66 protein-coding genes and 1 riboswitch (2 of these 67 cut by a window edge) are annotated in these 57,671 nt (G+C 53.4%); of the genes, 2 read left to right on the forward strand and 64 right to left on the reverse strand.

The window, feature by feature from the left end; genetic code table 11:
* The 42 genes from fliG to GX030_02485 all read right to left on the reverse strand — a co-directional run.
* Positions 1–477 carry the 5' end (the start) of a flagellar motor switch protein FliG gene (fliG, locus tag GX030_02280; protein ID NLV91207.1) on the reverse strand. 534 nt of this gene lie to the left of the window's left edge, so 477 of the gene's 1,011 nt are visible here — the first part of the coding sequence; it begins with the start codon at positions 475–477; its stop codon lies off the left edge, out of view.
* Between the two features lie 13 nt (positions 478–490).
* Complete coding sequence (gene fliF / locus GX030_02285; GenBank protein ID NLV91208.1) at positions 491–2,041, reverse strand: flagellar M-ring protein FliF; 1,551 nt, start codon at positions 2,039–2,041, stop codon at positions 491–493.
* Between the two features lie 33 nt (positions 2,042–2,074).
* Positions 2,075–2,383: a flagellar hook-basal body complex protein FliE gene (fliE, locus tag GX030_02290; protein ID NLV91209.1), complete on the reverse strand. Its 309-nt coding sequence runs from the start codon at positions 2,381–2,383 to the stop codon at positions 2,075–2,077.
* Positions 2,384–2,429: 46 nt separating this feature from the next.
* A complete protein-coding gene (gene flgC, locus GX030_02295) occupies positions 2,430–2,852 on the reverse strand; it encodes a flagellar basal body rod protein FlgC (protein ID NLV91210.1) in 423 nt (140 codons plus the stop codon).
* Between the two features lie 3 nt (positions 2,853–2,855).
* Positions 2,856–3,230, reverse strand: a complete 375-nt coding sequence (flgB, locus tag GX030_02300; protein NLV91211.1) for a flagellar basal body rod protein FlgB — start codon at positions 3,228–3,230, stop codon at positions 2,856–2,858.
* A 327-nt stretch (positions 3,231–3,557) separates the two neighbouring features.
* Positions 3,558–4,952, reverse strand: coding sequence for an ATP-dependent protease ATPase subunit HslU (hslU, locus tag GX030_02305; GenBank protein NLV91212.1), 1,395 nt, complete (start codon positions 4,950–4,952; stop codon positions 3,558–3,560).
* Between the two features lie 16 nt (positions 4,953–4,968).
* Positions 4,969–5,514, reverse strand: coding sequence for an ATP-dependent protease subunit HslV (gene hslV / locus GX030_02310; GenBank protein NLV91213.1), 546 nt, complete (start codon positions 5,512–5,514; stop codon positions 4,969–4,971).
* 79 nt (positions 5,515–5,593) lie between these two features.
* Positions 5,594–7,726: a type I DNA topoisomerase gene (topA, locus tag GX030_02315; protein NLV91214.1), complete on the reverse strand. Its 2,133-nt coding sequence runs from the start codon at positions 7,724–7,726 to the stop codon at positions 5,594–5,596.
* Between the two features lie 29 nt (positions 7,727–7,755).
* A complete protein-coding gene (locus tag GX030_02320; protein ID NLV91215.1) occupies positions 7,756–8,229 on the reverse strand; it encodes a DUF494 domain-containing protein in 474 nt (157 codons plus the stop codon).
* A gap of 62 nt (positions 8,230–8,291) precedes the next feature.
* The gene (locus GX030_02325) at positions 8,292–8,450 is read right to left on the reverse strand and encodes a hypothetical protein (GenBank protein ID NLV91216.1); all 159 of its coding nucleotides are present in this window, start codon (positions 8,448–8,450) and stop codon (positions 8,292–8,294) included.
* A 39-nt stretch (positions 8,451–8,489) separates the two neighbouring features.
* Positions 8,490–8,960: a hypothetical protein gene (locus tag GX030_02330; protein NLV91217.1), complete on the reverse strand. Its 471-nt coding sequence runs from the start codon at positions 8,958–8,960 to the stop codon at positions 8,490–8,492.
* Complete coding sequence (locus GX030_02335; protein NLV91218.1) at positions 8,881–9,231, reverse strand: hypothetical protein; 351 nt, start codon at positions 9,229–9,231, stop codon at positions 8,881–8,883. Before GX030_02335 ends, GX030_02330 begins: the two co-directional genes overlap by 80 nt.
* On the reverse strand, positions 9,218–9,460 hold the full coding sequence (locus GX030_02340) for a hypothetical protein (GenBank protein NLV91219.1): 243 nt from the start codon (positions 9,458–9,460) through the stop codon (positions 9,218–9,220). Before GX030_02340 ends, GX030_02335 begins: the two co-directional genes overlap by 14 nt.
* Positions 9,461–9,821: 361 nt before the next feature.
* Entirely contained in the window at positions 9,822–10,766 is a 945-nt protein-coding gene (locus tag GX030_02345) for a hypothetical protein (GenBank protein ID NLV91220.1), read from the reverse strand.
* 19 nt (positions 10,767–10,785) lie between these two features.
* Entirely contained in the window at positions 10,786–12,147 is a 1,362-nt protein-coding gene (locus GX030_02350) for a uroporphyrinogen decarboxylase (protein NLV91221.1), read from the reverse strand.
* Positions 12,148–12,406: 259 nt separating this feature from the next.
* Positions 12,407–13,465 carry an HD-GYP domain-containing protein gene (locus GX030_02355; GenBank protein NLV91222.1) on the reverse strand — a complete coding sequence of 353 codons (1,059 nt, stop codon included), beginning with the start codon at positions 13,463–13,465 and terminating at the stop codon, positions 12,407–12,409.
* Between the two features lie 13 nt (positions 13,466–13,478).
* Positions 13,479–14,159: a ribonuclease HII gene (locus GX030_02360; protein NLV91223.1), complete on the reverse strand. Its 681-nt coding sequence runs from the start codon at positions 14,157–14,159 to the stop codon at positions 13,479–13,481.
* 141 nt (positions 14,160–14,300) lie between these two features.
* Positions 14,301–15,119 (reverse strand): ribosome biogenesis GTPase YlqF, encoded by an 819-nt coding sequence (ylqF, locus tag GX030_02365; protein NLV91224.1) that lies wholly within the window; start codon positions 15,117–15,119, stop codon positions 14,301–14,303.
* 93 nt (positions 15,120–15,212) lie between these two features.
* Positions 15,213–15,773, reverse strand: a complete 561-nt coding sequence (lepB, locus tag GX030_02370; GenBank protein NLV91225.1) for a signal peptidase I — start codon at positions 15,771–15,773, stop codon at positions 15,213–15,215.
* 104 nt (positions 15,774–15,877) lie between these two features.
* Positions 15,878–16,225 (reverse strand): 50S ribosomal protein L19, encoded by a 348-nt coding sequence (rplS, locus tag GX030_02375; GenBank protein NLV91226.1) that lies wholly within the window; start codon positions 16,223–16,225, stop codon positions 15,878–15,880.
* Between the two features lie 46 nt (positions 16,226–16,271).
* Entirely contained in the window at positions 16,272–17,027 is a 756-nt protein-coding gene (gene trmD / locus GX030_02380; protein ID NLV91227.1) for a tRNA (guanosine(37)-N1)-methyltransferase TrmD, read from the reverse strand.
* A gap of 19 nt (positions 17,028–17,046) precedes the next feature.
* Complete coding sequence (rimM, locus tag GX030_02385) at positions 17,047–17,565, reverse strand: 16S rRNA processing protein RimM (GenBank protein NLV91228.1); 519 nt, start codon at positions 17,563–17,565, stop codon at positions 17,047–17,049.
* A gap of 48 nt (positions 17,566–17,613) precedes the next feature.
* A complete protein-coding gene (locus GX030_02390) occupies positions 17,614–18,078 on the reverse strand; it encodes a 16S rRNA processing protein RimM (GenBank protein ID NLV91229.1) in 465 nt (154 codons plus the stop codon).
* Positions 18,062–18,292: a KH domain-containing protein gene (locus GX030_02395; GenBank protein NLV91230.1), complete on the reverse strand. Its 231-nt coding sequence runs from the start codon at positions 18,290–18,292 to the stop codon at positions 18,062–18,064. The genes GX030_02390 and GX030_02395 overlap by 17 nt, the downstream gene beginning before the upstream one ends.
* Positions 18,293–18,313: 21 nt before the next feature.
* On the reverse strand, positions 18,314–18,580 hold the full coding sequence (rpsP, locus tag GX030_02400) for a 30S ribosomal protein S16 (protein NLV91231.1): 267 nt from the start codon (positions 18,578–18,580) through the stop codon (positions 18,314–18,316).
* A gap of 103 nt (positions 18,581–18,683) precedes the next feature.
* Positions 18,684–20,030, reverse strand: a complete 1,347-nt coding sequence (ffh, locus tag GX030_02405; protein NLV91232.1) for a signal recognition particle protein — start codon at positions 20,028–20,030, stop codon at positions 18,684–18,686.
* 42 nt (positions 20,031–20,072) lie between these two features.
* The gene (locus tag GX030_02410) at positions 20,073–20,420 is read right to left on the reverse strand and encodes a transcriptional regulator (protein NLV91233.1); all 348 of its coding nucleotides are present in this window, start codon (positions 20,418–20,420) and stop codon (positions 20,073–20,075) included.
* An 89-nt stretch (positions 20,421–20,509) separates the two neighbouring features.
* The gene (gene ftsY / locus GX030_02415; protein NLV91234.1) at positions 20,510–21,622 is read right to left on the reverse strand and encodes a signal recognition particle-docking protein FtsY; all 1,113 of its coding nucleotides are present in this window, start codon (positions 21,620–21,622) and stop codon (positions 20,510–20,512) included.
* A gap of 23 nt (positions 21,623–21,645) precedes the next feature.
* On the reverse strand, positions 21,646–25,230 hold the full coding sequence (gene smc, locus GX030_02420) for a chromosome segregation protein SMC (protein NLV91235.1): 3,585 nt from the start codon (positions 25,228–25,230) through the stop codon (positions 21,646–21,648).
* A 165-nt stretch (positions 25,231–25,395) separates the two neighbouring features.
* Positions 25,396–25,812 carry a DUF3842 family protein gene (locus tag GX030_02425; protein NLV91236.1) on the reverse strand — a complete coding sequence of 139 codons (417 nt, stop codon included), beginning with the start codon at positions 25,810–25,812 and terminating at the stop codon, positions 25,396–25,398.
* Positions 25,813–25,902: 90 nt separating this feature from the next.
* Positions 25,903–26,604, reverse strand: coding sequence for a sigma-70 family RNA polymerase sigma factor (locus GX030_02430; protein NLV91237.1), 702 nt, complete (start codon positions 26,602–26,604; stop codon positions 25,903–25,905).
* Positions 26,605–26,705: 101 nt separating this feature from the next.
* Positions 26,706–27,383 (reverse strand): ribonuclease III, encoded by a 678-nt coding sequence (rnc, locus tag GX030_02435; protein ID NLV91238.1) that lies wholly within the window; start codon positions 27,381–27,383, stop codon positions 26,706–26,708.
* A gap of 75 nt (positions 27,384–27,458) precedes the next feature.
* Entirely contained in the window at positions 27,459–28,700 is a 1,242-nt protein-coding gene (gene fabF / locus GX030_02440) for a beta-ketoacyl-ACP synthase II (GenBank protein ID NLV91239.1), read from the reverse strand.
* A 133-nt stretch (positions 28,701–28,833) separates the two neighbouring features.
* Positions 28,834–29,067 carry an acyl carrier protein gene (locus GX030_02445; GenBank protein ID NLV91240.1) on the reverse strand — a complete coding sequence of 78 codons (234 nt, stop codon included), beginning with the start codon at positions 29,065–29,067 and terminating at the stop codon, positions 28,834–28,836.
* Between the two features lie 55 nt (positions 29,068–29,122).
* The gene (fabG, locus tag GX030_02450) at positions 29,123–29,860 is read right to left on the reverse strand and encodes a 3-oxoacyl-[acyl-carrier-protein] reductase (GenBank protein ID NLV91241.1); all 738 of its coding nucleotides are present in this window, start codon (positions 29,858–29,860) and stop codon (positions 29,123–29,125) included.
* Complete coding sequence (gene fabD, locus GX030_02455) at positions 29,857–30,804, reverse strand: ACP S-malonyltransferase (protein ID NLV91242.1); 948 nt, start codon at positions 30,802–30,804, stop codon at positions 29,857–29,859. The genes fabG and fabD overlap by 4 nt, the downstream gene beginning before the upstream one ends.
* Positions 30,792–31,799, reverse strand: coding sequence for a ketoacyl-ACP synthase III (locus GX030_02460; GenBank protein NLV91243.1), 1,008 nt, complete (start codon positions 31,797–31,799; stop codon positions 30,792–30,794). Before GX030_02460 ends, fabD begins: the two co-directional genes overlap by 13 nt.
* Positions 31,789–32,790, reverse strand: a complete 1,002-nt coding sequence (gene plsX / locus GX030_02465; GenBank protein NLV91244.1) for a phosphate acyltransferase PlsX — start codon at positions 32,788–32,790, stop codon at positions 31,789–31,791. The genes GX030_02460 and plsX overlap by 11 nt, the downstream gene beginning before the upstream one ends.
* A gap of 54 nt (positions 32,791–32,844) precedes the next feature.
* Positions 32,845–33,417 (reverse strand): transcription factor FapR, encoded by a 573-nt coding sequence (gene fapR / locus GX030_02470; protein ID NLV91245.1) that lies wholly within the window; start codon positions 33,415–33,417, stop codon positions 32,845–32,847.
* A gap of 220 nt (positions 33,418–33,637) precedes the next feature.
* The gene (gene rpmF / locus GX030_02475; protein NLV91246.1) at positions 33,638–33,820 is read right to left on the reverse strand and encodes a 50S ribosomal protein L32; all 183 of its coding nucleotides are present in this window, start codon (positions 33,818–33,820) and stop codon (positions 33,638–33,640) included.
* Positions 33,821–33,866: 46 nt separating this feature from the next.
* Positions 33,867–34,421: a DUF177 domain-containing protein gene (locus GX030_02480; protein NLV91247.1), complete on the reverse strand. Its 555-nt coding sequence runs from the start codon at positions 34,419–34,421 to the stop codon at positions 33,867–33,869.
* 49 nt (positions 34,422–34,470) lie between these two features.
* Positions 34,471–35,202: a peptidoglycan-binding protein gene (locus GX030_02485; protein ID NLV91248.1), complete on the reverse strand. Its 732-nt coding sequence runs from the start codon at positions 35,200–35,202 to the stop codon at positions 34,471–34,473.
* 147 nt (positions 35,203–35,349) lie between these two features.
* On the opposite strand from GX030_02485, the gene ylbJ reads away from it, so the two are divergent.
* Positions 35,350–36,600, forward strand: a complete 1,251-nt coding sequence (gene ylbJ, locus GX030_02490; GenBank protein NLV91249.1) for a sporulation integral membrane protein YlbJ — start codon at positions 35,350–35,352, stop codon at positions 36,598–36,600.
* Between the two features lie 41 nt (positions 36,601–36,641).
* Here ylbJ and coaD read toward each other — a convergent pair whose 3' ends face one another.
* The 6 genes from coaD to GX030_02520 form a co-directional block, all read right to left on the reverse strand.
* A complete protein-coding gene (gene coaD / locus GX030_02495; protein NLV91250.1) occupies positions 36,642–37,148 on the reverse strand; it encodes a pantetheine-phosphate adenylyltransferase in 507 nt (168 codons plus the stop codon).
* Between the two features lie 27 nt (positions 37,149–37,175).
* Positions 37,176–37,727 (reverse strand): 16S rRNA (guanine(966)-N(2))-methyltransferase RsmD, encoded by a 552-nt coding sequence (gene rsmD / locus GX030_02500; protein NLV91251.1) that lies wholly within the window; start codon positions 37,725–37,727, stop codon positions 37,176–37,178.
* 222 nt (positions 37,728–37,949) lie between these two features.
* The gene (gene recG, locus GX030_02505) at positions 37,950–39,998 is read right to left on the reverse strand and encodes an ATP-dependent DNA helicase RecG (GenBank protein NLV91252.1); all 2,049 of its coding nucleotides are present in this window, start codon (positions 39,996–39,998) and stop codon (positions 37,950–37,952) included.
* Between the two features lie 8 nt (positions 39,999–40,006).
* The gene (locus tag GX030_02510) at positions 40,007–40,849 is read right to left on the reverse strand and encodes a DegV family protein (GenBank protein NLV91253.1); all 843 of its coding nucleotides are present in this window, start codon (positions 40,847–40,849) and stop codon (positions 40,007–40,009) included.
* Between the two features lie 33 nt (positions 40,850–40,882).
* The gene (locus tag GX030_02515; GenBank protein ID NLV91254.1) at positions 40,883–42,571 is read right to left on the reverse strand and encodes a DAK2 domain-containing protein; all 1,689 of its coding nucleotides are present in this window, start codon (positions 42,569–42,571) and stop codon (positions 40,883–40,885) included.
* A gap of 34 nt (positions 42,572–42,605) precedes the next feature.
* Positions 42,606–42,980 (reverse strand): Asp23/Gls24 family envelope stress response protein, encoded by a 375-nt coding sequence (locus tag GX030_02520; protein NLV91255.1) that lies wholly within the window; start codon positions 42,978–42,980, stop codon positions 42,606–42,608.
* 646 nt (positions 42,981–43,626) lie between these two features.
* Here GX030_02520 and GX030_02525 point away from each other — a divergent pair.
* Positions 43,627–43,821 carry a 50S ribosomal protein L28 gene (locus GX030_02525; protein ID NLV91256.1) on the forward strand — a complete coding sequence of 65 codons (195 nt, stop codon included), beginning with the start codon at positions 43,627–43,629 and terminating at the stop codon, positions 43,819–43,821.
* A gap of 118 nt (positions 43,822–43,939) precedes the next feature.
* Here GX030_02525 and GX030_02530 read toward each other — a convergent pair whose 3' ends face one another.
* The 16 genes from GX030_02530 to rsgA all read right to left on the reverse strand — a co-directional run.
* Positions 43,940–44,587: a thiamine diphosphokinase gene (locus GX030_02530; protein NLV91257.1), complete on the reverse strand. Its 648-nt coding sequence runs from the start codon at positions 44,585–44,587 to the stop codon at positions 43,940–43,942.
* The gene (thiT, locus tag GX030_02535) at positions 44,584–45,090 is read right to left on the reverse strand and encodes an energy-coupled thiamine transporter ThiT (GenBank protein NLV91258.1); all 507 of its coding nucleotides are present in this window, start codon (positions 45,088–45,090) and stop codon (positions 44,584–44,586) included. Before thiT ends, GX030_02530 begins: the two co-directional genes overlap by 4 nt.
* Before the next feature lie 113 nt (positions 45,091–45,203).
* Positions 45,204–45,306: riboswitch (TPP riboswitch) on the reverse strand.
* A gap of 103 nt (positions 45,307–45,409) precedes the next feature.
* The gene (locus GX030_02540; GenBank protein NLV91259.1) at positions 45,410–46,252 is read right to left on the reverse strand and encodes a type II secretion system F family protein; all 843 of its coding nucleotides are present in this window, start codon (positions 46,250–46,252) and stop codon (positions 45,410–45,412) included.
* Between the two features lie 22 nt (positions 46,253–46,274).
* Positions 46,275–47,102, reverse strand: coding sequence for a hypothetical protein (locus tag GX030_02545; GenBank protein ID NLV91260.1), 828 nt, complete (start codon positions 47,100–47,102; stop codon positions 46,275–46,277).
* On the reverse strand, positions 47,099–48,829 hold the full coding sequence (tadA, locus tag GX030_02550) for a Flp pilus assembly complex ATPase component TadA (protein NLV91261.1): 1,731 nt from the start codon (positions 48,827–48,829) through the stop codon (positions 47,099–47,101). The genes GX030_02545 and tadA overlap by 4 nt, the downstream gene beginning before the upstream one ends.
* Positions 48,830–49,274: 445 nt before the next feature.
* On the reverse strand, positions 49,275–51,641 hold the full coding sequence (locus tag GX030_02555; protein ID NLV91262.1) for a hypothetical protein: 2,367 nt from the start codon (positions 51,639–51,641) through the stop codon (positions 49,275–49,277).
* Complete coding sequence (locus GX030_02560; GenBank protein ID NLV91263.1) at positions 51,589–52,371, reverse strand: hypothetical protein; 783 nt, start codon at positions 52,369–52,371, stop codon at positions 51,589–51,591. Before GX030_02560 ends, GX030_02555 begins: the two co-directional genes overlap by 53 nt.
* A 47-nt stretch (positions 52,372–52,418) precedes the next feature.
* On the reverse strand, positions 52,419–53,390 hold the full coding sequence (locus GX030_02565) for a hypothetical protein (protein ID NLV91264.1): 972 nt from the start codon (positions 53,388–53,390) through the stop codon (positions 52,419–52,421).
* Between the two features lie 26 nt (positions 53,391–53,416).
* A complete protein-coding gene (locus GX030_02570; protein NLV91265.1) occupies positions 53,417–53,842 on the reverse strand; it encodes a pilus assembly protein in 426 nt (141 codons plus the stop codon).
* A gap of 44 nt (positions 53,843–53,886) precedes the next feature.
* On the reverse strand, positions 53,887–54,633 hold the full coding sequence (locus GX030_02575; protein NLV91266.1) for a hypothetical protein: 747 nt from the start codon (positions 54,631–54,633) through the stop codon (positions 53,887–53,889).
* On the reverse strand, positions 54,630–55,142 hold the full coding sequence (locus GX030_02580) for a pilus assembly protein (protein ID NLV91267.1): 513 nt from the start codon (positions 55,140–55,142) through the stop codon (positions 54,630–54,632). The genes GX030_02575 and GX030_02580 overlap by 4 nt, the downstream gene beginning before the upstream one ends.
* Positions 55,143–55,159: 17 nt before the next feature.
* Positions 55,160–55,768 (reverse strand): prepilin peptidase, encoded by a 609-nt coding sequence (locus GX030_02585; GenBank protein NLV91268.1) that lies wholly within the window; start codon positions 55,766–55,768, stop codon positions 55,160–55,162.
* A gap of 77 nt (positions 55,769–55,845) precedes the next feature.
* Positions 55,846–56,013: a Flp family type IVb pilin gene (locus GX030_02590; GenBank protein NLV91269.1), complete on the reverse strand. Its 168-nt coding sequence runs from the start codon at positions 56,011–56,013 to the stop codon at positions 55,846–55,848.
* A 60-nt stretch (positions 56,014–56,073) separates the two neighbouring features.
* Positions 56,074–56,265, reverse strand: a complete 192-nt coding sequence (locus GX030_02595; protein ID NLV91270.1) for a hypothetical protein — start codon at positions 56,263–56,265, stop codon at positions 56,074–56,076.
* 145 nt (positions 56,266–56,410) lie between these two features.
* Positions 56,411–57,112: a ribulose-phosphate 3-epimerase gene (locus GX030_02600; GenBank protein ID NLV91271.1), complete on the reverse strand. Its 702-nt coding sequence runs from the start codon at positions 57,110–57,112 to the stop codon at positions 56,411–56,413.
* Positions 57,093–57,671 carry the 3' portion of a ribosome small subunit-dependent GTPase A gene (gene rsgA / locus GX030_02605; protein ID NLV91272.1) on the reverse strand. It continues 306 nt past the right edge of the window, so the window shows 579 of its 885 coding nt (coding positions 307–885); the start codon falls outside the window, past its right edge; its stop codon occupies positions 57,093–57,095. The genes GX030_02600 and rsgA overlap by 20 nt, the downstream gene beginning before the upstream one ends.

Raw genomic sequence — 57,671 nt, forward strand, 5'->3', positions numbered from 1 at the left:
AACCTCAACCTGAAGGTCAGGACTTAAGGCGGAAAGTATGATTCCAGCCTGATCCGGTTCCAAATAGGCCATGATCAACGCAATTGTCTGGGGGTGCTCGTTTTGAATAAAGCTGAGAATCTGAGCAGCATCGGTTCTGCGAGCAAAGTCAAAGGGGCGCACCTGCAAACTGGAAGTGAGCCGGTGCAAAATTGCTTCGGCTCGCTCCTCACCCAAGGCTTTGCTCAACATCTCCCTGGCATAGTCAACGCCACCCCGAGAGATAAAATCACTGGCTTGATACATCTCGGAAAATTCTTCCAACACCATATCCTTAACATCGGGAAAAACCCGACGCATTCCGGCGATTTCCAAGGTCAAGTCTTCGATTTCATCTTCTCTTAGATGTTTTAGTACCCGGGAAGAGACTTCGGGGCCAAGGGCAATCATCAAAACAGCGGCCTTTTGTCTTCCCGTCAACTCAGATACATTTGGCATCGGTACCTCTCCCCTACTCCTCATCCATCCAAGCCCGGAGCAAAGCCGCGACAACGTCGGGTTCCTCGTTGGCAATCTCGAGAATGGCCTCAAGGGACTTGTGAGGCTGTCGCTCTAGCCGCGGCACCGCCAATTCATCCTCCAAGTTATCGTCAACGACAACATCGACTACCGGTGTATCCCCACCGGGCGCCAGGGCTCGTCTTCTTCTCCGCCATCCCATCCACAGCAACAGCAACAAGACAGCAGCAGCAACGTACCAAATCCAATGGGAAAGCAGGACATAATCAGGCGTTGCCACCAAATCACCGGCCATCGCCATCATCGGCGATGGATCGAATTCCATCACGTCAACGGTAACGGTGTCACCCCGTTCCGGCTGCAACCCTACCGCCGCTGCCACCATCTGCTCCACCATCGCCAGTCGCGCCGGCGGAAGATCACTGTTCAGCCAAACTGCCACCGTTAATCGCTCTACTTGCCCTGGAGCCCGCACTACCTGCGCGCTCTTGCGATTCACCACATAGCTGCGGGAAGCATCCTGTCGACTGTACTCACCTACTTGGCTCAAGTCCATCTCCGCGTATCCCGGCACATTGCTGGCCACCCCGGCAACACCACCGGCAGAACCGGCCAGACCGGTGTAGGACTCCCGGGACTCCTGCTCTGTAAGCACCAGTCCCGCATCATCGACCACCGGTTCATAGATCTCGAAGACCTCTTCTTGCCGATCCAGGTTCAGGTCGGCACTGACCCGCAGGGCAACGTTGCCATAGCCAAATACCCTTTCCAGCATAGCTTGAACCCGGACCTCCAGGTCCCTTTCAAAGGCCCTTTCGATCTCAAAGCGGCTGAGTACACCTTCGCTGCCGCTCAAGGCGTTGGCAGGTCGATGTAACACGTCCGAGAGCACCAGCCCCCGTTCATCAACAATAGTTACGTTCTCCGCTACGAGGCCGTCGACACTGGTGGCCATGAGATGGGCAATGGCCCGCACCTGTTCCGTGGTAATCTCTGCACCGGGTTTTCTTTCCAGCAAGACGGAAGCCGTGGCCGGTCTTTCCGATTGAGAGAACAGGGAGTGCTCTGGTAGCACAATATGAACCCGGGCGCTGGCTACAGATTCAATCTGGAGAATCGTCCTCGTCAACTCTCCCTGTAACGCTCGGATGTACTTAACCCTGCGGTCAAACTCTGTTTCGCCAATCGCCGTCCTATCCCACAGTTCCATGCCGACCACGCCGCCACGGGGTAATCCCTGACTGGCCAGATCCAGCCTAACCTCATGCAGGCGATCCTCGGGCACGAAAATGGTCGCCCCGTCTTCTCCTACGGAATAGGGAATAGCATTGTCCCTTAAATAGGACATCACTTCTCCGGCGTATTCCGGACGAAGCTGACTGTATAGTGGTCTCCATTGTTTGCGACCAGCAAGAAGGGCTATGGCCAAGATAGCTACAAAGACCAACACCCCGACACTTGCAATAATGATCCGCCGGCTTCTTGGCAGACCATTCCAAATTGATAACAGTTGATCCCGTGTCTTGGTAAATAACTCTCCCACTGTACACTAACCCCTTTTGGTGCGCCACTGTTGTTATATTTGCATCCGCATGACATCCTGATAGGCCTGTAACAATCGGGTGTGCACAGCCAAAAGATAGTTCATCGCTAAGGAGGCATGCTCTACCGCTAGCATTACTGAATGAATTTCAATATCCTCACCTTGGGCAAAGGCCATGATCGCCTCATCCGCCTTGTGCTGCAGCTCATTGACCTCATTAATCGCCTCGCGGAGCATCTGGGAAAATGATCTGTCAGCTTTCTCGATCACCGCATCGGATTTGGTAGAAGAAGGGAAAACCCCAGCTGTTTCCGTTATTGTCAGATTAATGGGAAGGGTCATCTCCCGAAGCCTCCTTTTCCTCCCGTTATCCTCCTAGGCACCTAGCCTAGCCCCGCCCGATCTCCAGTGCCTTGGTAGCCATCGCCTTGGCCGCATTGATCGCTGTGATATTAGCCTCATAGGCCCTAGTGGCGGAAATCATATCGACCATCTCCGAAACCACGTTAATGTTGGGATACTCCACGTACCCTTCAGCGTTGGCATGGGGATGATCGGGATCGTAAACCATTTTTCCGGGCCCTGGTTGAGTGACAATTTGCTGCACCCTAACTCCCTGAGTAGCCTGTTGTCCCGGTTTGGCGCCCGATACCCTTCTGGGCTCGAAAACCGCCATTTTCCTGCGAAAGGCCCCGCCGTCTTCGGTGCGAGTGGTATTGACATTGGCCAAGTTGTCGGCAATTAAATCCATTCGTAGTCGCTCTGCAGTCAAACCAGAGCCGCTAATACTCAAAGTCAGAAACACACCCATAGGTTACCGCCTCCCTGCATCGATCACCGTACGAAGGTCCCGCAATCGGCGGGATACATATTCAGCGATGGTATTGTAACGCAAAGCCGTTTCCTCCAAGAGGACCATCTCTCGCTCGATATCAACGTTGTTTCCGTCGTTACGCATGGTGCTTGTCCGATCTTGAACCACCCTAATAGGTCCCTGCGAAGCTCGCTGTCCTCGATGGGGGGAGGTTTTCTCCAATTCAGCGAAGGCTTGCCGGGCCACCTCTCGAAAATCTACATCGCTGCGCTTAAACCCCGGTGTATTGACATTAGCGATATTATCGGAAAGCACCGACTGTCTTACAGACAAAGCATCGAGCACCCTACCTAGGGCAGAAGTAATCTCAAACATCAATCCACTGCCTCCCGAGAAACTCTCCGTTACTTGGATATTTTTGGTAAAACCTTGTTTAACCTCGTGTCAAAAGTTATAGCTTTCGGTTAAAATATTCGAACATTTTTTATATTCCTCTGGAAGTTCGTAGGATATTTTCCTATTCCTCAAAGTTAATCCCAGTTCCTGCACGTCTTTCGTCCAAACGTTACTAAACTAGATAGGCGCCAAGTCCTATTTTACTAAACCGACGATGGGACCAAGGTCCCGCATAACCCGATAATCAAAAAGCACCGGTCCGAATGGTCTCGGAACGGTGCCTGATCCCTTCTTAAAGCATAAAATCTAGAGGATAAAGCGGCTTAGATCTCGGTCGGTGACCACATCGGCCAAATTCTGGGCCACATAGTCCCGGTCAATCACCACTGTCTGACCCATCAACTCCTCAGCTCGGAAGGACACATCCTCTAGGAGCCGTTCTAGCACTGTGTGCAGGCGGCGGGCCCCAATATTTTCTGTACGCTCATTAACTAGAACCGCCAGTCGGGCAATTTCACCGATTCCGTCTTCGGTGAACTCAAGTTGAATGCCCTCGGTGGCCAGCAGGGCTTTATACTGCCTAAGGAGGGCATTGCTGGGTTCCGTCAAGATGCGGCGGAAGTCCTCCTCTGTCAGGGTGTCCAGTTCAACCCTGATTGGGAAGCGACCCTGCAGCTCAGGAATCAAGTCCGAGGGTTTGGAAACGTGAAAAGCTCCCGCTGCGATAAACAAAATATGATCCGTTTTGACTGGGCCGTACTTGGTGTTCACAGTGCAGCCTTCCACAATGGGCAAGATGTCCCTCTGTACCCCTTCCCGGGAGACATCGGGCCCCAAGCTTCCTTCTCGGCCCGCGATTTTATCGATTTCATCGAGAAAGATAATGCCCATGTTCTCGGCCCTGGACACGGCCTCCGCCGTCACTTCATCCATGTTGAGCAGCTTGGCGGCTTCCTCCTGCGCCAGCAAAGTGCGAGCCTTAGCTACCGTCGTCTTCCGCTTGCGGGTCTTCTTGGGGAGAAATTCGCCGAATATATCCTGGAAATTGATCCCCATTTCCTCAACTCCGGCTCCGGAAAACACCTCAAGCATCGGCGCACTATTGTCTTCAAGCTCTACCTCAATGACGACATTTTCCATTTCACCGAATTTCAAAGCCCGCTCCACTTCTCTGCGCTTGGCCTGGGCCTCTTCCAGTTTGATCTGGTAATTCTCCTCGGTGTCGGGGTTCCTGGGACCGGAAAACCCAAAGATATTAGGTAGTCCAAAACCCTTGGAGCGCTGCGGAAGGGGGGCCAAAATATCTAATAGCCGCTGCTGGGCCATCTCTTTAGCCCTGTCTTGTACCTCAAGCATTTTTTCTGCCTTGACCTGGCGCAGCGAAACCTCTACCAGATCTCTGACCATTGATTCTGCGTCCCTGCCAACGTATCCAACTTCAGTGAACTTGGTGGCCTCCACCTTGATAAAGGGCGCCTTGGCCAGCCTGGCTATGCGTCGGGCAATTTCTGTCTTACCCACGCCAGTGGGACCAATCATGAGAATGTTTTTGGGCAAGACCTCCTCCTGGAGATCTTCAGGTAAGCGACGCCGCCGATATCGATTGCGCATCGCAATGGCCACTGCCCGCTTAGCCTTTTCCTGGCCAACGATGTACTTTTCCAGTTCAGCTACAATCTCTCTAGGGGTCAACTCCTCCATTGCCACACCCTCCCCCCTACGACTCATCGTCAAGGGTCAAAACCGTAATCTGATCATTGGTAAAGACACAGATTGAGGAGGCGATCCGTAGGGCCTCAACAGCCACTTCTGGCGCGTTTAGATCAGTATGGGTCACTAAGGCCTTGGCCGCTGCCAGGGCGTACATTCCACCGGAGCCAATCGCTGTAACCTGATCATCGGGCTCAATCACATCACCGTTACCGGAAAGAACTAGGGTCCTTTCCCGATCCATCACAATCAGCATGGCCTCCAGCCGCCGCAAGACCCGATCTGAACGCCACTCCTTTGCCAACTCCACTGCGGCCCTGACCAACTGGCCCCGATACTCCTCGAGTTTACCTTCGAACATCTCGAACAAAGTAAAAGCGTCGGCAACGGAACCAGCGAAGCCTGCCAGCACCCGGTTGTTATAGAGTTTGCGCACTTTGGTAGCCCTGTGCTTCATTATTGTCCGTTCGCCCAAAGTAACCTGTCCATCGCCGGCAATAGCAACTGAGTCCTGAGTTCGTACCGCGACTATGGTCGTCGCCTGAATATCCATTTAGCATTTCCCCTTCGTTTGATCCTGTGGGATCAGCGGTTCAAGCCCTGTACTGCCATCCGACTCAAGGGAACTAGAGCTATTCATCGGACTCTACCGTTCTCTGGTAACCGCACTCCTTGTTGGAACAGCTAATTTGGTCGGGTTTGGTCCTTCGCCGCTTCCAAACTAGCATCGAGTCGCACTGGGGACACTTCTCCCCCACCGGCTCATCCCAGCTGACAAAGTCGCAGTCGGGGTAATTGCTGCATCCGAAGAAACGTCGACCCCTTCGGCTTCGGCGCTCCACAATGTCACCACCGCAGTTGGGACACTTAACTCCAATGGACTGCAACAGGGGTTTGGTGTTTCGACACTCAGGAAATCCAGGACAGGCCAGAAACTTCCCGAAACGACCGTGTCGAATCACCATGTTACGACCACAGTTCTCGCAGATCTCGTCGGTGACTTCTTCTTCAAGTTCAACGGTCTCCATCTCTTCAGCGGCCTGTTCCAGTCGCTGGGAAAAGGTACCATAGAACCGGGTCAGCACTTCGTCCCAGCGGATCGTTCCCTCCTCCACCGCATCCAGTTGGGCCTCGAGGTTGGCGGTAAACTCCGTGTCCAAAATCTCGTCAAAGTGCTCCTGCAGCAAATCGGTAACGATGAATCCCAGTTCCGTTGGATGAAAGCGTTTCTCTATCAGTTCAGCGTACCCTCGCTTCTGAATCGTGCTGATGATACTGGCATAGGTACTGGGGCGTCCTATTCCCAGTTCTTCTAGGGTCTTGACTAACATCGCTTCCGAGTAGCGGGCCGGCGGTTGCGTAAAGTGCTGCGAAGGTGTAACCGCTGTTGACTCCAGTTTCTGACCCTCTTCCAGCTCCGGTAAGAACTTCTCGCCGGGGGTGTCCTCTTCATCGTCACTGGCTTCAATATATAATTTCATGAAGCCAGGAAACTTGATCTTCGAACCCGTTGCCCGCAACTGATACTCCCAGCCGCCTCCTGCGCCTGAAGAAGTACCCGGTTGGGCAACAATGTCTACCCGCATGGTATCCATCACTGCCGAGGCCATTTGACTGGCCAGAAAGCGTTCCCAAATCAGTCTATACAAACGCAGTTGGTCACGCTTCAAGTATCCCTTGAGCTGGCTGGGAGTTCTATAGACCGAGGTGGGCCGGATTGCCTCGTGGGCATCCTGGGTCCGCCGGCGGGTCCGATATTCCCTCGGCTGCTGCGGACGATACTCCGGACCAAACTCCTCGGCAATATACTCCCGGGCCTCCTGTTGTGCCTCTTGGGAGATCCTGACGGCATCGGTACGAATATATGTTATCAGTCCCACAGTCCCCTCGTCGCCCACATCGAGACCTTCGTACAGTTGCTGGGCAATCTGCATAGTCTTGGAGGCACTAAAGCCCAGGCGGCGGGAGGCCTCCTGTTGCAGGGTACTGGTAGTAAAGGGGGCCGCCGGATTGCGCAGTCTTTCCTTGCGAACCACTTTGCTGACAGCAAAATCTGCTCCCTCAAGGTCGGTCACAATCTGCAGGGCCATTTCCTCATCGATGGTTTCCAGTTTGTTGCCATCCTTGCCGGTAACTTGTGCGGTGAACTTCCCCTTCGGATCGGTCTTGGGGTACAGTTCCGCTGCCACGGTCCAATACTCTTCCTGCTCAAAGGCTTCAATCTCTTTTTCTCGATCACAGATCAGACGGACGGCAACAGACTGAACCCGACCGGCACTGAGTCCTCGCTTGACCTTACTCCACAGCAGGGGACTTAGCTTGTATCCCACCAGTCGGTCTAAAATCCGTCGAGCCTGCTGGGCATCGACTAAGTCCTGGTTAATCGGTCGCGGGTGTTTAATCGCATCTTGCACAGTCTTCTTAGTAATCTCATTGAACTCCACCCGGCAAGGCTGATTGGCATCGAGCTTCAGAGCATCGGCCAGATGCCGACTGATGGCTTCTCCTTCTCTATCGGGGTCCGTCGCCAGATAGACCCTTCCGGCCTTTTTCGCCGCATCCCGCAGCTCCTGTAGGATGGGCCCTTTCCCCCGAATGGTGATGTATTTAGGCTTGAACCCGTTTTCCAAATCCACCCCAAATTGACTCCGGGGCAGATCCCTGACGTGTCCCATCGATGCCTTCACTTGATAGCCACGGCCCAAGAACTTGCTGATGGTCTTGGCCTTTGCCGGGGACTCTACAATAACTAACGCTTTAGGCACTGTTTCACCCCTCGTAGGTCACGGCAGCCCTAATGGATCTGCACGTCTTTATCTTTGTGACTGGATAGCGTTCTACCTGTCAACAACGATGATTTCATCCGATCTGAAAGAACGCGGGGGAATAGCCACATCAACTCAGCCACAGTGACTGAATCCGTTTCCAGTTCCATGACAGAATGTAACAGATCCTCCAACTCCCTGGGAGTCAGTAGGTCGTTATTGAGCAACTGCCAAAGATAGCCTTGTGCATCTATTTCTAATTTATTTCGTTCTGCCCAACTCAGAACCCGCATTGCATTGGTCGAACTGAAACTCTCTGGTAGGTTAACCAGTAGAAATTCTGGAAGAGAAAAAATTAAGGAAAAAGCTGCATTGATTTCCTGCAGCGAATAACCGTCTTCGATCAGCTCACTTACTATTCCCTCAACATCCTGAGCCGAAACGGGGGCTGTGAGGACCCGCTCCGCCACATAGCTCAGGATTTTCCTGACTCTATTCTTCATATCCCTTCTCCCCTTAGCTTTCGAAACCAATTATAGCCCTTAGCGGTATAACTTGCAAATAGTCAACTCCTGTTGGCCTTGTACCACTTTCCATCGTGACCCACCTTATTCATACCTTGCAGCTCCAATTCTGCCAGGACCACCGGCAGGCCATCGAGAGGCAGCTGAGTGCAGCGCTGCAGATCCTCCACGGGCAAAGGATGAGGCCAGCTATTTAACATCCTCTGGACCAAAGGGGAATTTTTTGCAGCTTGAGCCCTTCACCTCATAGCCTTGTCCGCCTCCGATCTTCGCCGGCCATCGGGAAATTTGCCATCGGTGCCGGTGCCGCAAGCGCATCCCCGGGTTCGGTGATGAGACAGCCCGGTGGTCTTTGAGCCCAGCACAATGGGATTGCAGGCCGGGAAATTGCTCGGTTCTGGGGGCTGACAAAGGATATTCGGTGAGCAGCGGGCCGTGGTCTGTGGTTCTGGGGATACACCCGATGAACTCCGCTGGAGATTACCACCGCCGTGGTCCCGACCGACGATGGCCCAATCGGGGCCGCTGTCGACGCCAAGGGCCACACCACCGATGACCACCACTGACTGGGCCGCTGGCGCAGCGCTAAACTCTGCTATCCAGTCAGAGGACATCGGAGGTAGCCTGCAGCTACTGACAATCGCGACGAGGGGCTGTCTTAACAAATCTAGACAGCCCTGGTGATAAAGGGTAGGCGGCGGACTGGACACTGCCGCAACCGCCAGTAATCGCCTTGATGTTGGCCTCTGCCAGCCGCCGCTGATATCCGATTAGGTCGAAGGACTGCAAATGCCCGACGATGCCGAGGTACAATGTGGTACAAGTCCCCGACACCTGTCTTAATTCCTCCTGGGTACAGCTAAGAACCTTGCCCAAGAGACCCAAGGAGCTGATTAGGGATGTGAGCCGGGTGAAGCCCAGGCCCGGCACCATACTCAGCGATAACCTCAGTTCCCTTTCGGGATAATCAGATGTCCTCATATCCTCCCTCAGTTGTCTCCCGTTCCAAACTGTCGAGAATCTCCCTTAGTTCTTCCTCCCAGCGTAGTTGATACAAGCGCAAATCATCTTCATTGACCAAAGCTCCACCTTCGCAGTTGGTACAAAGCACAGCATAGGTTTCTCCCCGCTGTCCCCGTATACTATGGGGAGTATCAACTTGACAGATCGGACATCGGTATATTCGAGTTGAACCCTTTTCAAATTCCAAAGTCAGATTCCCCCCAGATAAGTCTACTTTTATGATGACCATCTCAGATGGCGGTATCCTGCAACCATCCTACTGGGGGTATTTCGCTATCCGAAGCAACTTTTGACGGATTGGGTTAGCCCTGGACGGGAAAGCCCAGCGATGGCAACTTCGCCACCGGTAACCACGGGACCTCATGGCTGTAGGCAGCAACCCCGGTGCCGTATCGATCCCCACTATGACCAGTAATCCACTTCCCCATAACAGCCCACAGCTAGCTACCCTCTAAACGAAAAAAGACACCTCCCAGGAAAAGACCCTGGTTGGTGTCTCATTGTCAACTCTTCGTTTTGAACTGCGAAATTCCTGCCCTTACTTGGGCCTACTCCACAGGTTCCTGGACCACGCTGAATCCCGCCTGCGTCAAGTCTTCGACGCTCAACAGATGCCCGATGACCACCAAGATTCCCAAGGAGATTCTAGCCCTGTCACCGGAAAAGCCACTGAGGGACCACTGACCGGCCACGTACTGCAGCAACTTGGGTTCATCGTCAACTTCGATGAATCCCTTGGCCCGCAGGACCTTGGCGGGAAACCTTCGGACAAACTCAGCCACAGCCGAGGTATCGGCAAAGGGACCGACGGCTATGCGCTGGGACAGCATCGGGTCCCTCGCAAACTCAGTAGGTTCATCGGTTTCAGTCGGTACAAAGCGCTGCCGACCGGCGATAATTTCCTGCCACGTGGTCGAGCCCAGACGACCAAAACTGGTTGTAAAAATGTCCGCCGCAGGATTAATGCTTTGCAACAACTGCCGCACCTGATCCAGGTACTTGGCATCCACGGTATCGCTTTTGTTGAGGACAATGAAATCAGCGGCTTGTACCTGGCGGGGCACAGCCCGAACAACATCAACCAACTTAGGAAAGGTCAAAGGGTCCACAATGGCTGTGGTGCTGACTAACTCATAGTAGTCCCGCAGCTGGACCGCGTCGATGAAGGAGCTTAACTCCAGAGGATCAGCGATTCCTGTGGCCTCGATTACCATCACGTCGGGTTTGACATCCTTGGCCACCCTCTCCATCTCCGCGAGAAAATCATCTCTGACACAAATGCAAAAAATGGAACCCTTGTTCAACTCACTGAGATGACCATATCCCTCGACTAAGGCTCCGTCAACACCGGTAGCGCCAAACTCGTTCATCAGCACCGCCAAGGTCTGTTCCAGTCCTGTCAGCTGTCTGATCAGCTGATTTAACCAAGTGGTTTTTCCGGCGCCCAGGAACCCGGTGACTAAATAGGTGGGGATTCTGCTGCCTCTGTCCATCCTCGGCCCCTCCCTGCCGCTACTGCCCTTGGGCTGCCCTCACGGCCTTGACATAGGTGGGCAAGTCCGGTATCACCGACACAAAGGTAATTTTGCCGTTGACTACAATCGTCGGCAAATTAGCTACCCCCAACAGCTTCATCCGCTGAATGGACTCAGGACTTGTAGCCTTGTGCTCTACCCAGTCCACAGGCCCCGCGATGTGCTCCGCCACCCGCTGGGTGGCATCGACCATGTACTTACAGGGTGGGCAGGTAGCAGAATCGATGGTAAATACTTCAATCAAGGGATGGGTTAAGTTTTCGTAATCCGGCATAGCAACCTCTACTTCAACTTCCTCCCGCTTTTCATGCATATCCACGAACTGTCGAGCCTTCTCCGGCTCCAAGACAGCCAGGCTAATGGCAGCGACATTGTCGGCAGGAGCGTTGTAGGGCATGTCGCATCCCGGGGACAGAATAAACCCAGTATCGTTGTGGTTTTCGATCAATTCCAAGGCCATACCTATGCAGTCCACTGGTTGCCCCAACAGCAGCACCGTTGTCAAGGGAATGTTTCCGCCAAAGGAAATTCCGTATTCCCTGGCCACCTTCCGAGCCTCTGCCAAGGGAACGTTCTCATCCACCGATATCCCATCGGGACCGCACTGGGCCATCTCAGCCAGAAGGGGAGTGGCGTTGCCGCAAACAAAGTAACAAGAATGTACCCCTAGTTCCCGCAAAGCCTGAAAGAGAATGCGGCTCTCAGTCTTGACGAACTCGGCAAAATGCTCAGCAGAGATCTGGGAAATCATCGGGTCGACGACGGCAATGACGTCCATTCCCGCATCTACGTAATAGGCGGCAACGGTTTGGGTGACCTCTCGACATTTCGCGATTAGTTCCTTAACCTGGTCTGGACTGTCAAACATGTCCAGGAAGAGATTAGTCCCCCGCAGGTGCATCGCCAAGGTAAAGGGCCCACAGACCAATCCATATAGAGCCGTATCCTCGCCAATTGCCTCCTTTAGTCTCGCCATTGCATCGAGAACGATAGGCAAGCGACCATCCTCGGGAGTGGGCATGGCCAGGTTCTCAAGGGGCTCGTACCCTGAAGCCAGAGGATGAGAGATCACACTGGGTGGAGCCTCATCGGCCCACTGCAGCTCACACCCCAGAATCTCCGCTTCAATTTGCAGATCAAAGATCACCGGTTGCCCATCGGTACGATACAGCCTCTTGGCTTCTATTCCACATTCAACTAATTTGTCAGAGCTCAGTAACAGTTCAGTAGCCGTATATCCCCGCAAACTTCCGATTTGCACCCCGGTAAAGGGCACCCAGGGAACTCTAGGTGTCGGTCTTGCCTCCAAGGCCGCCAAAACTAATTCCTTACCATTCAATTCCCTTCCCTCCCCTATATAGCGGCAGGGCTATCCTTCGTCACCGTGGAAAGCTCCTTCCAGACGGCGAATCTCTGCCTTTTCTCCAAACACTTCAACAGGTACCAGTCACTACCTTTGAAGGGCGATGATATCAATCTCCCCGACCTGGGTCCGTAGGTTCTGCTCCAAGACTGATATCCCTGCCTAAGCAAATGATCCTTGGCTAAGTTCTAGCCGCGCCTTCCCTACCGGTAGGCCTGCCATCTCTTCTCCTTCACTAGGCAATTACCAGCCCTAAAATCTCCAGGCGAGGCTCTCGCCGCAGATCAATTTCCCGGGGCGGAGAGATCTGATTGCCATCGGGGGCATACTGGAGCCGAACCACCGGCCGTTTCTTGTTTTCGGTGCAGACTTCAACCACCGTTCCAATCTCACCGGAACTCAGCTGCACCATGGCACCTAGAGGATAGGGCACGGTACTGGCCAACAGGGCGTCCACTACTTCAGGATCGTACTCGATCCCCTTCAAACTGCGAATTACCTGCAGCGCATCAAAGGGTTGCCTCCCACTCCGATACACCCGATCAGCCGTCATTGCGTCATAGGAATCTGTCACCGCCACGATCCGGGCGAACAAATGGATCTCATCTCCCCGCAGTTTCCGGGGATACCCCTGTCCCTTGATCCGCTCATGGTGTTGGTAAGCCACGTGGGCTACTCGGGCACTTACCTGATGGTTTCTTCGCAACAGGTCAAATCCGTACTCGGGATGGCGCTTTACCTCTTCCCATTCCGCAGCGGTCAATCCCGTAGGGCTTTGAATAATGTCCGGTCCCACCAGGACCTTGCCAATATCATGCAGCAATGCGCCCATGGCAAGTTCATTGGCCATGGGAATATTAAGCCCCATCGCCAACCCGACGCTGACAGACATCACACAAACATTGACACTATGGGAGAAGGTATAGCTGTCAAAGGACATGATGCTACCCAAACCCGGCACTATATCGCGGTTTTTCACCACTTCCTCAACTATGGCCGCGGCCACGTCCTTGAGCTGACCAAAATCGATGGTTGCCCCAAGGCGAGCTGCCGAAAAGGCTTTGGCAACGGCAGCAGTCGCCTTGGCCTGAATCTCCGGTGCTAGGACTTCACCTTCATAACTTTCTTCCGGATCTCCGATATAAACTGCCAAGTATCCAAGTTGAGCTAACCTACGGATATATGATTCCTGAAGCACAACTCCCGTGGCCAAGAGCAATCCCCCGTCGGGACTGAACACCGGTCGAGCCAGCCGCATCCCAGGCTTCAGTTTGTCCACCCTTACTATGTGCAATTACCATATCCTCCTACGTTTCGAATAACTGTAACTGAACCCTATCCACCGGAGCGAAGCTACGCCGATGTTCCGGTGTCGGCCCCAAATTGTCCAAAGCAGCCAAATGCTCTTTGGTGCCATACCCCTTGTTGCGCTCAAACCCATAGCCAGGATACCTACGGGCCACTTCACACATGTAGTTATCCCTATGCACCTTGGCCAAGATGGAAGCGGCAGAAATCGCAGCTACCCGAGCATCACCCTTAACCACACTTCTTTGCCGCCAGTTGATTCCAGGAATAACCATCCTGCCGTCAACAAGCACCAGACCTTCTGTGGCTGCGTTGGTCGGCACCGACAATCCCGCCAAGGCCCGGCGCATCGCCAGGAAGGTTGCCTGAAGAATATTCACTCGATCGATCTCCCCAGCCGTAGCTTCCCCCAAGGACCAGGCCAAAGCCAGCTCCTTGATTTCCGCAGCCAATTGCTGCCGCCTTTGATGGGTAAGTTGCTTCGAGTCCCGCAGGCCCACAATGGGACGATCCGGCGATAGAACCACCGCCGCGGCCACTACCGGACCAGCCAAGGGCCCTCGCCCAGCTTCGTCGACTCCAACTACACAGCTAACGCCAGCCCTGTTAAGCAACCAGTTCTGATAGCGGTACAACCGACGGTGCTGGAGTGTAAATTGTTCTGCTGAGTTCCTCCCCAAACACCGCAACTCCTTTCTATACCAAATAGTAAACTTTCTCACATAATGCTAGGTATCCTCCTTAAAACCAAAAAAAGGCACCCTGTTTTCAACAGGACGCCCTCTACACAAATCAAGAGCATATTGAGTTTGGTTAAGGCCCTAGGGTTGGTCTAAGCTCATTGGACCCAGCTTGCCGCTGCGAAAATCCTGCAGGATCAGTCGAGCGGCCTTTTCAAAATCGACCCGGCCCCCCGACATCAATAATCCCCGTCTTCTCCCAATTGCTTCGATTACTTCCACGGCTGTCGGTGGCAATTCTTCCTTCAGCTTGTAGTAGGTGGGGAGAGTCTCAGGGTAGGCCTCGCAGAGGTATTCAACCAGCCTCACCGTCACTTGTTGCCAGTCAAAGACCTCATCGCTAACGGCTCCCGTCACCGCTAGCCCAAAGGCCACCTGTGGATCCTCGAACTTAGGCCATAGGATCCCAGGGGTGTCCAAGATCAGCATTTTATTGCCAACACGAACCCACTGCTTACCCCGGGTAACACCGGCCTTGGCGCCTACCCTCGCCTTCGCCTTGCCTGCTAAGCGGTTGATCAACGATGACTTGCCGACGTTAGGAACTCCCGCTACCAGAATCCGTAGGGGCCGAGGTTGCCGCCCCCTCTGTCTCATCCGGTTGGCTACCCCATCGGCAATCCTTTCCAGTAGAGCCCGCAGGGGTCTCGCCCCTTGGCCACTAGTGAGGTTAAGGGCAACAACATCCTGACCTTCCCGGCGCCAATGATCGAGCCACTCCTGAGTAATGCGCGGATCGGCCAAATCGATTTTGGTCATCGCCAAGACCAGGGTCTTTTCGCCGATCAACCCTGGTAAATCGGGATTGCGACTGCTGTAGGGAATGCGGGCATCTACGACCTCTACGACAACATCTACCACCTTCAGTTGTTCTGAAATTATCCTCTTGGTCTTAGCCATATGCCCGGGATACCATTGAATCAATGTCGTCAATTGTCGTCACCCTATATCCGATATTCTTGTGCCAAACAGCTAGAAATAACTGAAATAAACCTACTCCAGCTCCGTGAGCACCCGGGGAATCTGTAGAATTCCAATTTCCGCTAAGGGCCAATATCGCAGCAAAGCACGACCCACTAATAATTCCCGCGGAACCAATCCCACATCATCAAACCGGCTGTCATCGCTATTGGTGCGATTGTCACCTAAGACATAATAGTGTCCCTCAGGGATTTGTACCGGCATCGTGTCACGGTAGATGGCACCAAAGGTTGGTCCGTTAATGTAGGTTTCCTCTAGCCGTTCCCCATTGACATAGACGTATCCCTGTTTGATGAGGACCTGATCTCCCGGAACGCCAATAATCCGTTTGATAAACTTGCGTCTGGGATCGCTGGGGTACCTAAATACCACGATTTCCCCCCGCTTTGGCTCCCGAAATCGCCAAGTCAACTTATCGACCAGAAGTCGTTCACCATCATGCAGTGTTGGGACCATCGATGACCCCTGTACCAAAAAGGACTGGGCGATAAAAGTGATGATGAATAACGCGAGAACAACGGCAATCACTAAGGCTTCAACATACTCCCGAATTTCGGATTTTAGTCCCCCCACTAATTCACCTCCCTAGTTCATGCGAGAATTGCGCTAGGCAATAAGAGAAAAAGGGACCGGTCAAAGTCCCTTTCCCACTACCGGACAAATAAAGGAGCTTCAGTTTAGTAAATGCTTCGCTCTTTGATCCTGGCAGCTCTTCCTCTACGTTGCCGTAGGTAATACAATTTTGCTCTGCGTACCTTACCCCGACGAGTTACTACAATCTCTGCGATTCTCCGGGAGTGAACAGGGAAAGTCCGCTCGACACCAATACCCTGGGAAATCTTACGCACAGTAAAGGTCTCCCGAATGCCACTACCGGAGCGGGCGATCACTACACCCTCAAAGATTTGAATCCGTTCCCGTTCACCTTCTACAACTCTGACGTGAACCTGAACTGTATCTCCTGGACGAAAATCAGGAATGTCAGTGCGCATCTGCTCCTGCTCTAGGGTGCGGATAATGTCCATTGACTTCAAAACCTCCTCTCGAAAGTCGATCTTCTGCTATCGAAACTCAATCCTCTATTTTTCCTTCGCTAAACTCAGCGATCCAGCGCAAGTCCTGTTCAGACAGCTGCGCCTTGGCCTTCTCTAACAAATCTGGCCGACGTTGCCATGTCCTCAGCAGCGACATTTTCCGCCGCCACCGTCTAATCTTCTCATGGTGTCCCGAAAGCAACACTTCCGGAACCTCTAGTCCATGAAAGACCCGAGGTCTGGTGTATTGGGGGTACTCTAACAACCCATCATAGAGACTATCCTCCCGGGCACTGGCAGGGTCCAAGACCCCTGGCAACAATCGAGTCACTGCATCGACAACAACCATTGCCGGCAACTCGCCTCCGGTGAGAACAAAGTCTCCAATCGAAATCTCATCGGTAACCCATTGGCGGATACGTTCGTCAAACCCTTCGTAGTGACCACAGATTAGGGTCATCTGAGGGAGAGTAGCCAGCGATTTGGCCATCTCTTGGTCAAAGAGCTTGCCCTGTGGGCTGAGCAGATAGATGGGACCACCCTTGCCTAAGGCCTCAGTCACCGCTTCCTCTACCGCCGCCAGCGCCCGATACATGGGCTCGGGCTTGAGGACCATACCCGCTCCACCCCCAAAGGGTGTATCGTCAACCTGGCGGTGCTTGTCGGTAGCATAGTCCCTGATATTCCACAGCCGGATATCAACCAAGCCGGCTTCCTGAGCTCTTTTCAAGATGCTTTCCGAAAAGGGACCGGTAAACATATCCGGAAACAACGTTAGAATATCAATCCGCACCGACGCCACCCCATATACCCTACTCTTCGTCATCTAATAGACCGGGCAATAGTTGAACGACCATCCGCCCTGATTCCACATCAATTTCCTTGACCACATCTTTAATGGCCGGCAGCAAAATCTGCCTGGCTGCCTCAGTTGGAGACTGAACCACATAGACATCATTGGCTCCAGGCTGCAACACGTCCTTGACTGTCCCTAGTTCTCGACCATCCACCGTTACAACCTTAAGACCAATCAAGTCGAAAATATAATAGTGTCCCGGGGGTAGGGATACCAACTCTTCCCTCGTGACCAAAAGGTCACTTCCCCGCAATGCTTCCGCCGCCTCCATACTGTCAATATCCACCAGCTTCAGGAGCACAAAATTGTTCTGATGCCTGGCTTGAGCAATCTGATATCGTCTTGGCTCCCGATTGGGCGGACGGACAATGACGGATTCCATCTCGAGGAACCGATCGGGAAATTGAGTGGAGGGCTCAACCTTTACCTCACCCCGTACGCCATGGGGGCGGACTATCCGTCCGATGTCAAACAGCTCAGTTCTTGATGTCACCTAAAGCTCCACTCCCCAGACGTTCTGCGGTTAGCCTTGACGCAGTTCAACTACTACACCATCTTTTGTCAGAATCTCCTGTCTCAGCAACTGTTCTAAGGAGGTTCCGACCTCGAGCCGGACGATGCGCTGCAGGGTGCCTCGGGTAATCTCGTCGCCGAGATTAAGGGCTTCTATCTCCCTCAGTCGAGCCTGAGCTCGTTCCTTGGCCTGTTGGCGCTTCTCCCTCTCCTCATCTAGTTGCAGTCGAACATCCATGGCCCGCTTGAGATTCTGTTTTTCCAGATCCGGTAGCATGCGTTTGGCTTGGAACTCCAGCTGCTGTAGTTCGATGTCTAGCTGTCCAATGCTACGGCGAGCTTCTTTAACTAGTTCTTCCTTAAGTCTTTCAGTAACAACGGACTTCCAAGTAATCGGTAGATTCACTGTAATGTGGTCCACCAAATCCCCCCTGACACCGCCAAAAATCACCGGAGCATCAGTCGATGATCTCAACGTGGACCATCTTTCCTTCTTTGGTTGCTGCGGCTTTGACGACGGTCCGAATGGCTCGGGCAATCCGGCCTCTCTTGCCGATCACTTTCCCCATGTCTTCCTCTGCCACTCGTAACTCGATGATCAGGGATTTTTCACCTTCAACTTGACTAACCTGAACATCCTCTGGTTGATCAACCAGTGACTTAACCATGAACTCAACAAGCTCTCGCATCTAGCTTACCCCCTGCTGCACCTACTTGCGAGATGCAGTAAACTTCTTCATGATCCCGACTCGAGTAAGCAGTTGTTTGGCACTGTCGGACGGCTGAGCACCCTTGCGCAACCAATCCAAGGTCTTATCCTCATCTATCTGAATCTCTGCCGGTTCGGCAATCGGATTGTAGTATCCCAACTGCTCGATAAAGGCACCATCCCTGGCAGCCCTGGAGTCGGCAACTACCAACCGGTAAAAGGGGCGTTTCTTGGCACCCATACGGCGCAATCGAATTCGTACTGCCATCTGTGTCACCTCCTCTAAGTCTATTATTGGAAAAATCCACCAAACACCATTTGTGTATAATTAACGGTTAGGTACCGTTAATCTCCTAGCGTAACCCTTCGGGTTAGTTGAACATCCGGAAAAGCCCTTTCCGCTTGCGGCTAGTTCTCTCCATAGCTCCCAGTTGCTTCATCATCTGTTTTGTATCTCGGAATTGCTTCAGCAAGCGGTTGATGTCCTGAACTCGAGTTCCACTGCCGGCAGCGATTCGCCGTTTCCGGCTGCGATCAATCATTCCCGGATTTCTTCGCTCCTGGGGAGTCATTGAGTAAATGATGGCCTCGATTCGCTTGAAATGACTCTCATCAAGCTCCAAGCCCTTTAGTCCCTTCACCTGGGACATGCCGGGAATCATTTCCATGATCTGCTCCAAGGGACCCATATTCTGCACTTGCTTCATCTGCTCGAGGAAATCATCGAAGGTAAACTCTGCCTTTCGGAACCTTTCGGCCATTTCCTTGGCCTTGGCTTCATCGATGGCCGATTCTGCCCTTTCTATCAGGCTAAGCACGTCGCCCATTCCCAAAATACGCGAGGCAATCCGATCAGGGTGAAAGGGCTCCAATCCATCGATTTTTTCGCTCATTCCTGCATACTTGATGGGCTTACCGGTCACCGCCCGAATGGACAGTGCTGCTCCCCCTCGGGCGTCACCATCCATCTTGGTCAAGATGACACCATCGATATCAAGGCGATTGTCGAATTCCTGGGCTACATTCACTGCCTCCTGACCAATCATCGCATCAACAACGAGTAGAATTTGATCAGGCTCAGTGGCCGCCTTGATCTCCTCCAACTCCTGCATCATATCTTCGTCAACTTGAATCATACCAGCCGTATCTATCAGGACTACATCATTGCCGTGGGTACGGGCATGCTCGACACCGGCCTTGACAATATCAACGGGACTTAGCTTGTCGCCCATTTGGAAAACCGGAGCCTCTACCTGCTCCCCCAGCACCATCAATTGCTTGATGGCTGCTGGACGATACACGTCGGCCGCAACCAGCAGTGGCCGATGGCCCTGTTTCTTCAGCTGGTAGGCCAGCTTCGCGGCAGCAGTGGTCTTTCCTGCTCCCTGCAATCCCACCAACAACACCTTACTGGGCCCTCGACTGGATAACTCCAACCGACTGTGGGAACCTCCCATTAGTTCCGTCAGCTCATCCCGGACGATCTTGATGACCTGCTGAGCCGGAGACAGACTGGACAACACTTCCTGCCCCACAGCCCGTTCCTGGACCCGATTGACAAAATCCCTAACAACCTTGTAGTTTACATCGGCTTCTAAGAGGGCCAATCGCACTTCCCGCAGGGCGGTCTTGACGTCTTTTTCACTTAGCTTGCCACGATCCTTCAGACCATCTAGGGCATTTTGCAGCTTTTCCGCCAGATTACCAAATATCGCCATGGTCACCGTCCTCCCATAGGCCAGCCTGTACACCAAACAACCCTATTTCAGCTTGCTTAGATAGCTCAGCGCTCGGCGTATTTGCTCCGAACCGGGTTGATCACCCATTAGATCGAGGCTTTCTCGCAGCTGCTCTTCTACTATGGCCACAATTTCCTGCTCTTCCCGATAACGCCGAATCAAGCCGAGCTTATCTTCCATTTCCCGGAGCGACCGTTCAGCGCGATGGACCAAATCATAGACACCTTGGCGACTGATCTGCAGTTGCTGGGCAATTTCACCCAAAGATAGATCCTCTTCGTGGTATAGTTCGAAGACCTTTTGTTGACGCTCGGTCAAAATCGCGCCATAGAAATCGAAGAGCAAATTTTTCTCTGTCAAATTATCCATGAGAAACAACCTCTGTTAAGCAGAATTGCTTGACAGAGGTTAGTATACCCAAGCCATCATCGATTGTCAACTAGTTTTCTTGCTTGCCGCTAATCTTCCGTGGCAAAAAGGGCATCGACAAAATCCTCAGCCACAAAATCCCGCAGATCATTGTATCCTTCGCCGATGCCAATCAACTTGATAGGTAGTCCCAGCTCATGGGCAATGGCCACGACAATCCCGCCCTTGGCAGTGCTATCGAGTTTGGTCAAGGCAACGGCACTGACGGGAGTCGCTTCACTAAAGACCCGAGCTTGGGACAGAGCGTTTTGACCGGTGGTGGCGTCTACAGTCAAGATCACCTCATCTGCAGGCCGACCCAACTCCCGCTCCACCACGCGATACACCTTTGACAGCTCTTTCATCAAGTTGGTTTTGTTCTGCAAACGTCCTGCGGTGTCGATAATGATCACATCGGCTCCCCGGGCTCTGCCAGCCTGAATGGTGTCAAAGGCCACGGCCGCGGGATCAGAGCCCTCTTGGTGTCGGATCATATCGGCACCGGCCCGGTTGGCCCACACCTCCAACTGATCGATGGCTGCCGCTCGGAAGGTGTCCCCGGCACCGAGCAAGACCTTCTTGCCCTGCTGTGTATATCGATAGGCTAGCTTACCGATGGTTGTGGTCTTGCCAGCGCCATTCACTCCCACCACCACATAAACCGTTGGCGAGTCCTCCCGCAGAGCCAATTGTCCCGAATTAGCCGTCAAGATCTCACCGATTAGCTCTGCCAAGACGGGTCTCAACTCGTCGGCACGCTTAAGCCCCCGCTCCTTAATGGCCGTCCGAAGCTCGTCCATCAAGTACAAAGTAGTGGACACCCCGATATCCGCCTGAACCAATAATCCTTCCAGCTCTTCCAAGATATCCTCATCGATTTCACTTCGGGTCAGCACCTGATCTACTCGACTGACAAAACCACTGCGGGTCTTGGCTAGACCTTGCTTCAGGCGGGCAAATAGTCCCCTACCGCCCCCATTGGGAGAAGACTCGTCGTCGGAGGTCTTAGCCTCGTCAGCACCGGATTTTCCGGGGGTAACTTCCTCTTGCTGAATCTCCTCTTTCTCGGCGATCTCCCGCTGGTTCTCTACCGACTGCTCCTTGGTTAGTTTTTCTTCCCTTTCGGCAGCACCCTTGCGCCGAAACAGGTTGCGCAATACCATCCTTTCCTGCCTCCCTTGCTGTCCTAAGTACCCACGGCTACTTCTCCCTCGGCACTGAGCCGGACGGAGACCAAGCGCGAAATGGCGTCATTTCCCATGGTCACCCCATACAGGACATCGGCCAGTTCCATTGTTCCTTGCCTATGGGTTATCACTAGAAATTGCACGCTGTCGGTATACTCCCGCAGCAACTTGGCAAATCGCTTCAGATTAGCCTCATCTAAAGCGGCATCAACTTCATCCAAGACACAAAAGGGACTGGGCCGCTCCGATAGCATGGCGAAGAGGAAGGCGATTGCCACCAGGGTTCGCTCCCCACCGGAGAGTAGTTCAAGACTTTGCAGTTTCTTACCCGGTGGTTGGGCATACATCTCCAAACCACTTTCTTCCCATTCGCCCTCTTGGACTAAGACCAAGTCGGCATCGCCCCCGCCAAAGAGCCGACGGAAAATGTCCCGGAAATTCTCCTTCACCCGATGCAAAGTAGCATCGAATCTCTCCTGGCAGACCCGATCCATCTCTTCGGCCACCTGCCGCAAAGAGCCTCTGGCTTCCACCAAATCATCTCGCTGTCGCCGGAGAAACTCATACCGCTCAGAAACCGCCCGATACTCCTCGGCGGCATTGAGATTGACGGGTCCTAATTCCCGCAACTGGGTTCGCAAATACCCCACACGCCGCTTGGCCTTGGCTGCGTCGGCGGCAGGCTCCACTTGTTCTAGCAGCTGCTCTTCTGTGATTTCATACCCCTGCCATACCTGTTCAAGAATGTGCTCCTGTTGAACAATCAAGCGTTCTTCCCGGCGCTGATAATCATGTAACCGCAGCTGCAGATCCCCGGCAGCCTGGCGGCCTTCGCCTAATTCCTCCTCCAGTGACTCCAAGCGTTGTCGGTATCTGGCAACTTCTTCCTTGATCTGCCCCTGCTTGGCCTCGGCCTGGGTGAGTAGTTGTTTTAACTCTTCCGCCTCAGACTCAAGCCTCTGCATCCGACGCCGCAACTCTTCGCCCTGTTGGGTGAGCTGCCGTAGTCGCTCTTCTTGCCCCTTCGCCGTGGAGCGAATCTCCTCCCGTCGGTGGAAAGTCTCCCGATACCGAGCTTCTATCGTTTGAGCTTTGCTCTCCAGTGCCGCCAGCTCTATCCGCAATCCCGTGAGTTCTTTTTCCACATTGCTGGTAGCCTGTCCCGCGGCAGCCAATTGGGCATCCAGTTCTGCCAGCTGCTCCTCTATCTGCTGGACTAAAGCCTGGGCCCTTGCCATCTGCTGCTGCGTCTTCCTCTGTTGGGCCACTACTTCTTCTCCCTGGCTGGCTATTTGCTCCTGCTGCTCCAAGACCCGGTGAAGGACTGCTTCGATTCGCTCATAGCTGGACTTTGCGCCGGCCAAATCCCGCTGGACTGCAGCCTGCTCCACCAACCGATGTTGCATCTGCTCCTGCAGCTTTTTTTGTTCCGACTCCCAGTTGTCTATCTCCTGAAGACACTGGGCGATGGTTTCATCGGTTCTTGCCAGCTGCCCCTTCACCTCTTGGGCCTGCACCACCAGTTCCTCTAATTCCTGCTTGCGAGTTAACAGACCCCCAGTACGTTGCCGTCGGGGACTTCCACCGGTCATCGCTCCGCCGGGGGAAATCTGATCCCCCTCAAGGGTGACGATTCGAGAAAAGTTTCGCAGTTCGTTGGAAACAGCCACAGCGGATTTCAGATCTTCCGTAACAATGACCCGTCCCAAGAGATACTCCCGCATCGGAGCGAGCCTGTCTTCGCATCTGACCAACTCCGCGGCCACTCCCAGACATCCGGGAATTCTTGTAATTTGGTCCCGCTCCCGCTGAGATAGGGTCCCATAACGCAGGCCATCAAGGGGAAGTACGGTAATTCGTCCCCCCTTGGTCTGTTTTAGGTGTTCAATAGCTTTTTGTCCCGCTTCCTTGGTCTCGGCAACGATATTTTGCAGACCGGAACCCAAAGCGGTTTCCACCGCTGTAATCAAAGGCGCTGGGACGGTAAGCAAAGCGGCAACGGTCCCGATTAAGCCTCTTAGCGCCCCCTTTTCCCCGGCCTGCATCACCGCCTTTACTCCCCGGGAATATCCTTCGTAGTCCTCCTCCATTTCCTTGAGAACACGCCACCGGGATCGCAGGGAGTTGAGCCTCCGATCCAAATTAGCCCGAGCTTGCTGGGTCTTTTGTAACTGAGCCCTTTGCTCCTGCAGGGTTTGATCACAGACTCCTAGGGCTTCCTTTACCCGCGCAAGGTTAGCAGTCTCTTCATCGTAGCGTTTAGTCAGTTGTGCTACCCGCTGCTGAAAAACCTCTTTCTCCCGTTCATGCTCCCTTTCCTCTTGGCTCAGCTCAAGACGGCGCTGAGCTAGGTGCTCCAATCGCTCTTCCAGGCCAATGAGAACTCGAGCCAGCTCCTCAATCTCCACTCTGGCCCCTTGGTGTTGTCGTCGCAACTGGTCCATCAAGATCTGCTTGTCCTGAGCTGCCGCCCTGGCTTCATCTTGGGTCTGGATAATGGCTGCCTGCCGTTCACCGGTGGCAGCGATCTCAGCCTTAACGACAGTTAGCTCACCTTGGAGGGCATCAAGCTGCCCAGAAAGCTCCTTCTCCGAAGCTTGCAGCCGCTCCAGGTGCTTCGAGACTTCCTCAAGCTGACTGGTGGTATACTCTAGTTGAACTTCGCTCAGAGCCCGTTGATGCTGGACCTCGCTGAACCGCTGCCGATAGCCGTCCGCCGCGACAATGGTCTCCTCCAGCTTTTCCTGAGCTGCCGCTAGGATTCCCTTCTGCTGGGTGATAGTATGCTCCAGCCGGCTGTTGTCCTGCTGCAGCGCCGCTAAGTCCCTGCCAATTACAGCCGCGGATCGGCCAAGCTCCTCCCGTTGCGCCTTCAGCTCCTGGAGTTGCGCCTTGAAATAGCCTAGCTCCGTCCCCTTTAGCTGCTCCGTAATGGCGAGATATTCCTCAGCTCTGGCAGCCTCGATCTGCAGCGGTTCGATCCGCCCTTCCAGTTCGAGAATAATATCATTGACCCGAAGTAGGTTCTGCTCGGTATCCCTGAGCTTGCGTTGGGCTTCTAATTTGCGGGCACGATACTTGACTACCCCGGCCGCCTCCTCAATGATTCGCCGCCGCTCTTCGGGCTTGGCCGACAACACCTGGTCGATTTGACCTTGGCCAATCAAGGCATAGCTATCTCGGCCCAGGCCGGTATCCATGAACAACTCTTGAATATCCTTGAGGCGACACCGAGTACGATTAATCATGAATTCACTCTCGCCAGACCGATATACCCGTCGGGTGACAGTGATCTCACTGAAGTCCAGGGGGATGTAGCCATCGGTATTGTCCAAGGTCAGGGACACATCGGCATATCCTAGAGGGCTCTTTCCATCACTGCCGGCAAAAATGACATCCTCCATGCAACTTCCCCGCAGAGACTTGGCGCTTTGTTCACCCAATACCCATCGGACCGCGTCCGCGATATTGGATTTACCACTGCCATTGGGGCCCACCACGGCCGTGATTCCCGGCACAAATTCTAAGCGAGTCCTCACCCCAAAGGACTTAAATCCATATAGATCCAATCGTTTTAAATACAATGGCATCCCTCACTAACTGCCTCACCACAACAATAGCTTCTTGGTCAGCTGACGTAGAGATTCTTTCCAGTATTTCTCGTCCCGCTCGAGGTAATCCTGCGGGCCGACAAGATCAAAAAAGCCGCAGCAAAGGGTCTGCGGCGATGTCAAACCTGTTAGCCTGGGTCAAGCCTGGGCCAAGAATTCTTGTATCTCCACCACCAGGGACTCAAGGGTTGCACTCAAAGACTTGGACGGATACCCCACCACATTTAGATTGCAGCGAGTCGTGGGAAGCAAGAATTTCTGCGCTGGACTTGCTGCCACCGCTAAGGCCATAGCTGGCGTCAACTCCCCGAACATCGAGTTGGCCGCAACAATTCCCAGAGGACCCACAATGATATCACAGGAGCTACAAGTAACGGTAATGGCATTCTCGCCGGTGGCTCCGGCGTCGGCCCCTGCCTTCAGCATCGCGGCTGTAGCAATGGCGTTGGTACCCAAGGCAATGATTTCAATGTCTGGGGATAGGGCCCGTCGCAAGGCTTCGACAATGCTTCTGCCCAGGCCGCCTCCCTGTCCGTCGATGACTGCAATCCGCATTAGTACCTCTCCCGCTCCAAGTTGATTCTGTGACTTGTCCACCTTACTGGATCATACGTCATCGATGAAGGGATCTCCTCTCCGAGCAGTCTAGTCTCCCGCCACTGCCGGCAGAGGCACGTTCAAGTATAGATCCTCACGCTTTCGCACCTTCATGGGAATATTGGGGCTGAGCAATGAGCCATATTCTAGGAGAATGCGACGCAATTTGGAACGAACTCTGGTTCTGGCGTTATCGATAGTCTTGCCACCAACGCCGATCTCTTGCTCAATTTCACCGTTGCTGTACCCCTGCAGTAATAACGTGATTACGGCAAACTCCAGCAGTGACAAATGGTTTTTTAGCACCTCACGAATTTGCTCGTTAACAAATTGCAGTTCCACCCAATCCTGGGGATCAATGGCAGCCTCTTCATTGGGTAATAACTCCATGATGATACGTCCGTCTTCGTGACCCACATGACTGTAAAGGGAGATGCCTTCATTAAGTGCCCGATGCTTGTTCCCGTTACTCTGCTTGATTACATTGTAGATCTTGCGAATAATGCAGATGTAGGCGAAGGAGCTGAATTTCACGTTATACTTACTCTGATATTCATCGATGGCACTTAGTAACCCGATGGTCCCTTCCTGCATCAAATCGTCAAAGTCCAAGAAGCTGGCATAGTAATTACTGACGATGTGTTTTACCAAGGGCGTATATTTGTGAATCATTTCCTCTTTTGCCGCAGCGTCTCCGGCTCGAATCCGTTCTAATATCTGCAGGTCTAGTTCTTGATTCAGATCCTTCACAGCTTGTGCCCTCCTTGTCCATCGATCCACTTCATCTATATGCTTGTCTTGTGGATTTATGACAAGGCCGGCAGGAAAAACAAAAAAGAGTATGACCTGCTCTATCCGAACAGATCATACTCGTAGTCCGCCATCTTAGCTAGGGCTTCCCTGGCAGCGGCTTGTTGGGCCAGTTTCTTGCTCCGGCCCCGACCATGCCCTAGGATTTTACCCCTCCACTGCACCACTACCTGGAACTCCTTGGCGTGATCCGGCCCCGTCTCCTTGTACACTTCATAGGTAGGTACCTCGGTGGAGAATTTTTGCAGCACCTCTTGGAGTGCGCTTTTGGGATCGATCACCGGATTGCCCGTCAATAATCTCTCGATCTCAGGAGCCAGTTGGGTGAGCACAAACTCTTGAGCTCTCTGGTTCCCCAGTGACAGATAAATTGCTCCCACCAAAGCTTCAAAGGCATTGGCTAACAGGGACTCCCGTTCCCTACCACCGGTTTTTTCCTCTCCATGTCCCAGGCGCAACAACTGACCCACTTGCAGCCCTTTGGCCTGCTTTGCCAGAGCCGGCGCACTGACCACCGCTGCCCGCAGTGATGCCAATTCTCCCTCCGGTCGATCGGGAAGAAGCTCGTACAGGTAACGGGCCACTGCCAGACCCACTACGGCATCACCGAGAAACTCCAACCGCTCATTGTGCTCTGCAGTCTCGGGATTTTCATAGGTATAGGACTTGTGGGTTAGGGCTATATCAACCAGCTCCAAGTCCACTCCATCAATTCCCACTGCCCGACAAAAGCCCTCTAGCTTCCTGGTGCGATCCCCTGTGTTCAAATCCGACTCGCCTTCCCTCTTGTTCAATTAATCCTGGTAGCGGGAAAACAGCAGAACTGCGTTATGTCCACCAAAGCCAAAGGAGTTGGACATCGCCACCTTCACATCGGCCTTCCGCGCTTGATTGGGAACATAGTCCAAGTCACATCTTTCATCGGGTTCTTCCTGATTAATCGTTGGCGGAATCATGCCCTGATTGATCACCTGAATCGAGACAATGGACTCAATTCCTCCGGCGGCTCCCAACAGGTGTCCCGTCATGGATTTGGTTGAGCTGACGGGAATTTGACTTGCCCGATCGCCAAAGACCTTCTTAATGGCTAAGGTCTCGAAGACATCATTGAGGATCGTTGACGTTCCATGGGCGTTAATGTACCCAACATCTTCCTTGGCAACTCCCGAGGCAGCCAAAGCCATGTTCATCGCCCGAATGGCCCCATCACCCTCCGGCGATGGGCTGGTGATATGATAGGCATCTCCCGTCGCACCATAGCCCACCACTTCAGCGAGAATGTTCGCTCCCCGCTCTAAGGCATGGTTCAGTTCTTCCAAAATCAGGATTCCAGCCCCTTCCCCCATGACAAAGCCATCCCGCCTGGCATCGAAGGGACGACTGGCTCCCGCAGGATCCTCATTATTGGTTGACAAGGTCTTGGCTGCGCAAAAGCCCGCCAAGGGTAGGAAACTAATAGGAGCTTCAGCACCACCGGTAATCATCGCCACAGCATCCCCCCGTTGAATAATTCGGAAGGCATCACCGATGGCATGGGCACCACTGGCACAGGCCGTTACGGTGCAGCTGTTGTGTCCCTTGGCACCCAACACGATAGATACTTGGCCGGCAGCCATATCGGCAATCATCATCGGAACGGTAAAGGGGCTAACCCGAGTTGGTCCCTTTTCAACGATATTCCGGCATTGGGCCTCGAGGGTTTCGATTCCACCGATCCCTGAACCGATGAGAACACCAATCCGATTAGCCTCTTCACCTTCGATGACCAGGCCGGACTGCTCCTTGGCCATCAAAGACGCAGCCACCGCGTATTGGGTGAACCGATCCATACGCCGGGATTCCTTGCGATCGATAAAATCCAAGGGATCGAAATTCTTAACCTCCGCGGCAATCCGGGTCGGGAAGGGTGATGCGTCAAACCTGGTGATGGGACCTACTCCACTCTTGCCAGCGATGAGATTGGCCCAAAATTCGTCAATACCGATGCCCAAAGGAGTTACTGCACCCATGCCTGTTACAACTACTCGATGATTCAATCTAAACCACCCCAAAAGCTTTCTGCAATACCAGTCGGTGTTAATAGGTCTGCTAATTAGGTAAATGATTGCTAGTAAAATGGATCCTACACTGACTGCAGGATCCACACTAGTCGCTCAAGTTGCTGCGAGATTACTCGGTCTTTTCTTTGATGTAATTCACAGCATCCTCGACAGTGCTGATTTTCTCAGCGTCTTCGTCGGGTATCTCGAAGTCAAACTCCTCTTCAAAGGCCATAATCAGCTCAACGATATCCAGGGAGTCTGCTCCCAGATCATCTATGAAGGAAGCTTGCGGGGTCACATCGTCGGACTCCACGCCCAGCTGCTCAACCACAATCTCTCTGACTTTCTCGAATACATCCATGATTGTCACCTCCTCACCCTACAATTATCCAAGTGGCGACAAATGAGTCGCTGACTTAAACCATTAACAAGCCACCATTAATGTTTAACACCTGGCCGGTTATGTAACGGCTGGCATCGGTAGACAAGAACCACACACCATTGGCAACATCCTCAGGAGTGCCAATCTCGCCCATAGGAATCTGCCCCTGGAGAACCTCCTTCTGCTTGTCACTTAAGGCATCGGTCATCTCAGAGGCGATGAAACCAGGCGCCACTGCATTGACGGTAATTCCTCTACTGGCTACTTCCCGGGCCAGACTCTTGGTGAATCCTATCAGCCCAGCCTTTGACGCAGAGTAGTTGGTCTGGCCGGCATTACCCATCAACCCGACAACGGAGGCGATGTTAATAATCCTGCCGTAACGGGCCTTGAGCATCGGCCGTAGCACTGCCTTACTGCACAGATAGGCACCCTTAAGATTGACATTCAAAACGGCATCCCATTGGCCTTCATCCATCCGCATCAATAAACTGTCCTGGGTAATACCAGCATTATTCACCAAAATATCAATGCTGCCCAAATTGGCTATCGTGGCCTCGACCCCTTGGCTGATGGAATCAGCATTGGTAACATCTACTGGGACAAAGATAGCTTGGGCACCCTGAGCCTTCAGTTCGTCGGCTACCCCCTCGTGGTCCGCGAGATCCCAAAGGGCTACCTTGGCGCCATCCTGGGCCAGACGACGGGCGATGGCTCGGCCAATCCCCCGGCCGCCTCCAGTCACCACTGCAGTCCTGCCTGTCAGACTCATATTACTACATCCCCTTTCTGCATTGCAAGCAATTTCTCCCAGCCTTGTGGGTCGTCAACACCGACGACAAAGGCCTTACGATCGATCTTGCGTGCAAGTCCCGTCAACACTCGTCCTGGGCCTACTTCGACGAAGCCCTTGATACCCGATTGCAGCAAATAGGACATCGTCTGTTCCCACAGCACCGGGGAACTGACCCCAGCAACCAACGCCTCCACCAGCTCCTCCGCTGTTTGCACCGGCTTGCCTACGTAATTGGCAATCATCGGGATCTGGGGATCCTGAACATCAATAGTAGCAAAGCGCTGCCTGAGCCTATCGGCCACCGGTTCCATAAAGGGGGAATGGAAGGGCCCACTGACGGCCAGGGGAACTACCCGCCGGGCACCTCTTTCCTTGGCTGCCTCACAGACTCGGGTCACCGCCGGAGTAAGTCCGGAAACTACCACTTGTCCTGGAGCGTTGAAGTTTGCGGCCACGGCCTCTCGATTTCCCACTTCTTCGCAGATCTCCACCACCTCGGCTCCTGTTAAACCGAGGATGGCCGCCATCATACCGGTACCATCGGCGGCTGCCGCCATCAGCTCTCCCCGCAGGCGCACCACTGAGAGGGCATCGGCAAAGGTAAGCGCCCCAGCGGCAACGGCAGCAGCATATTCCCCTAGGCTGTGTCCAGCAACGGCTCGGGGAGAAGAGCCCTTGTCCAACAAGACCCGATACCACCCGACGCTGATGGTAAACAGTGCCGGTTGGGTATTAGCGGTCTGGTCCAACTCCTCCTTCGGTCCCTCGGCAATGAGGCGACTGAGGGGCATTGCCAAAACCCCATCGGCTTCTTCTAGAGTCTTTCTTCCCGCGGGGTACTCACTGAGAGCTTGTCCCATACCTACATACTGCGAACCCTGCCCTGGAAAGAGAAATCCCAGTGTATCTACCGTGCCCATCTCATCACCGCACTAGCCCAGGTTAGTCCCGCTCCAAATCCCACCAGAACAATGAGATCACCTTTGTTGATCAAGCCTGCCTCCTTGGCTTCATTCAGGGCAATGGGAATAGAGGCGGCAGAGGTGTTGCCATAGCGGTCAACGTTTACGAAAACCCGCTTTGAATCGAGTCCCAACCGTCTGGCGGCGGCGTCAATGATCCTGGTATTCGCCTGATGGGGGATAAACAGGTCAACATCATCGGCACTGAGGCCAGCCCGCTGCAGGACTTGACTAGAGGCTTCCCCCATGATCCGAACGGCAAACTTGAAAACTTCATTGCCGGACATACAAATAAAATGCTGCCGATTCCTGATGGTCTCCTCCGAGGCCGGCATACGCGAGCCACCGGCCGGCAGGTACAGCGTGTGCCCCCCGGAACCATCGGAACCCAGGTAGGTGGCTAAGATGCCGTAATCTTCTTCAACTGGTTGCACAACCGCCGCCCCGGCACCGTCGCCAAACAGAACACAGGTACTGCGATCGGTAAAGTCTATGATTTTGCTCAAGGTATCGGCACCAATCACCAGCACAGTGCGGTACTTACCAGCGGTAACAAAACTGGCCGCTACATCTAGGGCATAGACAAAACCAGAACAGCCCGCGGATAGATCAAAGGCTGCCGCATTGGTTAATCCCAACTTATCTTGAATAATACAGGCGGTGGCAGGAAAGGCCATATCCGGAGTTATGGTTCCCACTATAACTAGATCCACATCCTCCGGCTTAACTCCGGCGTCCTCCAAGGCCTTGCGCCCTGCCTCCGCCCCTAGGTCTGAAGAAGCGATATGCGCCTCAGCAATCCGACGTTCCACAATCCCCGTCCGAGTCCGAATCCACTCATCGCTGGTGTCTACCATTCGCTCCAAATCAGCGTTTGTCAAAACTTTTTCGGGAATAGCTCGACCGGTGCCCGTTATCCCCGCAGGTAGTAGTTGTCTCACCTTATTCACCATCCGCATCCTCAATGTTTGCTTGTATAGTAGAGACTACCTGATTGTCTACAGCCTCCATCGCCGCGATCAGTGCGTTTCGAATTGCCTTGCGATTAGAGCTGCCATGGCTGATAATACTGACTCCCTTGACTCCCAACAGAGGGGCACCACCGTACTCGGTGTAATCAACTGCGGCGGCCACTCGTTTTAGTCCATCCTTGACAAGGAGCGCACCCAGTTTGCTTTTCATATCTCGAGTCAATTCTCTCTTGATCAGGGAAAACAGTCCCTTGCCCATTCCCTCGGCAAATTTCAGGACGATGTTTCCCACAAATCCATCACAGACCACGACATCGGCAGCGCCCAACAGTATGTCTCTTCCTTCGATATTGCCAATGAAGTTAATTCCAGAGGTTTGTTCCAATAACCCATAGGTTTCCAGAACCAAATCATTCCCCTTAGTACTCTCTTCTCCAATACTGAGCAAGCCAATCCGGGGCCGGCTGATCCCCATTACCTTTTCCATATAAATACTACCCATGATTGCAAACTGCTGGAGATTTACCGGCTTACACTCAGCATTAGCTCCAGCGTCAACAATTACACTGGGACCCTGCAAAGTTGGCATTGGGCTGCCAATCGCCGGCCGATCAATTCCAGGAATTCGCCCGATGCGCAGCAGAGCACTAGCCATGGTAGCTCCGGTGTTCCCGGCGCTAACCATCGCATCGGCTTCACCCTTTCGCACCAGATTGGCGCAGACTACCACCGAGGCATCTTTCTTTCGCCGCACTGCCTGTGCCGGATGCTCCCCCATGTCAATTACTTGCGGAGCATGAACAATACTTAGATTATTCCCCAATGGTCTGCCTTCCAGCGCCTGTTCAATCTTAGCTTGGTCCCCCACTAAGATCACATGATGCTGCCCATGGGTTTGAACGAAGTCCCATGCCCCATTGACCATATCCTGGGGAGCATGATCTCCACCCATCGCGTCCAGGGCAATCCGCATACTTCTCATCTCCTGACTAAATTCCGTCAACATCTCCATTCCATTGACCCAGGCCTACGGCGCCGGTGGATGCTGGAGTCCAACAACGGTGAATTCACCGACAAACACCAACTGGTTCTCTACTCGGCTTTCTACAAGAACTTCATAGCGGTCAGCGCGAGCAGACTTGATCACAGCCCGAGCAAAAACTCGATCCCCAACAAATACCGGCCTGACAAACTTGACCTCGGCCTTAGCTGTTAGAGCTACGGGAGCATCCACCAGGGCAATCGCCAGGGAATTACCCTGAGCAAAGACATAATGGCCTCTGACGATTCCTGTCTTCTTAAATCCCATGTCATCGGTGGTCAACAAAATCGATGACCCCGATTTCTCCAATTCAATCTCCGTCAGTTCACCAATAACTTCTCCTCCACTGACGGAACGAATTCGAGCATAAGTAGTTTCTGCCAAATGCTTGGTCCGTTCCCGCAATTCGGGAATTCCCAGCTCCATGCGGTCTAGGCGTATTGTCTGCACACTCACATGCAGTGTGGCAGCCAATTCCTCATCGGTCATGAAGGGGTCTGAATCCAGCAGTTCACGCAGCTGTTGTTGCCGCTTCTCTTTAGCTTTGCTCCTGGCCATGAATTCCACCTTACTTCCGAATTTTATCTCTGTAATGACTTAAGACCTGGTCATAAACATAGTTTACTGTATAGTCATTGGACATGCAAGGGGAACCAAGCAATTTTTGTCAGAAAATCCTGTGAAAATGGTCACTATCAACACAAAAAAGCGAGAACCACTGATGGATTCCCGCTTCCTCTAGCCGGCAACGGCTCTATGATCGTATTTTTGGCCCACTTTACTCGTCGGCCCCAGCTGCAACTTTCTTACCGTCGTACCAGCCACAATTGCCGCATACCCGATGGGGTAGCTTTGGCTCATGGCACTGAGGACAAGCCCCCAGATTTGGAGCATTGGTCTTCCAATTGGCTCGACGAGATCTAGTCTTTGCCTTTGACTGTCGCCTCTTTGGAACTGCCATCGTCCCACACCTCCCATCACTAATAACGGATGCTGTTTTAACTCCGCTATTTGTCCTCTTCCAGTAATTCTTTCAACGCGGCCCATCGCAAGTCGGTATTATCTGGTTTGCAGTCACACTGCACATCGTTCTTGCTCTGGCCGCAGTTGGGACAAATCCCCTGGCAATCATCCTTACACACAATTTTCATCGGTACTGCAAGATAAAAGGCATCCCGCAGGGTATCGCTAATCTCCAGGTAAGTGTGGTCATAGAACCTCACTTCTTCCTCCACGGGGTACTCGCCGGAGCTTTCTTCACGCTCCCGCCACTGATCATAGCGTTCGCTATCCTTGGGAAGATACTCTTCAGAAAACCCACCGGACAAATGATAAGTAAAGGGCGTCAAACAGCGAGAACAGGTAAATTCCATCTGGGACTCTACCCGACCCTCCACCATGAAGGTGCGGTTGCCGATGTTGGTGATCGCTACCTTTGCCATGACAGGTCCCCGACCTTCCTCGGCGACGTCATCGAGTCCCAACTGGGAACACTCCAGGGAAAATTCTCTCTCAATTCTAGCTCCTGTTTCGTCCTTGATTCGTGATATATCAATCCGCATCGAGGCTCACCCCAAAATTATATTACCAGCATCGGGCTCTGTCAAGCCATTACCGAGTGCGATCGCCCTGAAACCACAGGGGTGAATCGCTGTATCCGGCAGCCTCCAGGACCTTTTCCTGGTGACTGCGATGCATCGTCCCATCTAGATGCAACCGTGATCCGAGGAAATGAACACAAAAGTGACCGCTAAAACCATTATTATTGATACTTCCACTTCCATGGGGGAACCCATTCATCGAAGCTGCAATCCTTCTGCCCCCAATCTCAAGGGCAACGGCTCTGCGCTCCCAGCTAAAGCATCCACCGTACAGGGATTTCAGCACCTTGGTGTCCGCTGCGGTCAAAGGTTCAACGTCGGCATGAAGATGGCCGTGATACCGACGGACCTGCAGGGAGCGGCCGGTAACCAAGTCCACGATGGTGGCAGCGCTGCCGTGGGGAAAAAGCAAATCTACCTCTTCCCACAACACCAGCTCTGGATCCCTCACCGGAGCCTTGGCCTGAAGACGTCTCCAGGTTTGAACTCCCACGATGCCGTCGGAAACTAGACCTTCATCCTTCTGGAAATTGACGACTGACCTTTTCGTATTAGGACCAAAGATCCCATCCACCTCTCCCGATAGGTAACCCAAGGAAGCCAAAAGGTCCTGTAGGACCACCACCTCGGGGCCCCGATGGCCTTGACGAAGCAGGGGTACATCTGCGGCAACAACAGGTGGACAGAGCAGTCCAACTATGATGAGCCAACAGCTGAAAAATCTCCATTTGGTGCTCCGCATTTCCCACCCGTCCTCTCAGCCTGAGGCAGATCTGATACCTGTACTCATGGAATATCCATGCAAAGGGGCCATATATATGTATTACCTGGCTTCGCCTTCCAGCCGGGCTGTGAACCACTATCTCTTAAGGGAAAGGTGATAGATGAAATGCCCACTACGTCGCGTCCCAGCAAGGCCGGGACCATTATTTTGGGCGCCGCTGCCCTCATCTTAACTATCTCTGTCATTGCTTACCCTGACGTAGCCTTCGACGCCTCATTGAATGGGCTTCGCATCTGGTTTGACGTGGTGCTTCCTGCCCTTCTCCCCTTTTTTGCAATGTCAGAGATTATGATTGGCCTCGGAGTTGTTCACTTCATGGGAGTCTTGGTGGAACCCATCATGCGCCCGGTCTTTCGCATTCCGGGAGAAGGAGCCTTTGCGGTGGTTATGGGTCTGGCTTCGGGGTATCCCGTCGGTGCCAGAATTACAGCCCGCCTGTATCAGGAGGGAATGTGTAATTCCGTTGAGGGAGAGCGTCTCGTCAGTTTCGCCAATACCGCCGACCCGTTGTTCATGATTGGCGCGGTGGCAGTGGGCATGTTTGGACTCAGGAGCATTGGCTCAACCATAACCATCGCTCACTATATCAGTGTGGTCCTCGTAGGATTCTTGATGCGATGGCATAGACCTGCCGCAGCATCGACTCCCCCTTCTCGTCGAAAAACAAGGGGTGGCAATATGTTCTCCCGGGCTCTGTCGGCCATGCACCAAGCCAGAGCCAACGATAATCGCTCCTTGGGTCAAGTTTTTGGAGATGCCGTTAAGGACACCTTTAACGCCCTGCTATTCGTCGGTGGCTGTATTATGATGTTTTCTGTCTTCACTGCCGTGCTGACGGCATCGGGAACCATTGACTGGCTGTCCACCCTACTCCAGAAGTCCCTGACTCTATTTGGTCTGAATGAATCCTTGGCTCCGGCGGTCCTCAAGGGGATCTTTGAAATCACCATCGGGTGTCAGGCTGCCAGTGAGGCCAGCGCCTCACTCCTGCACCGCGCAGTGATTGCCAGCGCCGTCATCGGCTGGAGCGGTTTTTCCGTCCATAGTCAAGTGGCAGCGATGGTACAGGGCACCGGAATCCGCCTGATGCCCTATATAATCGCTCGCGCCATGCATGGAGTACTGGCTGCTATCGTTACGTACATAATAGCTATCCTCAATCCCAGCGTCTTGAGTTCCCAAGCTGCCCCAACTATCGGCTACTCTTTCATCCCAGCTGAGGGAATGACTTTTCTCACCGTGATCTCATCGGCCTCAGCGCTAGCGGGAAAAATCGCCTTGGTTATTGCAGGGCTAGTTTTCCTGGCCTGGATTCTGAGCAAAATCAAAATCGTCTCCTTCATCGTTAAGGACTAAGTATGACTGTCCAAGGGCCCCGGTCCAGGCACCGGGGCTCTTTACTCCTGCACCTTTATCCTATCGCTGTTCTTTCCGTACAACCGGTACAGATTCTGCTCAACGTGGGGCGGTACCCAGCGAGAGACATCGCCCCCCATACTGGCTACCTCTTTGATAGCACTGGAGCTGACAAAGGAGTATTCCGTATTGGTCATCATAAAGATGGTTTCAATATCCTCGTCAAGCTGGGCGTTCATTGCCGCCATCTTAAACTCCATCTCAAAGTCCGTCACCGCTCGTAAGCCCCGCACCAAGGCCACCGCGTTTTTCCTTCGGGCATAATTAACAGCCAACCCGGAGAAGAAGTCACAGGAAACATTGGGAATGTCCTTCACCGTTTCGTTGAGCATGGCTAATCGTTCATCGACGGTAAAACTCGCTGTCTTGCTGGGGTTGACCAAAATTGCAATGTACAGCTTGTCAAAAAGGTTGGCTGCCCGGCGGATAATGTCCAAATGACCGTAAGTAACGGGATCAAAACTTCCCGGATAAACTGCGATTCTCATTCCATACACCTCTGCAACGTTCCACTCTTATTGATACTGATAGAAATATAGTTCTGTGTCTCCGTAGGTCTGAGTGCGGGTAAGAGTTAGATCCCCAATTGCCTGAGGTAGGCCTGTCCCAGATTCTTGCTCACAGACCACCAGGCCATCGGGACACAAGAGTCCTTCGCTGTGAATCAGGCCCACCAAGTCCGGCACGCAATCGAGCTGGTACGGTGGATCCATGAAAATAATGTCAAACACAGCCGCCTCTTTGCCCAGAATTCTCAAAGCCTTGTCGACATCAATCCCCATCACCGTAGCCTTGTCCTCTACCTTCGTTAGTCTTAGGTTTTCTCGAATAGTTGCTAAAGCCCTGCGATTTTTTTCCACCAATACCGCAGTCTGCGCCCCCCGACTTAAAGCCTCGATGGCAATAGCCCCTGTTCCGGAAAACAAATCCAAAAACCTGGCTCCGACAACCCTTGAAGCCAAGATAGAAAAGAGGGCCTCCTTCACCCTGTCGGAAGTCGGTCTGGTACCGCCACCTTTGACAGTCCTAAGTCGTGTTCCCCGAGCTGTACCTGTGATCACCCGCATAGCTGTCACTCCCAGTTCTCAACTAACGTCCTTGACCCCGCGCAGACAAAATTGCGACAAACCGCGCATAATGTTAGCCGGAGTGCACCATATTATGAACGTAGTAAGTCGCAACCCTCCCCAAAGGCACAGGAAGTGCCGTCAACCGTTCCGCGGGTGATACGCTCTTCCTCCGGTTTCTCCTCTCCCTGAAAGCAGCGGTCCAACTCCGCTGCTTTCTTTTCAGCTAAGTCTCTGCTGGATTCGAGCAGCCAGTTCCTCCTCGATGGCAGTCGAAAGTAAATAATCGGGAGGCTGTGCCTGGCCGATGATCTCCAGCGCTAGGGCCCTCGCCTTTTCCAACTCCTTGATGTCAGTAAGATCCGCAAACTTCATTTCAGGAAATCCCGACTGCTTCAGTCCCAGCAATTCCCCGGGCCCTCGGATCTTCAGGTCTGCCTCAGCGATGAGGAAGCCATCGAACACTCGCCGCATTACCGCGATTCGCTCCCTCCCTTGCTCTGTACTGGGATTGGCAAAGAGCAGGCAATAGGATTGATGCACCCCCCGCCCGACTCGACCTCGCAGCTGATGCAGCTGAGACAACCCGAAACGCTCCGCATTTTCAATAACCATCACAGTGGCATTGGGAACATCGACACCGACCTCAATAACAGTAGTAGTAACGAGAATATCGATGGTTCCGTTGTAAAAATTCTCCATCACTGCTGCTCGGTCCTTGTAGGGCATCTGTCCATGAACCAGCCCAACCTTTAGATCGGGAAAGACGAGCACCAGATCTTGGTAATGGGTTGTCGCTGCCTTTCCGTCAACCTCTTCGCTGGGCTCAACAAAGGGACAAACCACATAAACCTGCCGACCCTTGGCCACCTGCCTCCGCAAAAACTCATAGACCTGGGGCCGATCCCTCTCGGCGATCCACCGGGTATCAATCGGTTTCCGTCCCATCGGCAACTGGTCCATAATGGAAACATCCAAATCCCCGTACAGGGTTAGGGCCAAGGTCCGAGGAATCGGAGTGGCCGTCATCACCAAAAGATCCGTCTCCGGTTTGATCAGCATTTCACGCTGCTCCACCCCAAAGCGATGCTGCTCGTCGATCACTGCCAGGCCCAAGTTGCGAAATTCCACACCCTCTTGGATCAATGCGTGGGTGCCGACGACGACCTGCACCTGGCCGGACCGTAAACCCGTAAGGATTTCCCTTCGTTCCCCCGGTGGCGTTCGCCCCGTCAAGAGCCGAAAGGTGATCCCCAATTCTGCGATGGTTTTTGTCAGGGAGGCAAAGTGCTGTTCCGCTAGGACCTCCGTTGGCGCCATGAAGGCCGCCTGATACCCCCCAGCTACGGCCTTGACCATCGCGTATAACGCGACTATGGTCTTGCCTGAACCCACGTCCCCCTGCAGCAGGCGACGCATCGGGTGAGGCGACTCCATATCAAGGCGGATGTCATTGATCGCCTGCCTTTGAGCCGCCGTTAACTGAAAGGGCAATTGGGCAAAATAACCCTGCACCAGTTCGTTGTCAACACCGTGCTCGATACCCCGGTGGTGCTGCCTTGCCTGGAGGTTTTTCCGCATCAGAATCAACTGCAGGCACAGGAGCTCATCAAAGGCCAGTCGCCGCCAGGCTTGGTTGACCTCCTCCAAGTTCCGGGGCCAATGCATTCTCCGTAGAGCTTCGGGACGAGACACAAGGCCCAACTGGTGAAGATCCGACTCTGGGATGAACTCCACTATGTTTCCTGCGTACTTCGTCCAAGCCTGGAAGAGCAAATCCCGAATCAAGCCCTGGGTGAGCCCGTCGGTGAGGGGATAAACTGGCACGACATTTTCCCCAGGGTCCGATGGAAAGCGCACCTGTGGGGTTCTGAAGATGAGCCGCCCACCTTCCGACACCGGAGTGCCCAGCAAAGTAACCTCGGAAGCGGTGGCCAGCTTCTTGAGAAGTGGCACTTTGCCTTTATAGGCAGTGACAAACCACAGCACTCCCACCTCACCGGTTTCATCTTGGACCTGGCCAGTGATGATGGACAAATTCCGCCTTTTCGTCCGCCGGTGGCGCACTCCGACAACTTGGCCGCGGACACAGGCACTTTGCCCATCCCTTAACTGGGCGATGGGTGTTAGATTGCTCCAATCTTCATATCTGCGGGGTGGTAACAAAAATAAGTCGGCCACAGTCTCAACACCGAGCTTCGCTAGTCGCTGGGTTCGAGCCGGGCCGACGCCTTTTAACTCACTGACTGGTACCCTGTGTAACACTGTCAATCCACGCCTCAATCAATGGTAGGATAGAAGGCTACTCCAGCTACTCCTGGACCGGTATGTACCCCGATAGTTGGTCCGATTTCACTAATAGTTAATTGAGAAATCGGCACCCCGGTCTCGGCCAATCCGGCCTTTAGTTCCGCCGCGACATCAAGCCCCTCCAAATGAGCGATAGATGCCGTTACGGCATTATTGTTAGCCTCTTCACCAAAATACCGCACTATCCTTTGTAAAGCCTTGGTCTTACCTCTAGTCCGATCCAAGGGAGCCACAGTACCATCGACAATCTGCAACACGGGTTTGATCTTGAGGACGGTTCCCAACATCGACGCCGCTTTTCCGATCCGTCCATTACGCTCAAGATATTCCAGGGTGTCTACCAGCAAAGCAATACGCATCGTGTCCCGTATTTGCTGCAACTGTCGAAGAATCTCGTGACGAGTAGCACCGGCGTTGGCCATTTCTACCGCTCGCATCACCATCAGCCCCATTCCCACCGATGCCGACAAAGTGTCAAAAACGACTACATCGTTATCCACCATGTCTGATGCCATGACAGCACTTTGGTAGGTTCCGCTTAACCTGCTAGATAGGGTCAAACACAGCACCTTATCGGCGTAGTCAGTCTCTTGATACGCCTTGACAAAGTCACCGGGCGATGGTTGAGCCGTATGGATTTTTTGTGCCGTTGGTAATCGCCGACGGAACTCCTCACGGGTCAGATCGATACCATCTTTGTAGTCTACGTTATCTATGTGAACCGATAGGGGCACGATATGCAACCCCTGCTTTGGCTGAAAGGATTCCGGCAGGTCAGCACCACTATCGGTAACGATCGCCACTTTACCCACTAGATCACTCCTACTTGCTCCACTGCCACTTACCTATTCGACACCAATGATGTAGTAATAAAGTGGCTGCCCGCCGTAGTGAACTTCTACCTCCATGTCAGGGAACAACTCTTCCAATCGCTTTCCAAAGGCCTCGCCCTGTTCACGACTCATTTCTTGTCCGTAGTACACGGCGATAATCTCTGCGTCATCGGACCTGAGTCGCTCAACCACCTGCAATCCCACTTCGTCGATATCCTCACCGGCGACAACAATTTCTCCCTCAACCAACCCAATGATGTCTTGTTCGTTGATGTCCAAGTCCCCGGCCTTTGTACTGCGAACGGCATAGGTAACCTCACCGGTGGACACCAGGTAGACCATCTCATTCATGTTCTCGTAGTTGGTGTCGGCATCAGCCTCGGAATCAAAGGCCATGGCTGCACTGATTCCCTGGGGAATTGTCCGAGTTGGCACTACTAGTACCGGTTTCGTGGACATTTCCGCCGCCTGACTTGAGGCAAACAACACATTCTTATTGTTGGGCAACAGAATTACTGATTCCGCGGGTACCGCATCGATGGCCGCGACTAGATCCTCGGTGCTGGGATTCATCGTTTGACCCCCGACCACTACCTGATCGACTCCAAGACTAGTGAAAATCTCCGCCATCCCCTGCCCTACACAAACGGCAACCATGCCCACTGCCTTCTCAGGTTCAGCCGGCAAGCTTTCGGTCGACACTCCGGCGGAATCCTGCACGGCACCGTTGAACTGACTCATCTCTTTCCGCTGTCTGGCCTCTCTCTCTTCCACTGCCTGACGGTTCTGCTCTGCCATATTGTGAATTCCGATCTCAACTAAATCACCAAGCTTAGCGGCATAGGAAAGGACTCTGCCAGGATCATCGGTATGGATATGAACCTTGACCACCTGCTCATCGCCAACGACTAGCATCGAGTCTCCCCAATCACTAATCTCTCGACGAATGGTGTCGGTCAAGAGTCCAGTACCCTTAATGATGAACTCTGTACAATACTTGAAGGTTAGCTCTTCTGCCAGGGAAATGCCGCCAGGGGCCGCAGATTCAGGGGCACCTTCGGAAAGGGGAGCGCTGGGAACGTCTTCTCCTCGAAGGAACCCGATAACTCCCTCCAGGATAGTGACAATGCCCTGGCCCCCGGCGTCTACTACACCGGCTTCCTTGAGAACAGGAAGTAGTTCAGGAGTTTTCTCCAGGCCCCGCTGAGCCCCCTGAAACACCGCCTCGACAACCTCCCAAACGTCTGCCCCAGACTCTGCGGCCTTGTTAGCCGCATCGGCGGCGTATCGCCCGACGGTGAGCATGGTACCCTCAACGGGCTTCATCACAGCTTTGTAGGTTGTATCCCGAGCAGCCTGAACAGCCTGAGCCAGCTCCTTTGGACCTAAGGTGTCATGGCCTTGACAACCATCGGCAAAGCCACGGAAAAACTGGCTAAGAATCACTCCGGAGTTACCTCTGGCTCCCATTAACGAGCCCTTGGCAGCCGCGGCAGCTAGCTCTCCCACTGAATCCGACTTCGATAGCTCTACCTCCTTGGCTGCAGCCATGATAGTCGAAGCCATATTCGTTCCGGTATCTCCGTCGGGTACCGGGAACACATTGAGGGAGTCAACATACTCTTTCTGCTCACTCAATCTATTTGCAGCAGCATACAACATTGACCGAAAGTCGCTACCAGTAATTCGTTCCGTATCCAACAACGCTCCTCCTAACACCGGCCTGAAGGAAGCCTTACCTCTTTCGCTTGTTTTCCCTTCTGACCCTTACTCCTTCGACATGAACATTAACCTTCAGAACCTCTAATCCGCAACTGTTCTCTACGGCGTATTTGACTTGTTCCATGACGTTGTGAGCTACCTCAGAAATCTTAACGCCATACTCTACCACGATGTGCAGTTCGATTTCTACGGCCCCTTCGTGTAGGTAAACCTGAACTCCACGCTCGAGGTTTTCCCAGCCCAAGAACTCGGAAATTCCATCCTGCACATTGCGAGACGCCATACCAACCAATCCATAGCACTCAGATGCGGCTGTCCCAGCGATAATCGCAATCACCGACTCAGAGATCTCTATTCTACCTAATCCATTTTCCCTAGTGCTGGCCACAGACTTTCCCTCCCCAGTGTGTTTTTCGTCTTGGCCCTCCTACCTGCTCCTCAAGCAATCGCCGCAATTTGGGGTAGCGAACGCAATGACTGATATCCTAGATCATTCCAGTTATCAAATACGGATATTCTGTGTAGCGATGACAAAATCCTCTGGCTAAAGGGCCCGAAAACATCGATTTAGCGCCTGTTTCATCGCTTTGTCATAGGATCGCTTTTCCCAGCTGGTACTAAGTATCATCGCTGAATTTCCCCGGCTAACTAACTTTACCACTATTTTCAGTTCTAGTCATCAACAAAAGCAGGATAGAAGGCAGCTGCCCAGACCACCAAAGTCTATTATTAGTATGCCCTACCACAGCAAAAAGTGGTGAGGGTTCTTGCTGTCGTTTATTTTCACACATGACGCCAAGACTAAACACAAGGATCAAAGGGCGGATCCCGACGCCCTTATCCCCAACACCGGTGCTGTTGCTGGGTCCACTGGGTTTTGCCGCGCGATTCCTTCGTTTCCCGTTGGAGTTGCTTGCCAAACCTGCGAGCCTGTGTTAAAATTTAACCTGTGTTTGACGGAATGGGAGATGATTGCCAACAGCTGGTAATCATTTTCACTTTGAGAGATTGGTTGCCGGTGAGGAGGTGGAACCGTGGCAAGAGTTTGCGTTGTGTGTAATAAAGGTACTAGGACCGGAAACGCTGTGTCCCACTCGATGAGAGCCACTAAGCGGACTTGGCGTCCCAACTTACAGAAAATCCGTGTTACAGATAACAATGGAGCCACTCGTCGGGCTTATGTTTGCACCCGCTGCCTCAAGTCCGGTAAGGTTACCAGAGCTCTATAAAGGCTGGGGTTTTGGTCAGAGCGATAGGAGCTTAGCAGCCAAGAGCTCTGCATCCGATAGAATACTGAAAGATCAATAAAAGGACAGTCCCGAAATTCCTCTGGGATTGTCCTTTTTGCTATTTGTCCTGAAGATGAACCACCAAGAGCTTGCCTGCATGGATTTTCACCGTGGCTACACTTTCGATCATCCGGTTACTGTTTCCCAAGGAGGATCCAAAGGCTAGGGTTCCGTCCCGTAATTCATAGTACAAACCGGTAGTGAATATGCCGGAAACCTCTGGGGTCAGAGGAATCAGCGACACCCAGTCCCCAACTTGACCCTGAATCTCTATCTGTGAATCAATCACCTGCAGGCGCTGTCTGCCGGAAATAATCTGCACCTTGCGATGGGCTCCTTGGCTTAACATGAAGATATTACTGAGCATGTGATCCACTCTTCCGCCCAGCGCGCCCAAGATGACAATTTCCTCGACCTCAAGTCCCAGGGCGTAGTCTAGGGCCAGCTCCCCATCGGTCTGGTCCTTTTCCACGGGAAAGATGGATAGCTCAACGCCCCTGTTCTGGATCTGTTGCTGGAGGATCGGGGATATGGAATCCATATCCCCGATCACTAAATCCGGTACCCATCCTAACTCACCGGCGTGTTCGGTGCCTCCATCGGCACAGATGAGAAAGTCGTCACCTTGAAGCTGAAAATCACCGATATCCAGCTCACCGTGGAGCAGGATGACTGCCCGTTTGATCCCCGCCTTTACCTTCTTCACTCACTTCGCTCCTTTGACCACAAACCTGTGCGCATGATCACCAGCATAATGATGATGGTCAGAACCAGCTGCGGAACCAGAAAGGTTGCATTGTAGCCAATGGAGTAGGCCCAGACGTTTTGGCCCTCAGGAGCATAGGAAGCCCAAAAGATTACTCCCGCCAAGGTATGAATCACTAACCGACCGACACTAGCTACGACTATGCCAAGGATAGGTCGAGCTGAAAAAACCCCGGCTATTCCCAATACCGCAAAGGGCAAGGGATAATCCAACAATAACTGAAGGGGATGAATTACATAGGCATCGCCCAACAGGTTGAGAAGCCCCAGAACAGCTCCGGCCCAAGCAGCAGGTTTCCACCCCGACCGAAAGGCCAAATAGAAAAGGGGAACCATCTCCAAGGTAATGGAGCCCCCGTTGGGCCTCCGATACAAGCGAATCAGACTGAGGACAAAGGCAAGAGCTGCCGTTACCCCAATCTCCGTCAACATCTTCGTCTCCATTTTTCTCTTCACTAAAATAATACCCCCTGTGTCGGCCGCCGGACAGGCTCCCATCCCATCGGTTGCTAACAACACAAATGCCATCCCGTGATAGTGAAAGGATGGCATCGATAGTCAACTGTCCACCGCTTCCCTTCGCAGGCATTGTCCTAACAGGTTCTAAGGGTCAGGGATGAAAATCCCACTCTCAGCCAATAAGCTCCCCTAGCGGCCAATATTTATTTTTCGGTGATTAGCGTCATCACGACGGCAATCACATCCACAGACTACTTCGCTGATGGCAGAGAATATCCTGCTAGATCGGGACCCTCTTCTTAGATTATATGCCATCGCCCAGGAAAACCGGTCCTAAGAGAACCAAGAGCAAGGAGGGAAAGACAAACAGAAGTAAAGGAAACATGATTTTGATAGGTGCCTTGCCAGCCTCCCCTTCGGCAGTAGCTGACTGCTTCATTCGGCTTTGGTGGGCCACAACCCCCAAAATACTGCCTATGGAGGTGCCCAGCTTCTGTCCCTGAATTAGAGTAAGCACAAAGGAAGTCACATCGGGATGATCAAGTCTGTCGGCCAGGGACCTTAGTGCCTGTTCCTGGGATGTACCCAAGCGGATTTCCTGCAGCACTCGACCCATCTCCCGATACAATGGTCCCCGATCGGCAAAGCCAGCAACAACACCGAGGGCACCCTCAAAGGATAACCCCGCCTCGGTAGCAACCAGCATCAGATCAATTACCCGGGGCAAGGATTGCTGCACCTGTCCTTGCCGTTTTCTGTACAGGCTAGACAAATACAGATCCGGGACAAAGAACCAGATACAGCCGAACACCGCGGCCAGGATGAAGTCACCGGCTATCACTCCTAGAATGATACCCAGAAGAGCAAAGGATACCTTTGCACCCACCACCGTTGAATAGGACAAATTGCTTAACCCAGCCTTGAGGATTTGCTGTTCCACATCGGATTTTCGGGGCCACGAGAACCACCGAGTATAGTGCCGCCCTACCGAACTGGCCCAGGCCAGCAAGTAGGCTCCTAAATTGGGCCTCTGTTCCCTGTTACCCTGGACAAACCTCCTCCACCACTTGAGACTCAAGGTCCAGGCCAGGGATTGCACCACAGCGACGACAACTAGAGCTCCAGTGCAGGCAATCAGATATTTCATACCTATTCCACAGCCTTCCCGACTAGTAGCTCAACTGCGAAATTCGATGAACCATCACCAATCCCACCACCTCCAGGACTGCCGCCAGCCCAAGGAGCACTCTTCCCAGGGGCCGGTGAAACAAGGGAGCTACATATTCCGGCATCATTTTAGACATCACCATTAGCAAAATCACTGGAAGCAAAGCCACTACTACCGCGGTTAGCCGACCTTGGGCCGTCAAGCTGTGTAACTTGTCTGCCAGGCGATGGCGCTCACGGATGGTGGCAGCAACGGTTTCCAAGATTGCCGGCAGATTACCACCGGTCCTGCGCTGAATAGCTACGGCCATCACCACGGTTTCAAAGTCCTCAGACTCCATCTCCACAGCTAACTGCTCCATTGCCTCAGTCACGTCCACTCCAAGATTCACCCTGCTCACCATGGTCTCGAAGGCCGTGCCCAAGGGTTGGGGCACTTCTCTAGCCACCATCGCCAAGGCTTGCACCAGGCTAAATCCGGCGGTCATCGCATTGCCCACCAGACCTAATGCGTCGGGAAGCTGCTGCTCCATACGCTTTTTCCGTCGGGCTGCCATCCAGGCTTTCAGAAACCTCTGACCAACGAAGCCCCCAGCTCCCAAAAGCAAAGACAGGAAGGGGCTGGCCATGACCATCCCCATGACAGCCCCCACCAGCCCAAGGGTCACAGCCAAAACCCGGTCTCGACTTAGTTTAGCTGCCAGGGATAGGCCCCTGCGATCATGCCTAGTCCCGCTCCCTTGCCGATGCCCCTTCCTAGTTCTGGCTTCCATTAGCAATAGGCTCCAAAGCGCCAATCCACCGAGACTACAAAGCAACAACCGCATCATCGGGCAGACACCGAATCCCGTGTCTCGGCAGGCCAAGGCAATCCCATGGCAAGAAAGTCAGCCGCCGTTTGGCTGCGGGAACTGGTTTGAACAAAGTCTCCTTGTACACCTAACTCCTCATCATAGCCGGTCTGCTGGAACCTAAACAGCTCCCGGAGCATCACGTGCCCCTCCTCAATGCCCGTTACTTCAGCAATGGTCAAGACCTTCCGTGAACCATCTTTGAGTCGGCTTTGGAAGATTATCACATCGATGGCAGAGGCAATCTGTTCGCGAATTGCCCGCAGGGGAAGGTCCACCCCTGCTAACAAAATCATCGTCTCCAAGCGACTGACACAGTCCTGGGCACTGTTGGCATGGATCGTGGTCAAACTTCCATTGTGGCCGGTATTCATCGCTTGCAGCATGTCGATTACTTCATCGGAACGGCACTCGCCGACTATAATCCGATCCGGTCTCATTCTGAGGGCGTTCTTCACCAGTTCCCTGATAGTTACTTCACCCTTGCCCTCGACATTGGCAGGCTTGGCCTCAAGCCGACACACATGCTCCTGCATCAGCCTCAACTCTGCCGCGTCTTCGATGGTCACAATCCTCTCATCGGCGGGAATAAACCCCGACAAAACATTGAGCAGAGTTGTCTTTCCCGAGCCGGTACCTCCGGCAATAATGATGTTTTTCCGAGCCAACACACAACACTGAATAAACTGGGCCATGGCGTCGTTGAGAGAGCCCATCGCGATCAGATCGTCGACGGTAAAGGCCTGACGGGCAAACTTGCGAATGGTCAATATGGGGCCATTGAGAGCCAGTGGCGGAATAATGGCATTGACCCTGGAACCATCGGGAAGCCTTGCGTCAACCATGGGACTACTTTCATCGATTCTTCGGCCCAGGGGCCCGACAATTCTTTCAATTACTTGCGACACTGCCATATCGCTGGCAAAGGTCAACGGCGTCTTCTGCAATTTCCCCTTAGTCTCGATATAGATCTGTTGACTTCCATTGACCATAATCTCGGTCACAGAGTCATCGGCTAGCAAGGCCTCTAGGGGTCCCAACCCCAGTATCTCATCGGTCAACTCAGCGATTAGGTTGTTCCTTGCCTTTTCAGATAGCGCCCCCTCCTGCCCTTGTAATTCCCTCAGGCAAAGACGGCGAATCTCATCTCGCAGCTCCTGGCTGGCCGACAACTCCTCCCATGGCACAGACAGATCCCACTGAGAGGCTAACAACTCCTGGACTATCCTCTGGTGCAACTGAGACTTTAGTGCCGGAACCCCGGCAGCCGACGACAGCGGGGTTCCTTCCTCGTCACCACGCCTTCTCAAGTTTCTTCGTCGTCGTTTGCGTCTCCGGTATTTTTCCAGGAGGGAGACGGATTTTGCCGGTCGAGGCGAGACCGCAAGTTCTTGAGTTAGATAGTCAAGACTGCGCACAATGGCCGATTTTCCATAGGTTCGAGAGAAAAGGCATCGCTTCTCCAAAGCAGTGGCCAGCAGGTCTTCATCTTCATTGGCAACCTCAAGGGATTCCACCTCCAACACCCTTTTCACCTGAGCCGCCACCTCCGACGCGGTGGACTCGGGAACTCGATTGACCACGCAAGTGATGGGACCCACACCTCCGGCCGTCAATTCCTGCAGCTGTAGAGCTGCTGCCCGCAGTGACAGGGGGCTCGGGGTCGTAACCAGGGCCAATCGATCGGTCAAACTTAGGGCAGACATGATCGGCAAACTCAACTCGTGGCCGAGATCTAGGACTATGTAGGGGTAAATTTGACTAAGCAAGTGGATCAGCTTTTCCACATCGGCGCAGGTTGTTTGCTGCCAGACAACCTCGTCTGCCGGGCCTGACAGATGATGAATCTTCCCATCGGCAGCGGTTACCATATAATCGGCAATGGCTTGCGTTTGCCATAGACTTTGATCCTGCCAACACTCCGTTACCGAACGACCTACTTTGATTCCCAGAACTGCCTCCATGGTCTTACCGGGATCCCAGTTCAAGGACAAGATGCAAACTGCTTCATCGCTGTGATCGCACAAGAGTCCCGCGAAGCCTGCGGCCAGAGTGGTAGTGCCCACTCCACCCTTAGCCCCCAGCCAGCCGATAATCCTTCCCAAGGTCAACACTGTCACCTCCGGCAATTTGTAGCTCTGCCTAGCTTTCCTACGGACCAGTGATACTGGGAGTCAAGATGATAACCAAATCTGACTGACTCGATTGATACTGCTCAGAGCGAAATAGCTGTCCCAAGATGGGCAAACTCCCCAACAATGGTACTTTGCTGATCATTTTCCGCTGCTCTTCTCCCAACAATCCACCAATGACAAGGGACTGACCGCTATCCATAAACACCTGAGTCTGTGCCTTGCGGACTCTGACCGCTGGAATTTGCACTCCATCGATGACTACGGCATTGTTCCAGTCCAGGAGACTAACTTCTGGTTCAAGCTGGACACATATTTTGTCCCCAACCAGTTCTCCAGAAACACTGAGCTTGACTCCATAGTCCCGCCATTCAATGACAGTCTCTTCTTCCGCCTTAACAGGAAGAGGAATTTCTCCTCCGGCGAGAAAACTTGCAGTTTCACCGGAGGTAAAGACCAAGGTAGGAGCCGCCAGGGTACGTACTTTACCCTCTGCTGCCAGAGAGGTGAGGCTGGCCGTCAGTTCTCTGTTACCTAAAGTTAGGGGAACACTAACCGCCAACTCTCCCTCGGCAACCTGTAGCGCCCAAGAAGATGGAGGGGCACTATCGGAGGTAGCAAACCAGTTGACTCCAAGCTCTCGCAGGCTGGTGTCCTCAATTTCCACCACCCTGACCTGGACCTGAATCTGAGGCTTCACCGCAGACACCTGAATGGCACTAACCACTTTGGGAACCAACTCTTCTGCTAAGGATAGGATCCTATCCCTTTCCGCCTGGGAGCACTGTCCCGACAATAACACCATGTCATCGACATAGGCCGCCTCTACTCCTTGTGGAAGAACGCCATTTAGATACTCCTGAACCCTCTGGTCGATGCCATCGCTGACAACGGATAGGGCATCAAGCCACTGGGGATGAAGGTTGGAGATCACCTTGGCGACGTGGTCGTAGGTGGCCCGGGAGACCTGCCCCATGGCCAGGACCTCGCCCCCCTCAAGGTACAAGACCTCAACGCCAGTTTCTGCCAATAGCTGCTCAAGAGGTAAGCCTGCTTTCAGGGCTTTATTTTGCACCCCAACGGCATTAATGACAGGGTAGTCTAGGACATCGACCAGCTGCTGCAATCGCTCCCGCTGTCCCTCTCTGGAAACGGTACCCAGCAAGATGACGGCTGAGTCCAGGGGCTCCACAACTACTTGCTCATACCCCCAGGTCTGGATAATTCGATTCAGTGTCTTGACAATTGACCTTTGGTCTATCCTTGGCTCCTTGGGCGATTGCACCAACAGACCATTAATCACCTTCGGCGCAAAGGCAGCGGCGATCTTCTCCGCCACCTCTGCCCGTTCCGGGCAGCTAACCTGACCATACAGTAACAGGCCTTCATCCACTACCTCGAGCTTTACCTCCGGCATCGCCAGAATCCGGGACAGGCGGGACAAATCGATACCGCCTTCCTGGCGCTGGTGATCTAACTCCCGATTCTTTCCCAACTGCCAGATCCTAGCCGGGGCAACTTCAACACCGTCTACTACAGGACCATATTGCTCCGCGGCCTTGCGCAGGGCCATCCTTTCCGCTTCGCTATCTACAGCCCCCCGGAGAACTAGCAAGTTGCCCACCCGCTGAACCCAAGCCCGAGCAAGACCCAGCTCAACGGGAAGCCGCAGTGCCTCTTGCCAGCTTTGATCCTCTACCGCCACCATCATGACGGGGGTCAATCCCAGGTGAGTGGCCAGCTCCTTGAGTGCAGGGATATCCTCGGCCACAGCTACCGTGCCGCGGATCAACAAGACATTCTCAGCCCGCTGGAACTCTAGCTGGGGAAACAAGGAGCTGGTCAGCCGGGCAAAGGCCCCTTCCGCCGCGGCATAACTGGATTCTGCCGTAGTTGCCTTGGTAACGGTTAAGTCCAGTGTATCGGGCCACAGGGTTTGTAAGGCTTTTTCCAGCATCGAGCGACTTGACTGATCGACTTCCCCGGAGACAATCAAGGTAGTGCCTACCCATGTAAACTGACAATCTGAGCCAACTACTTGCATCAGTTCCTCCAGCGACGGGCGGGGCTTGGGTAAGACATTGACCCGGGAACTTATCCGATCATCCCCCGTCCAGACAACCAATGTCGTTGACCCAAAGCCCTTGCCATTGAGAAGGAACTCATCCCGTCCAGACACCACCACATCGGCTACAGTCTCATCGCCGACAGCCACGGTGGTCAACCCCGGCACAGGAAAGACCTGGGACTCACCGACGATGAGCTCAATTTCTCCTGGCAGACTACTGGCTTCCGCCCAGCTGCCGGCAATCGCTATCAAGAGACTGAGACAACTAATCAGTCTCCACAACGAAGACCTGAGAACCCCGGATGACGGTAATATCATGTCTCCCTCCCCTTCTTGCCTCTTCTTTCTGCGATGGCACTGCTGGGGTCCCGTCTAACTGGAGCAGTGACTCCAGGGTTATCGCCGAAGTCACCCTCCCGGCTAGGGAATCAGCGGCTGATCCCAAGGAAACTACCCGCAGCTGACCAAAGGCGTCGGCCAGTGCCAAGCGATGGACGGTAACATCATCCACCGACAGAACCAGCTGAGTGGTCTCCGAAAGGCCAGGATAAGACAAAGGCGCCCCCTCACCGTAGTCACTGCCTAACACATCGACTACCTCGACTTGACTGGCAATCACTACACTCTGCTCCGAAGCATCGATCCGGGCGGGGAAGATCCCGATGATATCCACCAACTGTCCCCGCTGGAGATGACGGGCCTGGCGGGTCGGAACAGAAACGACAAAATGCTTACCTCCTGGCAAACCGGAGGAATCCCCCTCCCGCTGGTCATCCTCATGGGCAGCAAATTCTAGATGGTCTCTGGTGAGCACCGAACCCGCCGACAAGTCGGTGGCGGTAATCATCCCTGCTACCACCAATCCATCGATCCAGCCCAGGGGCAATTGCGCCACCGGCCGAGTCTCCAAGAGGATGTGATCCCCGGTGATTGTAGTCCCCGCGGCCACATCCTCGACCAACACTGCAACCCGAGCTACCACCCCTTCTCCCGTCGACTCCAGCTGAGCCAGGTAAAAGTAGAGCATAACCGCAAAGACCAGAGCCAACACTCCCGCTACCCAGGGTTTTCGTAGGTAGGACGGAATTCCGCGGATCAGAAGGGAAGAGGCCATGGCAACTCATCTCTGATGTCAATCTCAGGCCCGGCAAAGGTATAGCCCATAATCACCGTTCCTTCTGGACCGCTGATTGCCCCAAGAAAACACACGTGGCGCTCCCGGAAGTAGACGCCAAAATCGAAGTCGGTAATTTCCCCCAGCGATTTAAGTACCTCCCGGTCCCCCCCGAATATCTGGTTAAAGCCATGCCCCATGTCCTTCAGCCGTGTTGCCGCATCCTTGAGGAGTTCAGGATTCAGGAAGGGAAGCCCCACCCAACCCTCTTGAGCCAATCGTTGCCGATACCAATGAGTGACAGCCGCAAAACTATCTCCAGACTTCATCATGACTAAGGTTGCTTCGTTCAGAAACCCACTCCGGTTGGGAGGTCCCTCGACGCGGTCTAAAACGATTTTTAGCACGTCAGAGCCCCGTGGATAGATAGGCAGCACCAACCTCTGCAGGTACTCTTGCGGTGGAGTCAGATGGGTACCATTTCCGGCAATGACCGTCTTTACCAAGGAGACAATCTTATCATCGTCATCGACATCGTCGTAGTCGGGGTAGCTATCCGGCGGGAGTATGGCCCGCAGTTTCGGGTCGTGATCCGGATTGGCATACACCTGCCATTCAATGGTGTATCCAGGCCCCTTAGCCCGCCGGGAGTCCACCACTATGTAACGCATTACTTCCTTCGCCTCTTCCAGAGACAGCGGCTCGGTCAGATAGGGATCCTTTTTTGCTTGCTCGTAAATGTATTCCGCATTCTCCTCCACCCAATCATAGGCTTCTACCCGCAGTGCTCCACGGGAAAAGTGGTTTCGCCAATGGCGGGCCGCCCTTTCTGCCGGTATGGTCATGGGCATCCACAACTCATATCGCCAGACATCATCCTCGAAAAACCAGCCACCCACCGAGAAAAGCATCCCATCGGGGTGAGGTAAGTCCACGCCTAAGGGTGCTGCCATGAGTGCCTCGAAGGTTAAGCACAAAGCTATCCCCAGCGGGAAAATAAGTCTACCAAGGTACCGAGCAATGGAACACCATAAGCGTCGGATTTCATTTCTTCCCGGAGAGCTACCTTTTCTCCCAGTAAATGCTGAAACATGGGCATAACGGGAAAGTCGCAAGATATCACCACCCGATCCATTGAAAGAGTTCGTCTGCACACCACTTCGTAGTGCAGTCCCGGCAACGCAGAATTACTGTTGAGGAAGTTCTCGACCTGGCTAACGGCCTCACCCGCGGTCCGGCTAGCCACCAACCGAATACCTTGTCTAGCTGCCATCGCCATCAGAATCTTGGTGTGGACAATGGCACCAAACTGAATCATCGCAAAGATGACAAACAGCAGCAGCGGCAACACTATGGCCATTTCAACCAAGGCCTGTCCATTCTCGCTCCCTGCCCTCAGACTCAACAAGAGCCCTCTCCCCTTTGTTGCTGAAATTGTCATGCCCAGGGCTAATCTTTTTCTTTGTCCTTCTCCTTGTTCTCCTGATTGAGCTTCTCGCCGAAATAATTCCTCACCCAGTCCACCCCCTCCCCAATGCCACCGGCATGGAATTTGACCAGGCTCGCCTTGAAGTCAGGCCAAACCAAGCCGCTACCGTGGACCGCTGACTCCGAGATTGCCACCATCACCCCACCCCTATCGGACTTGTCCCTCAACTTACTAAGCAGGGGTAAAGGTTGTCTAACCGCAGCCCCACCCATAATTATGAACCGCTTGCCGTAGGGTAAGTTATGAGTTCGTCGCTGGGCGTCCACCATGTACTCCTTCCAAAACATCCACCAACGCTTTTTCGGCTCTCTCACCTCAAGATCCGGCATCGCCACCCCTCCGAGGAAATTCAACGGCACTACCACCGCGGCTCCATTGCGAAGCCCTGTTTCCGTCGCGACGAGAATGGCCAGGACAGGAGCGCTGGCGACTACCATGATCTGCGCTTGTTTCGCCATCTCCCTGTGGGCAGGTTCGGTGGCCGAAACACGGGCCCAATTAAGCTGCACTACTAAGTTCAAACAAGAAGCTAGACAGGCTCCGCCGGCTTGGGCACTGGCGTCCACGGCATTGGCTAGCCGAATCTTAGCGACCATGGTCTCCCCGAGATAGTACACCATCACCGTGGCCAGCATCAGTACCGCCACTGCCACCGCGGCCATCACCATCACTTGCCCATCTTTAGCTGTAATGATCTTGCTAATCATAGGAAAAACCGTCCCAAATGCCTTAACCCGGGGATGGACTCGAAGAACCGACCGAAGATGTTGCTAGAATACATTCTGGCGTTTTCCTGGGGCAGCGAATAGGTGACCTGACTCTGTCCCGTAGCATCCTCTACCATGGACAGCTGCAGACCAAACCAACTCATTTGGCCTGAGAAAACTCGCTTGACGGTGCTGAGTAACCAGGGCTGCGTACGAGTGACGGTGACCACAATGTCCTTGCCCTGCTTCTTTACCGATCCCGTCAAGATCAGACCGCGAACTCCCGAGCCCCAACCGTTGATCACTCTCGCTACAGGAAGTAGATAACTTGAGGATGGATTGTGTAACACTGCTCGGCGGGCCTCCTCGTAGGCACCGTACTTGACCAGCATCCCATCCAGCAGATGCAAACTCATGGCAAATCCTCCCCACAGGACTAACATCACTACCGGCAAGGCAATCACGAACTCCAGCACTCCCACTCCCTCTTCCGAGCGCCAACCGTACACAGCAATTGCCACCTCCGTTAGCGTGATACCCCCTGAAGACTAAGGATGATAATCCCACACAAGCTGATCCAGAATCCCAGGGGAACACTAATTCCCAACACCTGGCCTTCCATACCCAAGGCGCAGGATGCCATCCGTCGCAATAACTGTTTCACCTGGCCCCGTTGCCGGGCAATTATCAGCACATGGATGCCGGAGACTATGGCACCCCATACCGCAATCCGCAGAGCAACTTCTAGTGGCACCAACACACCCAAGCAAGCCAGGAGCTTGACATCGCCTCCTCCGATGCCTCCCCAGCGATACACCACACAGAAGGGCAAGGCCAGGACAAAGCCTCGAACCAAGGCCCCAAAGCCTGCCAGCCAGCCACCATCGGCAAGGTTCAGCACCAGCCCCAGTATGAGCACCGGAGCTAGGACCCCATTGTAGATCCGCCGATACCGCCAGTCAGTATACGCGACGATGACCAAAAACCCCAGGGTCAACAGCCATAGTCCATCGAAACCACCTGCCTCACTCCCGAACTCTCCAGGGATGGAAAAAGGGGCAAAGCCAATGGCCCTGCCCCTCCAAAAGGGTGCCGAATACCGTTGCTCCATGCCCCAGGTTAACACACCAGCCATGCCCTTCGAGAGTTATGTGATTTTTTGATTTTTGTTAGATAGTCAACAACCCAACTAAGTATCAACTTACGCCATCGTCAACCGCCGATGGTTTCAGCTAACTGAAGGAACTTCCCCGATATACTGCTTCCCAGAACGCGGACGGCCCCCAGACCCACTACAGCAATCAGTGCCGTCAGCAGTCCGTACTCGGCCATGCTTTGTCCGCTTTCGTCCTGCCACAGTTCTCGGAGAAATGCTCGCATCATCCTACCCCCTTTCCCCGTGAACTAGCACCCTTATTGGCAAAGTAAATCTGTATTTAACTAGAACACATTAACGTAGTAAATCAGCTCTAGAATCATGCGGTCACACATCTTCAGTAGTACCCCCTTCATCTTCTCCGACCACAAGACAAAGGGAATTGCCACCACAGCCAGAAGCAAGGCGTATTCAGCAACACTTTGCCCCCCTTGGTCCAGCAACAGCGAGGCTGCAGAGACCTTTATTCTTGCCATCGCCTTCGACCTCTCTTCTTCTGGGTTCAACCACATTATACTCGGTGCGCCGTACATAGTCAAGCGGAATTTTACTTTTTTTCGCAAAAAAATGCTCGGCTGGACTTCTCGTCCTCCGCCGAGCGTTACTAGCAGCGCTTTCTTGTTACTGGTTCCCTTGACAGGCGAAACGCAGATCAGCAATGGTGCGATCCCGATGGGCGCTGCGGAAAATCGAGGAACCTGCTACCAATATGTTGGCTCCCGCTTCAACCACCAATGGAGCTGACACCAGGTCAATTCCCCCATCGACCTGAATGTCCACCTGCAGCTTCCGCTCCATAATTATTCTCCGCAATGCCCTAATCTTGGAAACCATCCCAGGGATAAACTTCTGGCCCCCAAAGCCAGGATTGACGGTCATGATCAGCACCTGATCAAGGTCCTCCAGGATATACTCCAGGACGTCCAAGGGTGTTGCCGGGTTTAGGGCAACGCCAACCCTAACGCCCAGAGCCTTGACCAATCCCACAGAGCGGTGCAGATGAATGCAGGCTTCCGCTGACAGAGTCAAGGCAGTGGCACCGGCCTTAACAAAATCCTCAACATAACGATCGGGATCGGCAATCATCAGGTGTACATCCAGGGGCTGATCCGTAAACTTGCCAATGGCCTCTACAACTCCTGGACCGAAGGTGATGTTGGGAACAAAGTGTCCATCCATCACATCAATATGTAACATGTCCGCTGCAGACACCGATGCGATCTCTTCTCCGAGCCGCATAAAATCCGCAGCCAGCAAAGAGGGGGCGATTTTGACATCGGTCCCCCTCGAAGCATTATCTGAGTTAGTATCTGTTTTCTTCATATTCGATTAACTCCTCCAGCAGAGTCACATAGTTAGCATAACGACTCTCGGCTATGTGATGTTGCGCCACCGCCTCCCGCACAGCGCAATCCGGTTCCTTGTAGTGAAGGCACCCAGAGAATCGACACTGGGGTGCATACTTACCAAACTCAATGAACAGTTCTTGGAGCCGGGCTCGTTCCATCTCCGGCAGTTGCAATTGACTGAATCCCGGAGTATCCGCCAAGAGTCCACCCTTGGGCAAGGGAAGCAACTCCACGTGACGAGTGGTATGCCGGCCTCTGCCTAACCGCTCACTCACACTACCGGTCGTCAGATTCGCCCCGGGCAGGATGGCGTTAATCACCGACGACTTACCCACTCCAGACAACCCAGCGAGCATAGAAATCTTGCCGACCAGGGCATCGGTGAGTTCTTCCACTCCTTCTTTACTCTTGGCACTGGTCAAAAGCACAGGATAGCCTATCGACCAGTAGATGTCAACTAAGCGTCGAGCCTCATCGGTCAACCCTTGATCTACCTTGTTAAACACCAGGATAACCCCGAGATGGGAATCCTC

The organism is Bacillota bacterium (assembly GCA_012727955.1).
In the GTDB taxonomy this organism is placed as follows: Bacteria; Bacillota; Limnochordia; order DTU087; family JAAYGB01; genus JAAYGB01.

Bases quoted from the DNA above. Each gene is read 5' to 3' on its own strand.
- GX030_02595 (NLV91270.1), bottom strand. From the start codon at position 56,265: ATGGCAAGAATAAAGGTCTCTGCAGCCTCGCTGTTGCTGGACCAAGGG.
- GX030_02555 (NLV91262.1), bottom strand. From the start codon at position 51,641: ATGATATTACCGTCATCCGGGGTTCTCAGGTCTTCGTTGTGGAGACTG.
- rpsP (NLV91231.1), bottom strand. From the start codon at position 18,580: ATGGCAGTACGAATTCGATTGCGCCGTATGGGTGCCAAGAAACGCCCC.
- rsmD (NLV91251.1), bottom strand. From the start codon at position 37,727: ATGCGGGTGATCACAGGTACAGCTCGGGGAACACGACTTAGGACTGTC.
- GX030_02545 (NLV91260.1), bottom strand. From the start codon at position 47,102: ATGATGCGGTTGTTGCTTTGTAGTCTCGGTGGATTGGCGCTTTGGAGC.
- coaD (NLV91250.1), bottom strand. From the start codon at position 37,148: ATGAGAATCGCAGTTTATCCGGGAAGTTTTGATCCCGTTACTTACGGT.
- plsX (NLV91244.1), bottom strand. From the start codon at position 32,790: ATGCGGATTGCCCTGGACGCGATGGGTGGAGATCATGCTCCCCAGGAT.
- GX030_02600 (NLV91271.1), bottom strand. From the start codon at position 57,112: ATGAAGAAAACAGATACTAACTCAGATAATGCTTCGAGGGGGACCGAT.
- GX030_02410 (NLV91233.1), bottom strand. From the start codon at position 20,420: ATGGATAATTTGACAGAGAAAAATTTGCTCTTCGATTTCTATGGCGCG.
- GX030_02485 (NLV91248.1), bottom strand. From the start codon at position 35,202: ATGCGGAGCACCAAATGGAGATTTTTCAGCTGTTGGCTCATCATAGTT.
- GX030_02480 (NLV91247.1), bottom strand. From the start codon at position 34,421: ATGCGGATTGATATATCACGAATCAAGGACGAAACAGGAGCTAGAATT.
- GX030_02575 (NLV91266.1), bottom strand. From the start codon at position 54,633: ATGATTAGCAAGATCATTACAGCTAAAGATGGGCAAGTGATGGTGATG.
- GX030_02565 (NLV91264.1), bottom strand. From the start codon at position 53,390: ATGGCAGCACCCTTAGGCGTGGACTTACCTCACCCCGATGGGATGCTT.
- GX030_02590 (NLV91269.1), bottom strand. From the start codon at position 56,013: ATGCGAGCATTTCTCCGAGAACTGTGGCAGGACGAAAGCGGACAAAGC.
- GX030_02540 (NLV91259.1), bottom strand. From the start codon at position 46,252: ATGAAATATCTGATTGCCTGCACTGGAGCTCTAGTTGTCGTCGCTGTG.
- GX030_02460 (NLV91243.1), bottom strand. From the start codon at position 31,799: ATGGTGAATAAGGTGAGACAACTACTACCTGCGGGGATAACGGGCACC.
- fabG (NLV91241.1), bottom strand. From the start codon at position 29,860: ATGAGTCTGACAGGCAGGACTGCAGTGGTGACTGGAGGCGGCCGGGGG.
- hslV (NLV91213.1), bottom strand. From the start codon at position 5,514: ATGGATATTCAGGCGACGACCATAGTCGCGGTACGAACTCAGGACTCA.
- ftsY (NLV91234.1), bottom strand. From the start codon at position 21,622: ATGGTATTGCGCAACCTGTTTCGGCGCAAGGGTGCTGCCGAAAGGGAA.
- GX030_02445 (NLV91240.1), bottom strand. From the start codon at position 29,067: ATGGATGTATTCGAGAAAGTCAGAGAGATTGTGGTTGAGCAGCTGGGC.
- GX030_02345 (NLV91220.1), bottom strand. From the start codon at position 10,766: ATGGACAGAGGCAGCAGAATCCCCACCTATTTAGTCACCGGGTTCCTG.
- GX030_02320 (NLV91215.1), bottom strand. From the start codon at position 8,229: ATGAAGAATAGAGTCAGGAAAATCCTGAGCTATGTGGCGGAGCGGGTC.
- thiT (NLV91258.1), bottom strand. From the start codon at position 45,090: ATGGAGACGAAGATGTTGACGGAGATTGGGGTAACGGCAGCTCTTGCC.
- hslU (NLV91212.1), bottom strand. From the start codon at position 4,952: ATGGAGGAGTTGACCCCTAGAGAGATTGTAGCTGAACTGGAAAAGTAC.
- GX030_02335 (NLV91218.1), bottom strand. From the start codon at position 9,231: ATGAGGACATCTGATTATCCCGAAAGGGAACTGAGGTTATCGCTGAGT.
- GX030_02585 (NLV91268.1), bottom strand. From the start codon at position 55,768: ATGGCTGGTGTGTTAACCTGGGGCATGGAGCAACGGTATTCGGCACCC.
- flgC (NLV91210.1), bottom strand. From the start codon at position 2,852: ATGGGTGTGTTTCTGACTTTGAGTATTAGCGGCTCTGGTTTGACTGCA.
- flgB (NLV91211.1), bottom strand. From the start codon at position 3,230: ATGTTTGAGATTACTTCTGCCCTAGGTAGGGTGCTCGATGCTTTGTCT.
- rpmF (NLV91246.1), bottom strand. From the start codon at position 33,820: ATGGCAGTTCCAAAGAGGCGACAGTCAAAGGCAAAGACTAGATCTCGT.
- GX030_02325 (NLV91216.1), bottom strand. From the start codon at position 8,450: ATGTTAAATAGCTGGCCTCATCCTTTGCCCGTGGAGGATCTGCAGCGC.
- GX030_02425 (NLV91236.1), bottom strand. From the start codon at position 25,812: ATGCGGATTGCAGTCATCGACGGACAGGGAGGCGGCCTGGGCAGAAGC.
- tadA (NLV91261.1), bottom strand. From the start codon at position 48,829: ATGTCTGCCCTAAGTTTGACCGATCGATTGGCCCTGGTTACGACCCCG.
- ffh (NLV91232.1), bottom strand. From the start codon at position 20,030: ATGGCGATATTTGGTAATCTGGCGGAAAAGCTGCAAAATGCCCTAGAT.
- fapR (NLV91245.1), bottom strand. From the start codon at position 33,417: ATGGCCAGGAGCAAAGCTAAAGAGAAGCGGCAACAACAGCTGCGTGAA.
- fliE (NLV91209.1), bottom strand. From the start codon at position 2,383: ATGACCCTTCCCATTAATCTGACAATAACGGAAACAGCTGGGGTTTTC.
- ylbJ (NLV91249.1), top strand. From the start codon at position 35,350: ATGCCCACTACGTCGCGTCCCAGCAAGGCCGGGACCATTATTTTGGGC.
- rplS (NLV91226.1), bottom strand. From the start codon at position 16,225: ATGGACATTATCCGCACCCTAGAGCAGGAGCAGATGCGCACTGACATT.
- fabD (NLV91242.1), bottom strand. From the start codon at position 30,804: ATGGGCACGGTAGATACACTGGGATTTCTCTTTCCAGGGCAGGGTTCG.
- ylqF (NLV91224.1), bottom strand. From the start codon at position 15,119: ATGGCTAAGACCAAGAGGATAATTTCAGAACAACTGAAGGTGGTAGAT.
- GX030_02395 (NLV91230.1), bottom strand. From the start codon at position 18,292: ATGCGAGAGCTTGTTGAGTTCATGGTTAAGTCACTGGTTGATCAACCA.